The 57,671-nt window shown below is 31.6% G+C and carries 49 protein-coding genes (1 of these 49 running past the window's edge); 1 reads left to right on the forward strand and 48 read right to left on the reverse strand.

What is annotated here, in order from left to right; all coding sequences use genetic code 11:
- Positions 1-597 precede the first annotated feature (597 nt).
- The 42 genes from yicI to BMZ74_RS07135 form a co-directional block, all read right to left on the reverse strand.
- Entirely contained in the window at positions 598-2,952 is a 2,355-nt protein-coding gene (yicI, locus tag BMZ74_RS06930; RefSeq protein ID WP_089861399.1) for an alpha-xylosidase, read from the reverse strand.
- Positions 2,953-3,078: 126 nt separating this feature from the next.
- On the reverse strand, positions 3,079-4,320 hold the full coding sequence (locus tag BMZ74_RS06935; protein WP_089861401.1) for an ABC transporter substrate-binding protein: 1,242 nt from the start codon (positions 4,318-4,320) through the stop codon (positions 3,079-3,081).
- Positions 4,321-4,364: 44 nt separating this feature from the next.
- Positions 4,365-5,204, reverse strand: a complete 840-nt coding sequence (locus tag BMZ74_RS06940; RefSeq protein WP_089861403.1) for a carbohydrate ABC transporter permease — start codon at positions 5,202-5,204, stop codon at positions 4,365-4,367.
- Positions 5,204-6,076 (reverse strand): carbohydrate ABC transporter permease, encoded by an 873-nt coding sequence (locus BMZ74_RS06945; RefSeq protein WP_089861405.1) that lies wholly within the window; start codon positions 6,074-6,076, stop codon positions 5,204-5,206. The genes BMZ74_RS06940 and BMZ74_RS06945 overlap by 1 nt, the downstream gene beginning before the upstream one ends.
- A 97-nt stretch (positions 6,077-6,173) precedes the next feature.
- On the reverse strand, positions 6,174-7,238 hold the full coding sequence (locus BMZ74_RS06950; RefSeq protein ID WP_089861407.1) for a LacI family DNA-binding transcriptional regulator: 1,065 nt from the start codon (positions 7,236-7,238) through the stop codon (positions 6,174-6,176).
- Between the two features lie 204 nt (positions 7,239-7,442).
- On the reverse strand, positions 7,443-8,831 hold the full coding sequence (locus BMZ74_RS06955; RefSeq protein WP_089861409.1) for an MATE family efflux transporter: 1,389 nt from the start codon (positions 8,829-8,831) through the stop codon (positions 7,443-7,445).
- A 24-nt stretch (positions 8,832-8,855) separates the two neighbouring features.
- Positions 8,856-10,064 carry an MFS transporter gene (locus tag BMZ74_RS06960; RefSeq protein ID WP_089861411.1) on the reverse strand — a complete coding sequence of 403 codons (1,209 nt, stop codon included), beginning with the start codon at positions 10,062-10,064 and terminating at the stop codon, positions 8,856-8,858.
- 144 nt (positions 10,065-10,208) lie between these two features.
- Positions 10,209-11,357 (reverse strand): glycerate kinase family protein, encoded by a 1,149-nt coding sequence (locus tag BMZ74_RS06965; RefSeq protein ID WP_089861413.1) that lies wholly within the window; start codon positions 11,355-11,357, stop codon positions 10,209-10,211.
- A 23-nt stretch (positions 11,358-11,380) separates the two neighbouring features.
- Entirely contained in the window at positions 11,381-12,352 is a 972-nt protein-coding gene (locus tag BMZ74_RS06970; RefSeq protein ID WP_089861415.1) for a D-2-hydroxyacid dehydrogenase, read from the reverse strand.
- Positions 12,353-12,430: 78 nt separating this feature from the next.
- On the reverse strand, positions 12,431-14,179 hold the full coding sequence (locus tag BMZ74_RS06975) for a sugar phosphorylase (protein WP_089861417.1): 1,749 nt from the start codon (positions 14,177-14,179) through the stop codon (positions 12,431-12,433).
- 78 nt (positions 14,180-14,257) lie between these two features.
- Positions 14,258-15,601 (reverse strand): glycosyltransferase family 4 protein, encoded by a 1,344-nt coding sequence (locus BMZ74_RS06980; RefSeq protein WP_089861419.1) that lies wholly within the window; start codon positions 15,599-15,601, stop codon positions 14,258-14,260.
- Between the two features lie 26 nt (positions 15,602-15,627).
- Positions 15,628-16,470, reverse strand: a complete 843-nt coding sequence (locus BMZ74_RS06985) for a carbohydrate ABC transporter permease (RefSeq protein WP_089861421.1) — start codon at positions 16,468-16,470, stop codon at positions 15,628-15,630.
- A complete protein-coding gene (locus tag BMZ74_RS06990; protein WP_218142056.1) occupies positions 16,464-17,330 on the reverse strand; it encodes a carbohydrate ABC transporter permease in 867 nt (288 codons plus the stop codon). The genes BMZ74_RS06985 and BMZ74_RS06990 overlap by 7 nt, the downstream gene beginning before the upstream one ends.
- Before the next feature lie 95 nt (positions 17,331-17,425).
- Entirely contained in the window at positions 17,426-18,742 is a 1,317-nt protein-coding gene (locus tag BMZ74_RS06995) for an ABC transporter substrate-binding protein (protein WP_089861425.1), read from the reverse strand.
- Between the two features lie 182 nt (positions 18,743-18,924).
- Positions 18,925-19,929, reverse strand: a complete 1,005-nt coding sequence (locus tag BMZ74_RS07000; protein WP_089861427.1) for a LacI family DNA-binding transcriptional regulator — start codon at positions 19,927-19,929, stop codon at positions 18,925-18,927.
- A gap of 263 nt (positions 19,930-20,192) precedes the next feature.
- The gene (gene garR, locus BMZ74_RS07005; protein ID WP_089861429.1) at positions 20,193-21,080 is read right to left on the reverse strand and encodes a 2-hydroxy-3-oxopropionate reductase; all 888 of its coding nucleotides are present in this window, start codon (positions 21,078-21,080) and stop codon (positions 20,193-20,195) included.
- 40 nt (positions 21,081-21,120) lie between these two features.
- Positions 21,121-22,005 carry a 4-hydroxy-tetrahydrodipicolinate synthase gene (gene dapA / locus BMZ74_RS07010; RefSeq protein ID WP_089861432.1) on the reverse strand — a complete coding sequence of 295 codons (885 nt, stop codon included), beginning with the start codon at positions 22,003-22,005 and terminating at the stop codon, positions 21,121-21,123.
- 29 nt (positions 22,006-22,034) lie between these two features.
- The gene (locus BMZ74_RS07015; RefSeq protein ID WP_089861434.1) at positions 22,035-23,162 is read right to left on the reverse strand and encodes a glycerate kinase; all 1,128 of its coding nucleotides are present in this window, start codon (positions 23,160-23,162) and stop codon (positions 22,035-22,037) included.
- 147 nt (positions 23,163-23,309) lie between these two features.
- Positions 23,310-24,818 (reverse strand): galactarate dehydratase, encoded by a 1,509-nt coding sequence (garD, locus tag BMZ74_RS07020; RefSeq protein WP_089861436.1) that lies wholly within the window; start codon positions 24,816-24,818, stop codon positions 23,310-23,312.
- A gap of 98 nt (positions 24,819-24,916) precedes the next feature.
- Positions 24,917-25,366, reverse strand: a complete 450-nt coding sequence (locus BMZ74_RS07025; protein ID WP_089861438.1) for a universal stress protein — start codon at positions 25,364-25,366, stop codon at positions 24,917-24,919.
- A 33-nt stretch (positions 25,367-25,399) separates the two neighbouring features.
- On the reverse strand, positions 25,400-26,884 hold the full coding sequence (locus BMZ74_RS07030; protein WP_089861440.1) for a tripartite tricarboxylate transporter permease: 1,485 nt from the start codon (positions 26,882-26,884) through the stop codon (positions 25,400-25,402).
- Positions 26,885-26,905: 21 nt separating this feature from the next.
- The gene (locus BMZ74_RS07035; protein WP_089861443.1) at positions 26,906-27,388 is read right to left on the reverse strand and encodes a tripartite tricarboxylate transporter TctB family protein; all 483 of its coding nucleotides are present in this window, start codon (positions 27,386-27,388) and stop codon (positions 26,906-26,908) included.
- A 97-nt stretch (positions 27,389-27,485) separates the two neighbouring features.
- A complete protein-coding gene (locus tag BMZ74_RS07040) occupies positions 27,486-28,457 on the reverse strand; it encodes a tripartite tricarboxylate transporter substrate binding protein (protein ID WP_089861445.1) in 972 nt (323 codons plus the stop codon).
- A gap of 96 nt (positions 28,458-28,553) precedes the next feature.
- A complete protein-coding gene (locus BMZ74_RS07045; protein WP_089861491.1) occupies positions 28,554-29,834 on the reverse strand; it encodes an enolase C-terminal domain-like protein in 1,281 nt (426 codons plus the stop codon).
- A gap of 226 nt (positions 29,835-30,060) precedes the next feature.
- Positions 30,061-31,221, reverse strand: coding sequence for a CdaR family transcriptional regulator (locus BMZ74_RS07050; protein WP_089861447.1), 1,161 nt, complete (start codon positions 31,219-31,221; stop codon positions 30,061-30,063).
- A gap of 42 nt (positions 31,222-31,263) precedes the next feature.
- A complete protein-coding gene (locus tag BMZ74_RS07055; RefSeq protein ID WP_089861449.1) occupies positions 31,264-32,043 on the reverse strand; it encodes an IclR family transcriptional regulator in 780 nt (259 codons plus the stop codon).
- Between the two features lie 237 nt (positions 32,044-32,280).
- A complete protein-coding gene (locus tag BMZ74_RS07060; RefSeq protein WP_089861494.1) occupies positions 32,281-33,534 on the reverse strand; it encodes a cation:proton antiporter in 1,254 nt (417 codons plus the stop codon).
- Between the two features lie 141 nt (positions 33,535-33,675).
- Positions 33,676-35,829: an HD domain-containing phosphohydrolase gene (locus BMZ74_RS07065; protein WP_089861451.1), complete on the reverse strand. Its 2,154-nt coding sequence runs from the start codon at positions 35,827-35,829 to the stop codon at positions 33,676-33,678.
- Positions 35,830-35,887: 58 nt separating this feature from the next.
- Positions 35,888-36,787 (reverse strand): dihydrodipicolinate synthase family protein, encoded by a 900-nt coding sequence (locus BMZ74_RS07070; protein WP_089861453.1) that lies wholly within the window; start codon positions 36,785-36,787, stop codon positions 35,888-35,890.
- A gap of 107 nt (positions 36,788-36,894) precedes the next feature.
- On the reverse strand, positions 36,895-37,659 hold the full coding sequence (gene kduD, locus BMZ74_RS07075) for a 2-dehydro-3-deoxy-D-gluconate 5-dehydrogenase KduD (protein WP_089861455.1): 765 nt from the start codon (positions 37,657-37,659) through the stop codon (positions 36,895-36,897).
- A 23-nt stretch (positions 37,660-37,682) separates the two neighbouring features.
- Positions 37,683-38,513 carry a 5-dehydro-4-deoxy-D-glucuronate isomerase gene (kduI, locus tag BMZ74_RS07080; RefSeq protein ID WP_089861457.1) on the reverse strand — a complete coding sequence of 277 codons (831 nt, stop codon included), beginning with the start codon at positions 38,511-38,513 and terminating at the stop codon, positions 37,683-37,685.
- Positions 38,514-38,564: 51 nt separating this feature from the next.
- The gene (locus BMZ74_RS07085) at positions 38,565-39,842 is read right to left on the reverse strand and encodes a TRAP transporter large permease (RefSeq protein WP_089861460.1); all 1,278 of its coding nucleotides are present in this window, start codon (positions 39,840-39,842) and stop codon (positions 38,565-38,567) included.
- Between the two features lie 5 nt (positions 39,843-39,847).
- Entirely contained in the window at positions 39,848-40,324 is a 477-nt protein-coding gene (locus BMZ74_RS07090; protein WP_089861462.1) for a TRAP transporter small permease, read from the reverse strand.
- 56 nt (positions 40,325-40,380) lie between these two features.
- Positions 40,381-41,379 carry a TRAP transporter substrate-binding protein gene (locus BMZ74_RS07095; protein ID WP_089861496.1) on the reverse strand — a complete coding sequence of 333 codons (999 nt, stop codon included), beginning with the start codon at positions 41,377-41,379 and terminating at the stop codon, positions 40,381-40,383.
- A gap of 199 nt (positions 41,380-41,578) precedes the next feature.
- Positions 41,579-42,373 carry an IclR family transcriptional regulator gene (locus tag BMZ74_RS07100; protein ID WP_089861464.1) on the reverse strand — a complete coding sequence of 265 codons (795 nt, stop codon included), beginning with the start codon at positions 42,371-42,373 and terminating at the stop codon, positions 41,579-41,581.
- A 121-nt stretch (positions 42,374-42,494) separates the two neighbouring features.
- A complete protein-coding gene (locus BMZ74_RS07105; protein WP_245750845.1) occupies positions 42,495-43,520 on the reverse strand; it encodes a LacI family DNA-binding transcriptional regulator in 1,026 nt (341 codons plus the stop codon).
- A gap of 200 nt (positions 43,521-43,720) precedes the next feature.
- Positions 43,721-44,320 carry a nitroreductase family protein gene (locus BMZ74_RS07110; protein WP_089861466.1) on the reverse strand — a complete coding sequence of 200 codons (600 nt, stop codon included), beginning with the start codon at positions 44,318-44,320 and terminating at the stop codon, positions 43,721-43,723.
- An 87-nt stretch (positions 44,321-44,407) separates the two neighbouring features.
- Positions 44,408-45,034: an NAD(P)H:quinone oxidoreductase gene (wrbA, locus tag BMZ74_RS07115; protein WP_089861468.1), complete on the reverse strand. Its 627-nt coding sequence runs from the start codon at positions 45,032-45,034 to the stop codon at positions 44,408-44,410.
- Between the two features lie 90 nt (positions 45,035-45,124).
- Positions 45,125-45,316: a YgaP family membrane protein gene (locus tag BMZ74_RS07120; protein WP_089861470.1), complete on the reverse strand. Its 192-nt coding sequence runs from the start codon at positions 45,314-45,316 to the stop codon at positions 45,125-45,127.
- Between the two features lie 102 nt (positions 45,317-45,418).
- The gene (locus BMZ74_RS07125; RefSeq protein WP_089861472.1) at positions 45,419-46,162 is read right to left on the reverse strand and encodes an ABC transporter permease; all 744 of its coding nucleotides are present in this window, start codon (positions 46,160-46,162) and stop codon (positions 45,419-45,421) included.
- Positions 46,149-46,904 (reverse strand): ABC transporter ATP-binding protein, encoded by a 756-nt coding sequence (locus BMZ74_RS07130; protein ID WP_089861473.1) that lies wholly within the window; start codon positions 46,902-46,904, stop codon positions 46,149-46,151. Before BMZ74_RS07130 ends, BMZ74_RS07125 begins: the two co-directional genes overlap by 14 nt.
- The gene (locus tag BMZ74_RS07135) at positions 46,901-47,800 is read right to left on the reverse strand and encodes an ABC transporter substrate-binding protein (protein WP_089861475.1); all 900 of its coding nucleotides are present in this window, start codon (positions 47,798-47,800) and stop codon (positions 46,901-46,903) included. Before BMZ74_RS07135 ends, BMZ74_RS07130 begins: the two co-directional genes overlap by 4 nt.
- A 203-nt stretch (positions 47,801-48,003) precedes the next feature.
- On the opposite strand from BMZ74_RS07135, the gene BMZ74_RS07140 reads away from it, so the two are divergent.
- On the forward strand, positions 48,004-48,900 hold the full coding sequence (locus BMZ74_RS07140) for a prenyltransferase (RefSeq protein ID WP_089861477.1): 897 nt from the start codon (positions 48,004-48,006) through the stop codon (positions 48,898-48,900).
- 50 nt (positions 48,901-48,950) lie between these two features.
- Here BMZ74_RS07140 and BMZ74_RS07145 read toward each other — a convergent pair whose 3' ends face one another.
- The 6 genes from BMZ74_RS07145 to BMZ74_RS07170 all read right to left on the reverse strand — a co-directional run.
- Positions 48,951-50,054, reverse strand: a complete 1,104-nt coding sequence (locus BMZ74_RS07145) for a DUF362 domain-containing protein (RefSeq protein ID WP_089861479.1) — start codon at positions 50,052-50,054, stop codon at positions 48,951-48,953.
- Between the two features lie 106 nt (positions 50,055-50,160).
- Positions 50,161-51,282, reverse strand: a complete 1,122-nt coding sequence (locus BMZ74_RS07150; protein ID WP_089861481.1) for an aminotransferase — start codon at positions 51,280-51,282, stop codon at positions 50,161-50,163.
- Positions 51,283-51,446: 164 nt separating this feature from the next.
- Positions 51,447-54,518: a glycoside hydrolase family 2 TIM barrel-domain containing protein gene (locus BMZ74_RS07155; protein ID WP_089861483.1), complete on the reverse strand. Its 3,072-nt coding sequence runs from the start codon at positions 54,516-54,518 to the stop codon at positions 51,447-51,449.
- A gap of 312 nt (positions 54,519-54,830) precedes the next feature.
- Positions 54,831-55,889: a Gfo/Idh/MocA family protein gene (locus tag BMZ74_RS07160; RefSeq protein ID WP_089861485.1), complete on the reverse strand. Its 1,059-nt coding sequence runs from the start codon at positions 55,887-55,889 to the stop codon at positions 54,831-54,833.
- An 18-nt stretch (positions 55,890-55,907) separates the two neighbouring features.
- Positions 55,908-57,272, reverse strand: coding sequence for a DUF4129 domain-containing protein (locus BMZ74_RS07165; RefSeq protein WP_177181388.1), 1,365 nt, complete (start codon positions 57,270-57,272; stop codon positions 55,908-55,910).
- Between the two features lie 70 nt (positions 57,273-57,342).
- A protein-coding gene (locus BMZ74_RS07170; RefSeq protein ID WP_089861489.1) for a DUF58 domain-containing protein crosses the window boundary here: on the reverse strand, positions 57,343-57,671 show its 3' end. Its footprint extends 883 nt past the window's final position; 329 of the gene's 1,212 nt are visible here — the last part of the coding sequence; its start codon lies beyond the right edge, outside the window; it ends in the stop codon at positions 57,343-57,345.

The following is a 57,671-nucleotide window of genomic DNA, read 5'->3' on the forward strand; positions in this document are numbered from 1 at the left end:
CCAGTGTTGAGAGAACTTTTTCCAGGCTAAAAGAGCATCTGAATTTAGAGAACTTAACTGTAATGGGAGCCAAAAAAGTTAAAACTCATTTACTGTTAAGCTCAATCAGTTTGATAGCTGCAAGAATTGCAGCAGAGAAAATCAAGCTTCAAAACCAGACTTTAGCTGCTTAAAGAGCATTTTAAAACATGATTTTAAGTTACCCAAGCTAAGTGCGTTTAAATTTAGCAGTAAATCTATGGTAAATTTTTAAAATCTACAATTTCAAGTTAAAAGGCTTATTTTTATGATTCACAGACAATATTTTTTTGAATTAAACTAAATTAAGCGTATTATGAAATTCGCTTATATATTAAATTGCTCTTTTATTGATGAAGAATTAACTTGCTGCTAAAAACTAATTTTGAGCAACTTCTTGATAAAATTTTTCCCACATATATAGTACCAGCTCTTTTGAATAGTAATTGTCGCCTGCTCTAGAAAGTTCTTTAGCATTTTTATAATAATCAGGTAAAAAAAGCTGTCTCGTTTTAAGACAGCCTTTTTTCTAAATAAAATAATTAATCTAGTTAAATTTTATTTTTTAATATATTTAAATTAAAAATTGACTATAACTTCTTGCTCAACTGGAGTTAAAACAGCTTCATCTTGAGTAAAATTATAGTTTGCTCCACTTACAGAATTTGCTTTAACAGGATTATGCAAAATTATTCTTAAGCCGGCCGGCAATTTAGATAAATTAATTTTAATTTGATCAGCAGTTTTTTCAAGCTTAACTTTAAGTCCCAATTCAGCCTGACTGGTAAATACTTCTGTCTGAATTACACTGCTAGTCAAACTGTATACATTTAAACTAAGGTCAGTTAAATAATCATAATCTGCCTGATTACTTTGCGAGCCAACTGCTAGTACACTATCCTGTCTAATGTAAATAGGTAGAGAAAAATAATCATATTGTTCACTATACCAGCAGCCGCCTTTTTTAATCTCTCCAGTTAAATAATGTGTCCAATTACCATCTGGTAAATAATAGTCTACTTTTCCAGCTTTATTAAAGATTGGAGCGACTAAAATTGAGTCTCCTAACATATATTGCTGATCAAGATATTTAACAGCTGGATCAGCTGGAAATTCTAAAATCATGGGTCTCAGAACAGGAATTCCAGTCCGGGCAGCTTTAATTGACATTGCATATAAATACGGCATTAAACCCAATTTGAGTTTAGTGAACTTTTCCAGAACCTTACTTGACTCTTCATCAAATGACCAGGGAACTCGATAGCTTTGTGAGCCATGCAAACGACTATGTGTTGAAAGTAAACCAAATTGCACCCAGCGTTTATAAAGATCAGGTGTAGTAGTCATTTCAAAACCACCAATATCATGTGACCAGAAAGAAAAACCGGACATGGCAAAAGATAAACCACCTCGTAGAGTTTCAGCCATAGAAGCATAACTGGCTGAACTGTCTCCTCCCCAGTGAACAGGAAACTTCTGGCTCCCTGCTGTAGCACTTCTAGCAAATAAAACAGCTTCATTCTTACCTTTTTCTTTTTCTAAAAGCTCAAAAACTGTCTTATTATAAAGATAGGTATAATAATTATGCATAGCTGCTGGATCAGAGCCATCAAAATATTCAACATCAACTGGAATTCTTTCCCCAAAATCAGTTTTGAAGCAATCAACTCCTAAATCCAGTAATTTTTTTAGCTGTTCAGCATACCAATTTGCAGCTGCTGGATTAGTAAAATCAACCAGGGCCATACCAGGCTGCCAATGATCGAGCTGTTTAATCCCTTTGCCATCTTTTCTTTTAACAAAATAACCATTTGCTAAACCTTCCCGAAAGAATTCAGTTCCTTGAGCTATATAAGGATTTAACCAGACAGATATTTTTAAACCTCTTTCATGATAGCGCTTTAACATAGCAGCTGGATCAGGGAAAATACGTTCATCCCAGCTAAAATCTGTCCAGTGAAATTCTTGCATCCAGAAACAATCAAAATGGAAAACATCAAGTGGAATATCACGTTCTTCCATTCCCGAAATAAATTTATTAGTTGTTTCTTCATCATAGTCAGTAGTAAAAGAAGTAGAAAGCCAGAGTCCATAAGACCAGGCAGGTGGCAAAGCAGGCTTACCAGTTAAGTCTGTATAACGACTCAGCACTTCTTTGTTATCTTTTCCATAAATAAAATAATAGCTTAATTCCTCACCAGGAACTGAGAAACCAACATATTCAACTTTTTCACTAGCAACTTCAAATGATACATTATCACTATGATCAACAAAAACACCATAATTGTGACTTGTCATATAAAATGGAATACTTTTATAAGCAACCTGAGATGCAGTTCCACCATCCTCATTCCATGTTTCAACAACCTGACCATTTTTTACGAAAGCAGTAAATCTTTCTCCAAAACCATAGACACACTCCCCCGGAGCAAGCGAAAGCTCTGTTAAAAGATAAGGATCATAGTCTGCTTTTAAATAATCATTGCTGGGCAGCATAGAAGCAAAAGATTTGTTATAACGAAAATAACCAAGGTTTCTAAAACCACAGCTTGTCAAAATTTTACCATCTGCCTCAAATTGATAACCAAAATTATCTCTATCTACTCTAACTGTAACTTCTCCAGCTGTCATAACTGCTTCTGAGGCAGTTATTTCAACATCTACCGACTGAGGATTAAGGTTCTTATCAAATCTAATTTTATTATCTTTATATCCCTGATAATGTGAATTTTTTACATTAATAATCCCCGGGCCAACTGCTTTAAATTCAATGGTAATTGTTCCAACATCAAGAGCATCAGCTCGACTCTCAATTTTATGGCCAGGTGCAATAATTCGCATGCCATTTTCAATTTTCTCAACCTGATAGGCATGCATTGCATAAACTGGATTTGCTTTTTCACTTCTAAGCCAGTAACCTTCTGTAAACTTCATTTATTAACCAGTCCTCTCCCTAACAAATAAATTAGAGCAGAAAAAGCAAACTACTTCCCACAACGAGTTAGCTCTTTCCACTCATTAATTCAGTTGATTTAGTCTAAAAAAGTTTATTTAATAAGTCTAATTACTACCATCAACTTTAACCCAATTATTTTCAATTAACTTACAAGCCTGATCTTTATCAATAGTATTACCAACATAAGCCTGCATTGCTTCTGCAAAAGCCATATGGAAAGAATCAGTTGAATAAATAATAGTTAACTGACCTGCTCCTTTAGCAGCAACTGATTGTTTAGCTCCTTTAATTATGTCATAATCAGATTGATAATCCATTTTTACTGGAGGTACTACTCCAGCAACATTTACAAACCAATTTTGACCGTAATCTGAGGTATACCACCAGTTAACAAAATCTAAGACTGTTTCTAAATTATCTGAATTTCTACTAATTCTTAAGGCTTGATCTGCACCAGAAATAACTTGTGCTTGAGCTGGATTATCTGAAACAGGATAACCAACAAAACCAATTTTTAAATTAGGGTCAATTTGATCTAAACTATCTTCCACCCAGGGACCCTGACCAACCATCATTGCTGCTTTACCAGTAGAAAAATTAGCAATTTCAGTATTCAATGTTGCTTCTAAAGGTTTAGCATCACCATGCTCTGATACTAAATCTACAAAGTGAAAAAAGTTATTATATAAAATAGGATAATCTTTTAAATTCGCTTCACCATTTTCAAATTTTTTAATTAAAGCAGCTGGATTATTGGTTGTTGCTGCCAAAAAATGCTGAAAAACATGTTTATAAACCCACCATTCACCAAAGCCACTAGTAAAGGGAGTTATTCCAGCTTCTTCTAATTTTGTAATAGCTGTTTCTAACTCTGACATTGTAGCTGGAGCCTGTTCAATACCTGCCTGAGCAAATAAATCTTTATTATAAATCAAACCAAAATAGTTTCCTTTAATTGCTAGTCCATAAACTCCCTCACCACTGCTATCTGCCATAACTTTTTTAATAGCTGGCTGCATAGCATCAACTAAAGGTTGACCACTCAAATCATAAGAATATTCTTTATAAAGATCTATTTCTTTACCAGGTGCAGAAGCAAAAATGTCAGGTACATCCCCTGAGTTAAGTTTAACTTTTAATAGAGTTGGATAATCACTCTGGATAGTCTGATAGTTAATTTTAACATCAGGTTCTATTTTTTGATAAGCATCAATTAATTGATTAATCGCTGTTGCATATTCGGGCATCGAAATAAAGATATCAATTGTTTTTTCCTGAGCTGTAATAGTACCAGTTAAGCCAAATAATAAGCCAGTAATTACTAAAATTGAAATAATTTTTTTCATTAAAATCTCTCCTTTATAATTTTTAGTTTAATTTAAATACATAATTATCCCTTGACTGAACCAGCTACAACCCCCTTTACAATATATTTTTGTAAAAAGATAAAAAATAAAATTGAAGGTACGACAGTTAAAACCATAGCTGTCATAGCATAATGCCATTGAGTATTATATTGGCCAACAAAATTGTAGGCTGCCAGAACTAATGTCTTGGTTTTTTCACTGCTATTTACCATTAAAAGTGGTAAGAGAAAATCATTCCAAATCCACATTACATCAAGTACAATAACTGTAACAGTTACCGGTTTTAATATAGGAAAAATAACATAAATAAAAGTCTTAAAAGTAGAAGCTCCATCTATATAAGCGCTTTCATCTATTTCCCGGGGAATAGTCTTCATAAAATTAATATAGATAAAAGTTGCCATTGGAATTCCAAATCCCCAATATTGAATTCCAAGTCCAACCCGACTACCAGAAAGATGAATTATATTCATTACTTTTAAAAGTGTAATCATGAAAGTTTGAAAAGGAATCAGCATTGGAGTAATTATAAAAAGCTGGGCCAGTCTGGTATATTTATTACGCTGACGATCAATAATATAGGCGGCAAGTGAAGATAAAGCAACTATGCCTGCTATACCAATTGCAGTAATTAAAAGATTATTTAAAAATAGCTGGGGATAATTCATTTTATCAATTACATACAAGTAATTACTAAAGTTCAATTTTTCTGGTAAAGCAATTACATCAATAATAACTTCTCTAAATGATTTAAAAGAATTAATTACCATTAAGAAAACAGGATAAATAAAGACAATAGCAATTAAAATAATAATAAATTCTAAAATAAGGTTTTTAAGTTTATTTTTTTGTGATATTTTCATTAAACTTCTACCTCATTTCTACGTGATATAGTTAAAACAATTTGTGTCATAATTAAAACAATCAAGAAAAAAACAAGCGCTTTGGCTGATCCTAACCCATAATTATTATACTGAAAGGCTTCGCGATAAATATCAAGAGTAGCACTATAAGTAGCTCCACCTGGTCCTCCTTGAGTTAAAGCCAGAATGATATCAAAAACTTTTAACCCATTAGTTAGTGACATAAAAAGACAAATTGTTATTGAAGGACCAAGAAGCGGCAATTTAACTCTAAAAAATCTGCTTAGAGCACCTGCTCCATCTACAGTAGCAGCTTCCATAACATCTTCGGGAATAGCCTGCAAACCAGCAATATAGAGTACTATATAAAATCCTAATTGCTGCCATACTCCTACAAAAACAACTGCGTAAAAGGCCAGATGTGCATTGCCGAGCCAGCTTAAATTAAGAAATCCCCAACCTGTAATTTCAAATAAGCGTGCAAAACCCTGTGAAAAAATAAATTTCCAGATAAAGCCTACTATAATCATACTCATAATATATGGAACAAAAAATACCCCTCTTAAAATATTTGCTGTCTTAATTTTCTGAACCAGAAAAGTTGCCAGAATTAATGCCATAACATTACTCAACAGCATAAATAAAAACGTATATTTCCCTGTAAAAATTAGAACATTAAGAAATTGGGAATTATTAAAAAATAAAGTTTTAAAATTTTGCAATCCAATAAATTTAGCAGATTTAGAAATTCCGTTCCACTCAGTTAAAGAATAATAACTGCTAATTACAAATGGCAGATAAATAGTTATACTAACCATAATCAATGCCGGTAAGGTAAATAAAATTAGTTCTTTTTTACTTTTATTGCCCATAATAGCCTCCTTCAATTAAATTTTTAAAACTACAGCTAATTCTTAATAAAGTTACCTAAATAGTTATTGATACACGTGTCTCAAAAAAAGCAAATTTTTAACTCAATCCCCGATAGTTATCATAGTAGCAGAGGTTTTCTTTCATTACTATTTCTAATTTAGTAATATACTCTTCGGTTTGAATATCTTTCTGATCAGCTAGCATTTCAAATAGTAATTTTAAAGGAAAATAGCCCTGGTTAAAAGGCTGCTGACAAATAACTGCCTGAACTAAATCAGCCTCAATTAATTTGACGGTTCCCTGGTATAAGTCATAGCCAATTATTTTCACTTGACTTGCCTTGCCAAGTTTATTTATTGCTTCTGCCACTGCCTTTAAAGTTTGATTAACTACAAAAACTGCTGTCAAGTCTTGATTAACTAAACTAATTTCCTCTACTTTTTCAACTACTTCTTTGTTTAAAGAAGCTGTTAAATTAAAATTCTGAGTAATTTCCCAGGGACCAATTAATTTAAAGTCATTAAGTTTCTGTAAAACATCTTTAAAACCTGTAATTCGTTGAGCAGCAATTCTGTCTTCAGGATCTCCAATAATAGCAATCTTTCCCGGGTCAGCCATTTTGGCAATGATTTCTCCTGCTAAACGCCCTGATTGATAATAATCACAGCCAAAATAAAAGAGACGATTACTGCCAGGTAAATCACGATTAAAAGTAGCCACTGGGATTCCTCTTTCAACTAACTCATTAATTAGAGTAATGAGTTCTGGTTTGTCCCAGGCAGATAAAATTAAAGCATCTACTTGTTCAGCCAGTTCTTTAATCTGAGCTAATTGTTCTTCCCGAGACTGAGCAGCTCGAATAATTATGTTTAATCCATAGTGATTTAGTTCTTCATAAATTTCATCAATACCCTGATTAATCTTTTCAGCAAACTTGCGTGGAAAATAATATGAGATAGCAATTGTATAATTAGTCATTTTAGCTAGATGTCTGGCTGCCCGATTTGGAGTATAATTTATTTTTTCAATATACTTTAAAACTTTTTCTTTAGTAGCTGCTGCTACATTACCTCTTTCATTTATTACCCGATCAATTGTACTCCTTGACAAATCAAGCCTCCTGGCTATTTCTGTTACAGTTATATTCTTATTCTCCCGCAATTTTTAACCCCCCTTCCAATTTTTTGAAGTACGTGTGTCAAAATAAATAAATTTAAAAGATAATTTAAGTCTTAAATTATCTTACTAATATACTAATTCAAGATTGAAACTAATATTCCTGCTCTAAATTTTAATTTCTTTGCTTATTAAATAAATAGTAGATAAAAAATAATAATTTTACACTCATCTACTATTAAGTTAAATCTAAATAGCTTTATTCTTTTTCCAACCACCATGCTTAAACCAGACTAAGCCAATAATCGCACTGATAAAATTAGAAATAAACATTCCCCACCAGATTCCATTTGCTCCCAGAGCAAAATAACCTGATAAAAGTTTAGCTGCTGGAACTCTTAGTCCCCAGAGAGAAATTAATGCTAAAATCATAGCAGCAATTGTATTACCTGCTCCTCTAAAAGAGCCCCCTATTACAATCCTAATCCCCAGAAAGCCAAAAGAAAGACCAACTATTTTAAGAAAAGCAATTCCATAACTGACAACTTCTTCATTATCATTAAATACTTTAATAATCTGACCAGGAAAAATCTGAGTAATTAAAATTAAAGCTGACATAATAGCAAAAGTTAAAATAACAGCTGTCCAGACAATTTTTTCAGCTCTTTCAACTTTATCAGCACCAATTGTTTGACCAACCATGGTAGTTGTGGCCATCGATAAACCTCGCATTGGCATCATTACAACTGACATGATTCTATTTCCAATCCCATAGGCTGCTACAACCATTGTGCCAAAATTAGAAACGATACCCATTAAAATAGTCATACCTAAAGCAATGATCGATTGCTCAGTAGCAGATGGTACACCTAGCTTAATGATTCCTTTTTGCATTTCAAGATCAGGAATTAAGTTTTTAGCATAAAGCTTAATTCCTTTTTCTCCTTTAAAAAGAATATATATACCATAAAGACCAGCAATGGCCCGGGATAAGATAGTTGCAATTGCAGCACCTCTGACTCCCCAGGCTGGAAAAATCCACCATCCCAGAATTAAAAAAGGATCTAAAATAATATTAAATATTGTTGAAAAAACCATCATTTTCATTGGAGTTTTTGTATCTCCTACTCCTCTTAACAGAGCTCGAAAAACAAAAAAAATAAACATAAAAGTTACTCCAGCAAAAATTATATCTAAATAAGCAACTGCATCACCAATAATTTTTTCTGGTGCTCCAATTAAATATAATATTTTTCGATCAAAAATGAAGCCTAAACTACCACAAAGCAGAGCTAAAAAAATAACTAGAGTAAAAATTTGTCCAGCTACATGATCAACCATTTTTTGATTATTAGCTCCTGTATATTGAGCAACAAGCGTTGTCCCGGCAACTGTCATTCCACCACCAATTGAAATCAATAGAAAAACCAGCGGATAACCCAATGAAATAGCTGCAACAGAATCTGCGCCCATTTTACCTACCCAAAAAGTATCAGCTAAATTATATAAAACCTGCATTGTGTTTCCCACCATAATTGGCCAGGAAATCTTAAACAATGTTTTAGGAATTGAGCCATTTAAAATTGCTGCCCGATTTTCCGATACACTATTATCATTCTTAGTTAAATTTTTTTGCATTTACAATCACCTAGATTACTAATTTCAAGTTTGAAATTTTTCTTTTAGAACTACTAACAGCAAAATAAAAACTGCTGTTGCTGCCATTGAAATACTAACTTTGAACATAATTGCAGTCCCAAAGCCATCGATTAAATAACCTCCTAAAATACTTCCACCAATTCCACTTACTCCAAATGCTGCCATCAGAGTAATACTTTGCGCAGTTGTAATTAAATTTTCCGGTGCAACTAATCGAACATAATAACGAACTGCTACTAGAAAAACTCCATAAGATAGTGACTGCAGCATACCAAAAAAAATAAAATAAACTGGTGAAACAGCCAGAGCCGCAATAATAAATCTCAGCAGATAAAAAAAAGCTGAAAAAAGAAGTAGAAATTTAGTTTTATACTTGGCCAGAAAAAATTTAGCTGTAAAAAAAATTGGGGCCTCACTTAACGCATTAAAAAATAGAGTATAACCAAGATCAGCTGTATTACCACCAACAGATTTAATAATTGGCGCTAAATAAATAAAAATCATCTGATTAGGAATAAAAATAAGCAGACTAATTAATAAAATAAAAACATAATCAAAATTCTTAAATAACTCGATTATATGCTCTTCTGGCTGATTTATTTCTGATTTAAGTTTACTAGCTTTTAAACGATCATAACTTTTATCTTCAGTTTTAAAAGCAACTATTAAAACAGCTAAGATAATAATTCCATAGCTGGAAAAATGAATAGTCCAGCCAAATCTTTCAATTACCTGACCTGCTATAGTAACAACAATTGCATAGCCAATAGATCCCCAGGCTCTCATAAAACCATAATTATGGGCTGTATAAGCTGATGTTTCTAAGATCCAACTATCAAGCACGGATTGCTGTGGTTCCCACAGAAATCCAATTATTCCTATCATTAAAACTAATAAAAAATCCCCGTAAAAAATAGCCGGGGTTGCTACTAAAGCCATCAAAAACATCGAAAAAATAAAAATCCATTTTCTAGTCTGCAGACGATCACAAATATAACCAACAATTGGTGGGCCTAAGAGTCCCATAAAAGTTCTTAAAGAAATCATACTACCTATTTCTAGATTACTATAGCCAAGATCAGTTAAATAGTAAACTAAATAGGCCCCCAAAATTGCCCAACTGCTCCAGAAAAAAAATTGCAGAACCGAAAATTTTGTCATAATAAGTTGATCATTATTCTGCTTTACTTTAGCAGCTAAATTTTTCAGCATTTTAACTCCTTAATTAACTAATTTAAGATGAATAACAGATTTAAATATAATTTATTTAACAGACTCAGTCAAAGTTAAATCTTTTGAGTAGTTAAATTATCTATCTGCTCTATATAATAATACAATAAAATAGTTTAAAATCCTTTAATTTAGCTTAAATTCATTCCTAATATTTATTGTCCGCATAATTTGAGCTGCTAATGATTCAATTAAAGCTGGTGTATATTGCTTAATTTCTTCAAATTGAGCTGGTTGGTTTATGATACTAAAATAAGCAGTAATTCCAACTTCGAGAACTGCTGCTGCATCTTCAGCAACTGTACCGGCAATAGCAATTACCGGGATTTTATGTAGTTTTGCCTGCCGGGCTACTCCAACTGGAGTTTTACCATGAATTGACTGTCCATCAAGCTGACCCTCACCAGTAAATATTAAATCTATTTCCTGGAGACGAGACTCAAAATCTATTTGTTCAAAAACAATATCTATTCCCGGTTTTAATTCAGCACCTAAAAAAGCAACCAGACCAGCTCCCAGACCACCAGCTGCTCCTGCTCCTGCTATTTTATTTAAATCTTTTCCAAATTGTTTCTTAACTAACCTGTTAAAATGGCGTAAATTTTGGTCAAGAATCTTAACTGCTGCCTGATCTGCCCCCTTCTGCGGCCCATAGACATAAGCAGCTCCTTGCTTACCAAATAGGGGATTATCTACATCACAGGCAACTAAAATTTCGACCTCAGCCAAAGCTGGATCCAGACTGCTCAAGTCTATTTCAGCTAACTGATTTAAATTGCCTCCACCAAATCCGATTTCCTCTCCTTTTTTATCCAATAGCTTTGCCCCCAGAGCTTGAGCCATTCCTGCTCCAGCGTCATTTGTTGCACTGCCACCAATACCAATAATTATTTTTTCTACCTGGTGAGTAAGTGCGGCTGATATTAATTCACCAGTACCATAAGTTGTAGTCCAGAGAGGATTCTGATCTGATTTAGCAAGCAGAGGTAAACCAGAAGCAGCAGCCATCTCAATTACAGCAGTTTTATTATCACCTAAAATACCAAATTCAGCTTTAACTTGATTACCTGCTGGCCCAGTTACTTGCTCAGTAATTATTTTACCTTCAGTAGCATCTACTAGAGCTTGAACTGTTCCTTCTCCTCCATCAGCCAGCGGTAATAAATCTACATCCTGCTCAGAATTATAAGCTAAAATACCTTTTTTAATATTTTCAGCAACTTCAAGTGCAGTTAATGATCCTTTAAAAGAATCTGGTGCAACTAATATCTTCAATTTCTTCTCTCCTTCCAAATAAATTAATTTATCTGATTAATTGAGTTTCCTGCCAAAAAAGCAGTTAAATTAGCAACTACTGTTTTTAATAAACGCTGTCTAGATTCATGTGAAGCCCAGGCAATATGTGGGGTAATAATTGTGTTTTCTGAATTAAGCAGTGGATTATTTGAAGTTGGTGGTTCAGCTGCTAAAACATCAACAGCCGCTCCACTAACCTGGCCAGATTCTAAAGCAGCTGCTAAATCAGTTTCATTAATCAGTTCTCCGCGGGCAGTATTAATAATTATTACTCCCTCTTTCATCTGAGCAATACTCTGACGATTAATCATATCTCTAGTAGTTTCTGTTAAAGGGCAGTGCAGACTAATTATATCAGAAGTTTTATATAGATCTGTTAGTGAAAGAAATTTAATATTAGCTGTATTAATTTCTGGATCAGCCTTTTTTTGCTCTGCGCTTCTATCATAAGCAACAATTTTCATCTTAAATGCACGGGCCAGTTCTGCTGTTCGCTGGCCAATTCTACCATAACCAATCAAACCTATTACTTTGTCCTGGAGTTCCACTAAAGGATAATTCCAGAAACAAAAATCATCAGCTCGCTGCCAGGCTCCATCCTTAACAGCATGATTATGCTCACCAACATGATGAGCCAATTCTAACAACAGTGCAAACACAAATTGAGCAACTGCATCTGTTCCATAGGCTGGTACATTAGTAACTACTATTCCCTTTTCAGCCGCTGCTTTTATATCAATTACATTATAGCCTGTTGCCAGTACTCCAATATATTTTAAGTCAGGTAAGTCAGCTATTGTTTCAGCAGTTAAAGGTGTTTTATTAGTTAATAAAACTTCTGCTCCCTGAGCTCTTGCCTTGATTTTCTCTTCTGGTGTACGAGGATATACCTGAAGCTCTCCCAAATCAGCCAATCCTTGCCAGCTTAGATCTCCCGGATTTAGTGCCTGGCCATCTAGAACTACTATTTTCATTATACTTTACCTCCAGCTTAAATAATTTAATAAATGATTTAATTACATGATACAGCTAAATAAAGATAAAGTAAAAAATTATTTAAGCCAGCAAATTTGATATGGCTCTAGTTCAATTTCAATTTGATTAGTCAAATAATAAGTTTTAGCAGTTAATAGATCGGTTATTTTATCTCTTTTTAAGCTACTAAATATCTGAGGTGAAAGACTTAATTTTACTTGCTGTGCTGAAACATTAATTAAACAACTAATTTGTTCTCTACCTTGACCTCGCTGCACAGCAAAAATATGCTTATTTAAATCAAGTATTTTTTGAGCTGCCTGGGGATCAAAAGCTGATTCTGATGAACGTAATTTTAATAATTCTTTATAACCAGTGAAAACTAAATTGCGAAAACTCCCTTTAGTTTTTAACTCTGTAGTTAAATATTCTATCTGTAATTTTTCCCGATTAATAGTTCGCTTTTCCCCAGTAGCAGCAACTCCAGCTAAATAATTTTCTGAGCCAAGTAATGAGTGGAGATAGATGCCTGGAATCCCCTGCAAAACAAGCATTATTGCCTGAGATGCCAAAAACTGTTCTGCTTGTTCTGCTGTTGATTTAGTCTTATCTCTAATGGCATCAACATATGTTATATTTAGCTCATAAGGACTTTTTGTGCCATCACTATTTTGTTTATATGAAATCTGACCTGATTTAGCCTGTACAGCTGTTACTATCTTCTCTATTTCTAACTCATTTAAAATACCTTCTGCTGGTCGTAAACCAATTCCATCATGGGAAGCCAAAAAATTAAAAAAGTAATTACCTGGAGCTGGTTTTTTTATTTTTTTAGCCCATTTAGTAAGTTTACGACTATCTGATTCTAAAAAAGTATATAGTACAAGTGGTGGTAGGACAAATTGATAGACAAGATCAGCTTCCTCTACTGCAGAACCGCCAAAATAGCTAATGTTTTCTGCATGTGGTACATTAGTTTCTGTTAAAATTAGTGTTTTGGGAGCTACAATTTCAAAAATTTCTTTAAAAAGCTGAATTAGCTGATGAGTTTCTGGTAAATGGATACAGCTGGTACCTATTTCTTTCCAGAGATAAGCAATTGCATCTAATCTAATTATTCTTGCTCCCTGGGCAGCATAAAATAACAGCACTGTAATAATTTCAAGTAATACAGCTGGCTCTTTGAAATTAAGATCAATCTGATCTGGACTAAAAGTAGTCCAGACATATTTAAGGCCAGCAACTGTCTCAACCTCTGTTAAAAGTGGTTTAGCACGTGGCCTAGTCACTTCTGATAAATCAAGTTCGGGATCCACTTCAATAAAATATCTGCTGTATTTGCCCTTTTGGGCTAGATATTTCTGGAACCAGTCACTGGAAGCTGAAATGTGATTTATTACTGCATCAAATAAAAGCGAAAACTCTTTGCGAAAATCATTAATATCTTTCCAATTACCAAGTTTTTGATCTACCGCTTTATAATTAATAACTGCAAAGCCATCATCTGAAGAGTAAGGGAAAAAAGGCAAGATATGAATAATACTAATTACATCAGCTAGATAATTTTCAAAGAATTTACGCAAAGTTTGTAGTGGTTTCTCCTGGCTGCCTTTAAGATGATCACCATAACAAATCACAACATTATCAGCTGCAGTTAAGTTTTCTGGATCAGATTTATTAGCTCTCAGTTCAGGATGCACATTTGCAAATTCCTGGATAATATTCTCCAGCTTCTGATAAATCAAATCAGCTTTTTGTTGACTATAAACTAAAACTAGTTTGTTTTTTAATTTTTGCTTTTGCTTTTCAGATATAGTAAAATTCATAAATTATCACTCCAGTTAAAAAAATTAAGCCCCAAAAATAATATTTAAAGTGACCTAGATTAAACTAATATTTTAAAACTAAGTGACTAAGTCAAATTTAGTCAACAGCTTTTCTAATAAATTTTCTAATCTTTGATAAGAAAAATAACATGCCCCAACTGCAAAATTATGTGCTACAACCTCAGATCTATAATTAGTGTCTTTAAGATATTTGATTGCTTCTTGTATAGCACCTTTAAACTGATCAGCTGGTAATTTGATATAGCCATTCTTCCTTTTTTGATAATCACTACCTAATGAAGCAAGTTTAAGCCCATATGAACTGAGATCAGCCCGAAATACCGGATACTCAAAGATAAGCAGAGGTTTTTGAGCAAATAAAGCTTCTAATAATTGATTACCCCAACCTTCTTTAATACTAGTATAAGTTATTAAATCAGCAATTACATAACTATCCCAAAATGAATAAATCTTTTGTCCTGCTGATTGTTGACGCTGCTGAGCAAATAATTGGTTAGCAAAAATAAGTTTCAGATTATAATCAGCTGCCATTTGCTTTAAAAATTCTAGATAAGCTGCTTCTGCTTCCGGTAATCCAGGTAAGAGAAAAACTACTTCATTTTCTGGTCCAAATATTCTGCCATCGTAAAGCTCAAAATTTGTTAATTGCCTAGCCAATTTAGCAGCAGTCTCAATTGCCAGTTCAATAGCTTTTCGTTCTGCAATTCTGGTTGCATGTAAAATAATAATATCATCAGCTTTGATTCCAAGTTTGCTGCGTAAATCATAGTTATAACTATCTATCTGCCAGGGCTGCTGCTGGAAATTAAATACATTTGGTACTACTGTTGACTTAAGTCCCTTACGTTTTTTTAGTTCAGCCTGAGCTAGACTGTTAATTACAACCTCTTCTGAATTAGTAAGAGAAGGAGGAAAATAATCTGCCAGTATTTCAGCTATAAAATTACAGCTGGGTTCACTATAAAGCTCGCGCTCCCAATAAAAATCATGATGATGGCAAATAACAGGTAATTCAAATTCACGAATAACTTTTGCTAATGCTAAAGCAGCCGGGATATTCCAGCCTAAAGAAAAAATATTATTAGGAATTAATAGATCAAATTTAGCTTTTTTAATTACTTCTTTTAAATGCTGATTCAATTTTTCAACAGCAGTCATGATTTCTGTTTTGAAAGCTGTTTCATTTTGGTAGTCACTTAAATGCTGATAAGCATTTCTGACAAATTTTTCATTTTGAGGATTTTTATAATTCAACTCTGGTAAATAAATATCCGCTTCAGGACTCCCCGAAATATATCTTACCTGATGACCCATTTTCTCTAAAACAAATCTCCATTTATCCATTTCAAGCGAAACACCATCTGTCTGACCTGTTCTAAAGTGAATTAATGCTATTTTCATAAATAAACTTCCTCCCCAATTTCAATTTATTCTTTAACTCCTCCAAAGGTAAGTCCACCTGTAATAAAACGCTCAATCGAGAGAAAGAGAATAATTACTGGAATTGCAGTTAAAATAGAAGCTGCCATCATTCTTCCCCAAACATAGTGTTGAGTATAGAATAACTGATTTAAGCCCAGAGGAAGTGTCCTTAGCTGACTTGAATTAATAAAAACAGAAGCAAATAAGTATTCATTCCAGGCAATCATAAAGGCATAAATAAAAACAGATACAATTGCTGGAGCTGAAAGAGGAATTACAATTCGATAAATCACCTCGAGACGGCTGCAACCATCAATTATTGCAGCCTCTTCTATGCTTTCGGGTACCGTTCTAAAATAATTACCCAACATATATAAAGATACTGGCAAGGTCTGAACAACATAGGTGACAATTAATGAAGTTCTGGTGTCAAATAAACCCAGTTTAGTAATTAACTGAAAAAGTGGAATTACTAATAGCACACCACCAAACATATAAACAAGCAAAACTCCTCGTTGAATAGCTGCTCGACCTGTATATTCAAGACGAGCAAAACTATAAGAGCCAAAAATTGAAATAACTATACCTATACCGGCTGACAGAAAAGCTACAAGTAGACTATTTTTAAAATAAATTAAGAATGGAAAAATATCAGGATTTAAGACTCCTTTATAATGTTCCATAGTAGGATTTTCTGGCATAATTTGGGGAGGAAAAGTATTTTGCTCATTATCAGGTTTAAATGATGAACTCAACATTGTAACAAAGGGAAGTAAAACAAAAGTTAATAAAATAATTAATAAAACTACAAAAATAATATTTTTTAAAATTGTATTTTTACCTACCATTCTAACACCTTCTTTACATAAAACATAATAAAACCTAAAACAAAAATAAATAGAATTGCTGAAATAGCTGCTGCCTGTCCAAAATCATAACTGGCAAATGCTTTTTCGTAAATATAAACTGGCAGTACATTAACCGAAGCTGAAAGCAAATATACTTCAGAAAATTTATAGAAGTTCCAGATAGTTCTTAAAATCACCAGTGCTCCCAATACAAACTTTAATTCTGGTAAAGTAATATGTTTAAATTTCTGCCAGGCAGAAGCCCCATCTACTTCAGCTGCTTCATAAAGGCTGGCGGAAATTGACTGCAGCTCTGCTAAAATCATTAAAAAAGCAAAAGGGAAATTACGCCAAATATTAAATATAATTACAGCATAGATTGCAAAAGCCGGTGATTCAATCCAATTAATATGCTGGGGAAATAAATGTAATATATCAACTAAAAAATAATTAGCCTGTCCAAAAACAGGATTAAAAAGATATTTCCAACCAAAAACTGCTGAAATAACTGGGGTTACATAAGGTAGTAAAATAACTCCTCGAATTACTGAACGACCAGGAAAATCTCTATTTAGTAATAAAGCCACAGCTAGACCAAGTACAGTTGTACCAATAACTGTTGTAATAGTAAAAATTAGTGAAGTTCGAAAAGAAATCCAGAAATCTAAATCTGTTAATATGTCTATAAAGTGAGCTAAACCAACAAAAGTATTAGGCTGAATCGGATTCATATTAACTTCCTGCATACTTAACCAGAGATTATAAAAAACTGGATAAAAAATTAAAGTACTGATAGCAACTACTGTTGGTAAAATAAGCCAATAACCAAGTTTGGCATCACGATCAGTTTTAAACTTCATATAAGCTACCTCCCTGTGCATAAGAAAATCTCAGCTATAATTACTCCCGGCAACTTTTAATTAGCCGGGAGTAATTTTTTTAAATTAAATTATAGTTATTCAATTGCCTCTTCCATTTCTTTTTGTCCCCATTCAGCTGCTTTTTCAGCTGTCCAGCCATTTTCAGTCATTTTCATAATTGTCTGACCGACAATAAATTGGCTGGTAATATTACCTATTTCAGGGAAGACTTTACCGGCAACATAACCAAACTTACCAATACTATCAAGACCACCAGCAATTTCTCCAGCTTTTTCGCCCCATACTTCTAAAACATTATTATCAAGATAATGAGAATTTTCTGCAATTGAAGAACGAACTGGGTTCATGCCACCAGGAGCCATGTGTAAAAAATCAATATAATTATCTCCGCTTAATAAAAATTCAGCAAATAATCTAGCTCCTTCCATCTGATCATCTTTATTACCTTTTATAAATGTTAATCCCATAATTTGTCCAAAAACTGAATCAGATTTTTGAGTCATTTTATTGGCAAAAGCAGTTTTATCAACTAAGTTGGCTACTATGCTTCCCTTTTCTCCTTGATATGCTGTAGCTTCCAGCCCAATATCATCCATAATATAAGTAGAATACATCATCATTGGTACTCGACCAGCTAAATAAAGATCTCTAGCATCACGCCATCCATTTGGTCCAGGAGGGGTAAATTGAGCCAATCTATTATAAAAATCAAGTGTTTCAATCATTGCTGGAGAATTAAATATTATCTTACCATCTTCAGAAAAAATACGCGCATTATTAGCAAGTGCATATTGAGTAAAGGTCTGCCTGGTATAAGCATCTTTATTGGTTCCAATTACTATACCATATTTTTGCTCAGCTGGATTATTAAAAGTTTCGGCAGCTTTAATAATATTATTCCAATTAGTAGGTGGTTTAAGTCCTTTTTCTTTAAATAAGTCTTCTCGATACCAGATTCCCTGAACCCAGCCATGAAAGGGAACACCATAATAACCACTATCTGGACTAGCCAGCATTTTTAAACTTCCTTTAAAAAAGTCATTCGAACCAATTTTATCAATTACCGTATTAACATCAGCTTTAGAAATCATTCCTTCTGCACCCATTTTTAAAATAACTTCAGCACCCATCTCAACAATTTCTGGTAATCTTCCCGCAGCCATACCAGCTACCAGTTTAGTTGGAATATCATTTTCCTGAACTGTGACCAGATTTATTTCATAATTAGGATTTTCTGCTTCGAAACGATCAATCAAATTATTAATAACCTCAACTCGATCTTCTTCAGTCTGAGTTGTCCAATATTCAACCGTAGTTTTTGCTAAAATGGATGTACTTAATCCAACTAATAAAAAACTAACTAAAATAAATAAAAATAATTTTTTTCTCAATTTTCACCCTCCTAATAATATTAAGATAATTAACGCTAAAAATATTTGCAGCCTTTTATATCACCTCCAGACTAATCAGATTAATTTAGTCAATCGTTTGACCAAATTAACAAAATATTTTCTTCTATTTATAAGCTAATTAATAATTTTGATTAGCTAAGTCATTACTTTTAAAACTAATTTTAAATAATTGACTGAACTGAATTTCTTTTGATTAATTGACAGGGTAAATAAATTTTATGTGCAGTTAAGGGCTGTTCTTTGATAACTTTATATAGCATTTCCATTGCCTGTTGACCCAATTTTTCTTCTGGTTGAGATATTGTGGTTAGTTCTGGTTCTGAAGCTAAGGAAATAATATTATTATCAAAACCAATTACTGAAATATCATGAGGTACTTTTAGACCAGCTTTTTTAATAGCTTTAATAGCACCTACCCCCATTTCATCACTAGCTGCAAAAACTGCAGTTATATTTTTATTTATTTGTAATAATTTATTCATTGCTCTAATCCCACTGGCTAATTTAAAATTTCCTTCTACTATTAAGTCTTCTTTTATTTCTAAATTATTATCATTTAATGCCTTTTTATAACCCTGAATCCGATAGGCACCTGATTCTTTATCAACTGCTGAGCCACTAATCATTGCAATTTTTGTATGACCTGCTTTAATTAAATATTCGACAGCTCGATAAGATTCTTTAACATTATCTATATGAACTGAAGGCAATTCTTCAGCAACCTCTCTAGCTACAACTACTGTTGGAATTTCGCTTTTAATTAATAATTTTCTACAACTTACTGGCATTTTACCACTAGCAAATAATAATCCATCTACCCTTTTTTCCTGTAAAAGATTGATATACTTTAATTCTGCATTTTCTTGACCACCTGTTGTAGAAATAACTAAACTATAACCATACTTACTTGCTATTTTTTCAATTCCACTAGCTACTCTGGCAAAATATGTATTTGCTAGATCACTAATAATTAGACCAATAGTTTTAGTTTCTTTAGTTACCAGACTGCGTGCAATTTGATTTGGATTATACCCTAACTCTGCTGCAACTTTAAATATTTTCTTTTGAGTCTTTTCACTTGCTTTTGGTATTCCATTTAATACTCGTGAAACTGTAGATTCTGTTACTCCCACTTTCTCCGCAATATCTTTTAAAGTTACTGCCATATTAATACCTCATTTATTATAAATTTATGTGTTATAAGTTAATAGTTAAATCTAATTAAATATATTTATAATTATCTAACTATTTTGATTTAATTTTATTATAATAAAATTTCAAACTTTAGTCAAGCGCTTGTCTTAAATTAATTTAATCAAATTTTTAAAAATAAATTATTAAGATAAATAAAAAAGAGCCTTTATAATAGCTGCTAAACTATTTAGGCTCTTTAATTATTTCTGACTAAAAAATTATAATAAGTTATTAGTTAGTTTTTTAAAGAAATATTATTTAATTTTTCATAAAAAAGACCAAGCCCACCATGATCAACTTCAGTATGACCATCAGAAATTAATTTCTGCATCATTTCCATAACTTGAGCTGCCAGGGGCATATAAGTATGGAGTTCTCTACTAGTTTCAAAAGTATTTGTCAGATCTTTAACATGTAATTTCATTTTAAACCCAGGATCATAATTACCTGCTAACATTCTAGGTGCCTTATCTTCCATACACTGGCTACCAGCCAGCCCACCTCTAATCGCATTAAATATTTTTTCAGGGTCAACTCCAGCTTTCTTTCCAAAGCTTAGTCCTTCAGCTACTGCAGCAATGTTAATTCCAACAATAATTTGATTAACTAATTTGGTAGTTTCTCCTGCTCCAATATCTCCAACTAGAGTAACACTACCACCCATAACCTCTAGAATTGCTTTATTAGCTTTAAATACTTTCTCATTACCACCTACCATAAAAGCAACTGTACCAGCTTCTGCACCTTCCTGACCTCCACTTACTGGTGCATCTAACATTTCTACTCCTTTTTCTAACAGAGCAGCAGCAACTTCCTGAGAAACTAGGGGAGAAATAGAACTCATATCAATAAAAACCTGGCCTGATTTAACGCCTTCAATAAGTCCGTTTTCACCTAATGCTACAGCTTTAACGTGAGGAGAGTTAGGCAGCATAGTAATAATAACTTCACTATTTTCTGCAATCTCTTTAGCTGTACTTAAACTTGCTGCCCCATAGTCAACTAATTCTTTAACTGATTCTTCATTTAAATCATTAACAATTAACTCATAACCAGCATCTATTAAATTCTTTGCCATCGGCTTACCCATAATACCCAGACCAATAAATCCTATTTTTTTCATTAAAATTCACTCCTTAAGTAATTTTAAATATTTATTTAATTTAAAGTGCACCAATTTCTTTCAAAACTAGCTTTAGTTTTTCTTTTTTTTCTACAGCTAAATTTTTAATTGGTGCCAGCGTGTTGCCAGCATTTAATCCTAAAATATTAAGCCCATCTTTAAGTATTACTGGAAAAGAACCTAAGTCATAAGACATTCTAAGCTGTGATAATTTAAATTGTGCTTTCTTGGCTGCAGCAAGATTACCTTTTTGATATTCATCATAAATTTCAACTAACAATTTAGGTACTAAATTACCTGTTGAAGCAATAGTACCTTTAGCACCATAAACTAACCCACTCAAAATTAAAGTATCTTTACCAATCAAAACATTAAAATCAGGTTCAGTTTTCCGAATAAATTCACTAACTAAAGTCATATCACCACTGCTATCTTTAATTCCAACAATATTATCTATTTTACTTAGCTTAACTAATAAATCAACTTCTATATTTACTCCTGTTCGAGCTGGATTATTATAAAGAAGAACAGGCAAGTCAACACTTCGAGCTACTGCTTTGAAATGATCATATAATTCTTCATTATTTGGATGAATAAACATTGGTGTAATTACTGAAACAGCATTAACACCAAGTTCTGCAGCTAATCTAGTCATTTTAATTGTATCTCTTGTTGTAATTAAACCAGTACCAGCATAAACAGGTACACGCCCTCTATTTTCAGCTAAGACTATCTTTAAAATCTTTTTTTTCTGTTCAAAGTCCAAACCATAACATTCACCGGTACTGCTAACTGCAAATAGTCCATGCACTCCACTTTCAATAAGAAAGTTAGTTAATTTTTTTAAAATATTTTCATCAATATCACCATATTCATCAAGTGGAGTTAACATAGCAGGTATAATTCCTTTAGCCTCAAATTTCATTTTATCACTTCCTAAAATTTTATCTAAAATTAAAAATCCAATTTCACTGTTCTCATTACCTGTTCAGCAATGAACTGCAGCCATTTACAGGTATTCTTTTCAGCTGCTAATTCTTGATCATAAAGCATATTAAAAACAGCATCAATTCCTTCCTGTAAAATATTTTCTACTCCTTCACCAAAGATTGCTGATATTCCGATCACTGGAATATTTTTTGCTTTTGCTGCTCTGGCTACTCCAATTGGAGTCTTTCCATTAACACTTTGGCTATCAAGTCGTCCTTCTCCAGTGATTACCAGATCTACTCCATCTAATTTTGCTGTTAAATCAACTGCATCTAAAACTATTTCAATTCCTTTTTCTAATTTCGCATCTAAAAAAGCAAGCAAACCTGCTCCTAAACCACCAGCTGCTCCACTACCTGGAATATTTTGTACATCAATATCAAGTTTTTGTTTTAATAGTTCAGCAAAATAGTATAAATTGCTATCAAGTTCTTCTATCATTGCTGGAGTTGCACCTTTTTGTGGGCCATAAATAAAAGCAGCACCAGCCGGACCATAAAGTCTATTTGATACGTCACAAGCGACTCTAATTTCAGTATCTTTTATCCTGGGATCAAGATTTGATAAATCAAAATCAACTATTTTTTTAAGTTGATTACCTCCAAAAGAAATTTCTTGACCAGTTTTATCTTTAAAACTGATGCCAAGTGCCTGGGCCATTCCGACACCTGCATCATTTGTAGCACTACCCCCTATGCCAATAATTAGTTTTTCTGATCCCTTATCAAGAGCAGCTTTAATTAATTCACCGGTTCCATAGGTAGTAGTGTATAAAGGATTTAATTCATTCTCAGGAATTAGAGGCAAACCAGAAGCCAGTGCCATTTCTATCACACCAGTCTTACTAGCAGCTAAATAACCAAAATAAGACTTTATCTTGTTACCTAATGGACCTGTTACTTGCTGACTTATTATTTCTCCATTATGTGAATCAACTAGAGACTGCATTGTACCTTCTCCGCCATCCGCCATTGGCACTTTTAATATTTCAGTATCTTTAGCAGCTTTTAAAATACCTCTTTCTATCTGAGTTGCAACTTCAAGTGCTGTTAAACTTCCTTTAAATGAATCTGGTGCAATAAGTATTTTCATATTTCACCCCCAATAAGTGGATAGTTAATTTATAATTTTAGTCTATTGAAAAAAAACTTATAAAACAATATATAAAGTATTTAAATTAAAATCATCTACTAAACTTTTTTTGGGCAAGTTGACTAAACTATAATTTTAAAATATATATCAAGTAACTGGAGCAGGATTAAATAAACATAATCTGTTTTCAATTTTCCATTTATCAGCCCAGGTTATTTTTTCTCCACTAGCAACCTCTATTACATAATTAAATATTTCTTTTCCAACTTCTTCAATAGTAACTTCTCCATTTATAATTCTACCAGCATTTATATCAATTAGATCTTTCCACTTTTCTTTTAATTCACTTCTACTTGAAACTTTAATAACTGGAGCAGCTGCTAATCCATAAGGTGTTCCTCTTCCTGTAGTAAATACTTGTAAATTTATACCAGCAGCTAACTGTAGGGTGCCACAAATAAAATCACTAGCAGGCGTAGCACCAAAATTTAATCCTCTATTATTTAATTTTTCACCAGGACCTAAAACATCAACTATTTCAAGAGTACCAGATTTTTGTATTGATCCTAATGACTTTTCTACAATATTTACTAGTCCCCCCTTCTTATTACCTGGAGTAGGATTTGCATCTCTATCAACATCACCTGAGTTAAGATAATCATCATACCAAGCAATTTCTGATTTTAATTTTTTGGCTACTTTTTTATCTTTAATTCTTGGAGCAATAAGATTTAATCCATCCCTAACTTCAGAAACTTCAGAAAAGATAACAGAAGCGCCTGCTTGAACTAAAAGATCTACAGCATAACCTACAGCTGGATTAGCAGTAATACCAGAAAATGAATCGCTGCCTCCACATTGAACACCAACTACTAGTTCAGATAGAGGAAATTCTTTACGTTTTCGTCTATTTAATTTTTTTAAAGAAGATTTTATCGCTGAAATGATTGTATCCTGCATTTCTTCAAAACCAGATTCTTTTTGAAGTATAATGGTTTTTTTATCTTCATTTTTAAATAATTTATTTGCTTCTAGTTTTTCGCAACCTAAACTTAAAACTAAAAGATCACCAAAATTAGGATTTTGACTTAGATTCTTTAAAGTTTGAATTGGTATTTTGGCATCTGGAGAATTTATTGCAACTCCACAGCCATAGTTATGATTTATTGGTACTATTCCATCCACATTGGGGTAGTTCCTAAGTATATTATTTTTAACTTTTTCAATAGCTTTATTTATTACTCCTTCAACACACTGAACACAGGTGAATATTGCTAATAGATTTTTAACTCCAACACTACCATCCTCATTCTTATAACCTTCAAAAGTGTAACCTTCTAAGGGTTCATATTTTTTAATATTTGTACCAAACTCCAAGTTTTCTAGTTTTGGTGATTCTGGTAATCTCACATTATTTTCATTAATCCATGCTCCTTGAGTAATATCCTCTGCTGCATAGGCAATAACATTTGCATATCGTATTATTTTATCACCTTTTTTAAAATCTCTTAAAGCTACTTTATGACCTTGAGGAATATTCTCTTTTATTATAATACCATCTTCTAGCCTAGTTCCTTGCTTAATTCCATCAGTGTTAACAACAATCTTTACATTATCTTCTGGATGAATTTTTATTAGTTGAATATTTTTTTTCATTAATGCACCTCTTTTTCATACTGGGCTTAATATTACCACAAACTAATAGTTGGATTATTAATAAAAATATTTTGTAAGTTTAAAAATAATACACAGATTTATTTTACAACTAAAACAGAAACTTGTGAATGCCTAACAACTTTTTCTGTAGTGCTACCAAGTAAAACATCTTTCATAGAGCTATTTCCTTTATCAGCTAAAACTATTAAATCAAATTTATTTTTTTCAGCATAACTGCAAATATCTCTAGCAGGATTGTTTCCTTTTTTTACTATCCTATTAGTCTTTAAACCTTTTTTACCAAGAATTAACTCACATTTACCATAAATCATACTGCATGTTTCTAACGCTTCATCTGCAGCTTTTTTTCTTTTTTCCATTTGTTTATTCTCTCTATTGTAATCATCAATAGATGTTAAAAAATTATAATTATAATTCAGTATTGTTAAAAAAGCAACTTCTCCTTTACATAACAAAGCCATTTCTTGAGCTTTTTTAGCAACTTTTGAGCAACTATCAGAACCTTTAATTGCTACCAATATCTTCATAGAAATAAAATACCTCCTTTATACAAATATAATTTAATTAAAATTAGTATTTCTGTACAGTCTATATTGACGGAAAATTACTGAAATTACTGAAATAAGAGTAGCAATTAAAAACAATAATGAAATTGGACTGGTAAATAACGGGGTTAAATCACCTGAGCTAGACATTAAAGCTCTTCTTAAATTACTTTCCGCCATTGGACCTAAAATAAAACCAATAATTAAAGGGGCTAACTGTATCCCTACTTTTGAAAGCAAATAGCCAATAATACCAAATGCAATAACTACATAAACACTAAAAATATTATTATTTAAAGCAAAAGCACCTAAAGAACAAGTAACAAAAACTATTGGTAAAAGTATTTCTTTAGGAATTTTTAAAATATTAATAAAAATTCTAATTCCATAAAACTCTACTAAAAGCATAATAAAATTTGCTATAAGTAAAGCACCAAATATTCCATATATTAATTTAGGATTAGTCTTAAATAGTAATGGGCCTGGCTGTACTCCCTGAATCATTAAAGCACCTAACAATACAGCTGTAGTACTATCTCCTGGTATTCCTAAAGCAAGTAAAGGGACTAATGCCCCACCAGTTAGTCCATTGTTTCCTGCCTCACTAGCAACAAGCCCATCTATAATTCCAGTTCCAAATTTTTCTGGATATTTAGAAGATTTTTTAGCCTGTCCATATGATAAAATTGAAGCTGTACTTCCACCTATACCTGGTAAAATACCTATCATAGTACCAATTACACCTGATCTTACAACATTAAATATTTGTTCTTTTAACTCTTTAAATGATAATCCAAATCCCTTAACTGTTTTAACATCATATATTTCCTTTTTTACTCCACTTTCTGCTTCTTTAAAAATTTCTGATACAGCAAATAGTCCAATAAGCACTGGTAAAAGTTCAAATCCCTGTTTAAGTTGAATGAAACCAAAAGTAAAACGATCAACCCCATCTACAGGAGCCATTCCAATTAAAGTAATACTCATACCAATTAATCCACTTATAATTCCCATTAGAAACGATCCTCTAGTTACAGTAGCAATCATTGTTAAAGCAAAAAATATTAAAGAAAAATATTCGAATGGACCAAATTTTAATGCTACTTTTGCAAGTAAAGGTGAAGCAAAAATTAAAATCAAAAAACTTATAACACCGCCTAGAAATGAAACCACTACAGCTGTTCCTAATGCTTTACCTGCTTTCCCTTTTTGAGTTAATGGATAACCATCAAAAGTACTTGCTATAGAAGATGGAGTGCCTGGCATATTTAATAAAACTGCTGGAATCAGTCCACCACTAATGCCACCAACATATAATGAAATCATTACTGCCATTCCAGAAATTGGATCCATTGAGAAAGTTACTGGAATAAATAATACAACAGCCATAGTAGCAGTCATACCAGGAATAGATCCAAATATTATACCAATAATAACTCCAAGAAACATTAATAAAATTGTATGAAAATCTAAAACAGCTATAATTCCTCCTAAAAGCATAATTTTAAACCCCCTTATACCCTATGGTAATGGAACATAAAATATATTTGTAAATAAATAATATAGTACTCCAACAATAAAGATTGATAAACAAAAATATTTAATAATTAGCTTTATATTTATTTTTTCTGTCATAATAGTCATCTGTAAAGTAAGAAATAATATAGATATTACTATAAATCCAATTTTATTTAATAAAAATCCATAAGCTAAGCAATTTAATAATGATAAAAATAATAATTTAAAATGAATATCTTTCTTTATATTGCATTTTTTATTTTGTGATATTCCCTTTTTTAATTGATAATTTTTATAATTAACTAATATAAGAATTATACTAAAAATAGTTAATCCTAAAAAAATTATTCTAGGGAAAAAGGCTGCAGACACTTCTAAATGAGCCCTATTTGATATATTATATGTATTTAAATAGCCGAAAAAAGAAAATATTATTAAAAAAATACCAAAGAAAATTTTCTTTTTATAAACTTTATAATCATTCATATTAATTAATCACCTCTTTTTTAATGTAAAAGAGAATATTCAAAAGATTTATTATTATTCTCTTTTACATTAAAGTTCTAATATAATTATTAATAATTTAATTTACCTTATCATATAACATTTTAAAATAATCTCGTTGATCAATTAAAAATTTTCTAGCAGATTTAGGATTCATATATTTAGGTCTTAACTTTACATTTGCTAAATCTTTCTCATATCCTGACATCTCTGTAGCCTTTTTTACACCCTCAGTAAAAGTATCAATAATTTCTTTTGGAGTATTTTTAGGAAATAAATAATAATAAGGTTTTGCAACAACTAGATTAATTCCTTGTTCTTTAAAAGTTGGAATAAAATCATAATCATCTTGACGTTCCTTTGCTGTAATTCCAAGTGAAACCATATCACCTGATTTAATATATTGCAATATTGGAGAAACTATACCATATATTGCATCAACATGTCCTCCTAATAAAGAAGCATTTTTGGCAGATTGACCACCTACATCAACAAGTTTAAGATCTAAACCTGTTGCATCTGCAAATGCAAGTGATAACATATGAGAAGTTCCTCCAATTTCTATTCCCATTTTTAATTCTCCAGGATGCTTTTTACCATACTCAATAAATTCATCCAAATTACTAAATCTATCATCATCATCTCTTATTGCAAAAGTATTACCAGGTTCAAGTGTAACTATAGGTCCTTGTTTAAATGCTTCAAAATCATAATCAGTCACACCAAATATTTTAGCAAGATACAAAGAACTATGATAAAACATTACTGTATATCCATCCGGCTTAGACTGCATAACATGTTGCGAAGCAATCAAACTACCTGCTCCCTCCATATTAACAACAGCAATATCTGTTCCCAGTGCCTTTTCTAAATATTTGGCAATTATTCTAGCATTTGTATCTGTATCTCCACCAGGGCCAGCAGGAATAATTACCTGGATAGGTTTATTAGGATATGTATTAATGTTATTTTCAGCAAAAGAAGTTCCAGATAAGATTAATAAATTAACTATTAAAAATAAAATTATACTAAATAATTTTTTATTTATCATTTTGTTCGCTCCTTATTTTTTAATATTTCGAAAATAATTTATTTAATTATTTGTTTTTTCATATTATTCTTTATTAAATTCTAAATATAGCTATATTTAGAATTTATATTCTTTCAAGCTAGGCCTCTTACTATCAAATTCCCATCCTTCAATTAAATATTGCATAGCAACTGAATCATCTCTTTTACCTAATTTTTTTTCTACATATAAATTATTAGCTTTTAAAAGCGATTGGCGATCTATTTCTATTCCAAGTCCAGGTTGATTAGTTACTTTTATAGCTCCATCTTTTATTTGAGGAGGATTTTTTGTTAATCTTTCAGTTCCTTCTTGCCAAATCCAGTGTGTATCTATAGCAGTTATATCACCGGGAACTGCAGCTGCTACCTGACTAATCATTGCTAAAGATATGTCAAAATGATTATTAGAGTGCATACCCCATGTAAGGCCAAAAGCATTACATAATTGTCCAACTCTAACTGAGCCAGACATTGTCCAAAAATGGGGATCTGCTAGTGGTATATCAATAGAGTTTAAATAAATAGCATGCTGCATTTGTCTCCAGTCTGTTGCAATCATATTAGTTGCTGTAGATAAACCAGTCATTTTTTTGAATTCTGCCATAATTTCTCTACCTGAAAAACCTCTTTCTGCTCCACAAGGATCTTCACAATAAGCCAAAATTTCATTTTTATCTTTACACAATTTAACTGCTTCTTCCAAACTCCAGCACCCATTTGGATCTATAGTTATTCTTGATTCAGGAAACCTATTTTTTAAAGCTTTAACCGATTCCATTTCAATTTCTCCAGAAAAAACACCTCCTTTAATTTTAAAATCCTTAAACCCATAAATTTCTTTTGCTGATTCGGCTAATTTCACAATTGCTTTTGGAGTAATAGCTTTTTCTCTTCTCAATCTATACCAATCAAAACTTGAATTTTTTTCTCTATGATACGGCAAATCAGTTAAATCTGGATCACCAATATAAAATAAATAGCCTAAAACTCTAACTAAATCTCTTTGTTTTCCATTTCCTAATAAAGATGCAACTGGAACTTTTAGATGTTTCCCCAATAAATCAAGAAAAGCTGTTTCAATAGCTGTTATAGAATGAATTGCTGTCCTTAAATCAAATGTTTGTAATCCACGACCTTTTTTATCTAGATGGCTAAATTTGTTGTATACTTTATGTATAATATTTTTATATTCACCAAGAGATTCTCCTATAATAAATTTTTTTGCATTCTCTAAATTTCTTCTAATTAATTCACCTCCTGGTACTTCTCCTAAACCATAATTTCCATTATCATCTGTTAATATTAAAATATTTCTTGTAAAAAATGGAGCATGAGCTCCACTTAAATTTAATAACATACTATCTCTACCTGCAACTGGTATTACCTCTAATTCAGTAATCTTGGGAGGATTAAACAAATCAGACCATCTCCTTATTAATATTTATCTAATATATATATTATAGATTTTCACTAATTGTCTTAACTCAATTTAATTGTATTATGCATCCCTAAAATCAACAATATACAAAATATTTAAATAAAAATATAAATCACAAAGATTTTTGTGCAAACTATCTAGTCAACTATTTATTAAATAAAAAAATATGATATCCAATTAACAAAGTAAATAAATTAGATAAATTTTTCAAATCATACCCTGTTTCATCTCTAATTTTATTCAACTGATAAAGGAGTGTATTACGGTGAACATATAATTCCTTAGCAGTTTGACTAATATTTAAGTCATTCTTTATTAAAGCATCTATAATTTTACCCAATTCATATTGATTAAATAACTCATTTATTTTTATCTTATTATTCCCTCTAAAAAGATTATTCAAAAAATTTTGGGCATGATGATCATCTATAAATGGAATTAAATAATCATAGCCAAATTCACTTATATTATAAATACCATTTTTAGCAGAAAAATTAAGTTTTTCACCAATTTCAAGTGCAAATTTGGCTTCCTGATAAGATATATGTAAAGCAGACAGTTCATTGACTGTCCTCCCTATGCCAATTTTAGGATCAGAAATTTCCTTAGCAATCTTTAAGTTTATATTTTTAGCTAACTCGAGAATTTTTTGCTCTTGAATTTTATTTTTAATAAAATTCACTGATTTAATTAAGACAAGATTGTCACCTCTAATTAAAAAAATATCATTTGCCTTAATAAAACTAAGTCTGTTAAGTCTATTAGTTAAATTAGTAACTAGCTTACTGTTAAACTCAGTAAATTTAATCAAATAGACAACTCTGTTCAAATTTTTGTTTAATTTAAATAACTTAGCTTTATCAGCTAATAAATTTTGATCTTTAATCTCATTATTTAATAGCTGCTGATAAAAGTTTTCTTTAGCTTTTTTATCAAGTTCAATCTCATGCCGCAAAAATTCCTGCTGTAAAATTAACTCAACCATATTTTTTACTATTTTACCATATCCAGCTACTTCGGCTACTTTGCCTGTTATACCAACAACTCCAATTATAGATTTATTAAATAAAATTGGTAAATTTATCCCTTCTCTAACTCCTTTAAATTCTTTACTTTCTCCAGACTTAATTATAAATTTTTGCTGGGTTTCTATCACCTGGTTAGCTACTTCATGAAAAGTATTGAGTCTATTTTTATCACCACTGCCTATTATTATTCCCTGACTATTCATTATATTAATATTCTTACCTAAAACATCCATCGTTTTTGTCACTATTTTTTCTGCTAACTCTCTAGTCAAATTCACCTTTTAACTCCTTTCTACAATTTTAAAAAAATATAGCTTATTTTAGAGCGGATTATATAGACTATAGCCTAAAATATGAGATATTTTATTAGCTGTAGTAGATAATTTTTCTAAATTTTCTTCTACTACAATTTTTTGTTCTTTAAATAAACGACGATCGGAAATACTTAATGCCGCCTCAATCATGCCTTGACTATTCCAGATTGGAACTGCTATACAACGAGTTCCTTTAATATACTCTTCATCATCATTTGCATAACCATTTTTATTAACCTGTTCCAATTCTCTTTTAAATTCGATCTGACTGGTAATTGTATTTTCTGTTATTTTTTCTAATTTTAAATTACTAATAATTTCTGTTTGTTTTGCTTTAATTTGAAAAGCAAGCAATATTTTTCCTAAACCAGTTGCATGTAATGGAACTCTACGTCCCACATGATAATAAGTATCAGGAATATTTGGACTGGGTGCTCTTAAAATATAGGTAACCTCCTGTTGATCAAGTATACCTAAACTAACATTAACTTCTAAATCAGCAGCTAGTTTATTTACATAAGGTAGAGCAACTCTTCTTACTTCTAATGAATTCAAAATTATTTTGGCGAAATTTAACCCTTTAAAACCTAAGGAATATTTATCATGATTATTTTTTTTTAAATAACCAAGATATTCTAAACTCTGCAGTAAACGCCAGACGGAACTGGAACTAAATTCTAACAATTCGGTTATTTCTTGAGCAGTATATTCTAAATTATTTTCATTGAATAGTTCTAGTATCTTAAATGCATTCGCTAAAGACTGATTTAAATATTCTTTTTCCATTTTAAAAAACCCCTTTTATTTAATAAAATTTATAAAGATTCAGAATAAATTATTTTTTCATTTTTTATATTAACATATATTTTTTTGAAAATCAATTTTCATTATTTTATTTTTAATTTAAAATATAGAATTATAAATTTTATTTATTTAGTTAAATAAAAAAATAACCACCTCAAAATACTGAGCTGGTTATTAATTATACTAAATTCAATTTTAATAAGCTAACTATAAATTAAATCAAAATCTTTTTTTCATTTCTTTTGATTTAATTAATCCATATTCTGTCGCAAGAGGACCAAAAATTTCTGTGAAAAATGAAGTAAATAAAATAATATTCAAAATTAACATTGAAATATTAGATATATTACCAGGTAAATGAATAAAATCTTTTTGAATAATAAATGCTAAATCAATAGCTATTCCAATTTGGGGAGTTAACCCAAATCCCAAATAATCAACAACATGTTTGGGCGCAGACGAAAGTTTAGCTCCAATTCTTGCTCCTCCTACTTTGCCAATAATCCTGGTTAAACTATAAGCAAAAGCTATTAACAGAAAGTTCCAGTTAAATAAATTAGAAATTTGAATTTTAGTACCTGCTAGAATAAAAAAAGCAGCAAAAAGTGGCACTGTAAGAATATCTATTTTATCTGAAATATCAAGTCGACGTTTAGTAAAATTACGATAAACAAATCCAACCGTTAAATTAGCAAACAACGGTGAAATATGAAGAAAAACTGCCAGAGCACTTGTTCCAAATACAGTTGCTAAAATCAATAAAACTTTCCGGTCTTCTGATTTACAATTTGCCATTAAATGTTGAGAAAGATAACCAATTGAAAACCCTAAAATTATTGCCGAAATAATTTTAAATAAAGGAGAAATTAAAATTGCCATAAAAGTAATTTCATGAGCTGGAGTCGCCAGAGCAAGTGAAAGCGGCTCCATAAAAGAAAATATTAAAAGTGCTAAAAATTCATCTAAAGCAAGCACTACCATTAAGGTTGCTGAAAGTTCACCTGGTATACTGTATTCTTTTAATACCATAACTGTAGCTGCTGGTGCAGTTGCAGTTGCTATAGTACCTAATAGAATAGAAACAAAAAGTGATTGATCTAAAAACAACATAACACCTGTTACCAAAATAAAAGCTCCAAATGATTCAAATAAAACGATTAAAATTAGCTCTAACTCTAATTGTTTAAATACTTTTATATAAAGAGAAGTCCCTATACTAAAAGAAATAAAAGAGACTGCCAGCACAGTAATGAAATTAAATGTATTAAGTAAATAATTATACCAGGCAATCGACTCTCTTGATAAAAAAGGAATTCTTTCTACAATACTTTGACTAAAAATGGTTCCTAAAATTATGTATCCAACTACACTTGGAATACGAAAACGATCTGTTATTGTTTTCACTATAAATGAAAAAATTAATAGAAGTCCTATTATATAAATAAGTTTATGACTTTTATGGTTTAAGAGCATCCAGTGCTGAAGATTATTTAAATTTTGTAATATATTGTAATCCTGTATTGTTAATACCTCCTTTAATGTTATATCTAGTAAATTAATGCTTAGTTTATCACTTATTATTTTATAAAATTTTTTGCTGTCAGTCAAAACAAGTTAATCTAAAATATGAACAATTGAATAAAGATATTCATTATTTTCAAATCTAATTGGATGACTATAAACTTCAACCTCTCTAATTTCTCCAGTTGCTAATTTATGTTTAAAGAAAAATCTCTTTTTATTGCTATTATGAGCTTGCTTCATTTCATTTTTAACTTCTGATTTACTCAAAGTATTTATTTCAAAAATTGTTTTCTGCTGTAATTCTTCTTCTGACCAACCATAAAATTTTTCAGCAGCAGGATTTGCCGAAATAATATTGCCATTAGCAGGATCAATTATCATCATTACTACATCATCGTTTCTAAATAATGCCTCATACTTATTTTTAGAATTAAGATATTTAGCCTCCAAACTTTTAATTTCAGTAATATCTTGATAGATAATATAATAACCAGGCTCTCCTGCTCTAATTGAAATAGAAAATCCCTGAATAGCAACTTCCACCATCTCACCATTATTTTTTTGCCGAAAAGAATGTGAGTTAATCCGTTTATTATTTCTAATCTCTTCCATAAACTGATCTGTTTCTGGAAATTTTTCTACAGGCACAATAAGTTTTTTAATATTCTTGCCTATTACCTGATAATTATCTAATTCAAATAGTTTAATAAAATATTCATTACATCTAATAATTTTAAAGTCTTTATCTAAAATTACTATTCCAGCTGTAGTTTCTTCAAACAAATATTTAAAATATTGTTCATTAATATTATTAAAATAAATATTATCAGGTTGAATGTCACTACCAGTTAAAATCCCCTGCTCAACTAACTTTAAAAAATTATCAACTACTTCTGGAGAAAACTGCTTTTCTCGTCCCTTAACTATCTCTCTAATTGCTTCACTCTCTGTTAAAGAATCTCTATAAGACCTATCTGAGCGCATTGCATCCCAGGCATCTGCTACTGTAATTATCTGTGAAACAATTGGAATTTGATCTTTCTTAAGACCAGAGGGATACCCTGCTCCATCCCATCTCTCATGATGATGTAAAACATAATTTGAAATATGCTTTAAAACATTTGAGCCTGCTAAAGCTTCACTTCCCCAGACAGGATGATTTTTTATTAACTCAAATTCTTCTTGATTTAGTTTTGAGTTTTTATTTAAAATATTTACTGGAACTAAAAGCTTACCAATATCATGCACCATACCTGTCCAATAAGTATCAACTACTATTTTACCTGGAAAATCCATTTTACGAGCAATTTGAGCAGCTAGCTCAGCCACATTTTCGGAATGGCCTTTTGTATAATTATCATGTATTTCCAAGATTTTTATAATAGAACCGACAAGTTCTTTAGTAAATCTGTTTTGCAGACTATCATAATGCTTAAAAGCATAAAATGCTGAAGCAAGTATTGCAAATGATTCCAGAATCTTGGGAGAGTTCTCACGAAAATCTTTGCTACTATTTGCAGCAATATCAAGCGAAATCCTGCCAACTATAATTTCATTTATTGTAATATTTATATAAAGTGATTTTTTAATATTACGAAAAGAATTTAATAATATACTGTGAGCTTTTTCAGGTAGAGCTGACAAATTAATTGCATAATCTTCTGAGGTGAAAACAGAAGTTTTGTCATAATATAATATATTTTCTTGAGCTATTTTTACTTTTTTTAATTGCTCAATATCATGACCAATTGCATCTATAAATTGAATATTATTATTCTTAACAGAAAATATTGTGCCATAATCAGCTTCCGGAATAATTCTAACTGCATTTTTGAGCAAATCACCTAAAAATTCATCTTCATTAAATGATGCCTGCTTATCAATTTCAGAAATAAACTTTATCATGGTAACAAATTTACTATTCATCTCATTAATTTCATTAAAAGATTGATCCAGTTCTTCATTCATAGCCAGCAGTTCCTCATTATAGGCAGTAAGCTGCTCATTTAAAGCATTAACTTCTTCTTTTTGAGCTTGAATATCTTGTAAATAATTTCTAATTAAAAAATATAAAATTATCGCTGTTAAAATAACATAAAAAATGCCTTTTAATGATTGAATTTCACTAAAGCTTTCCATACTATCTGTCAACCAAAATGATATTCTATCAGAAAAATAAATCCAGCCAAAACCTATTAATAAATAGATTAAAATTATTTTTATTTCTCCTTTAAGGAATTTCATTTTGTTTGCTCCTCATTTTATCCTGTTACCTTATCTGAGTAAGTAATCAGGAAAGATTTCAGTTAGATAAATAATTATTTTCAATCAGAGTAATTTTTTCAGTCAAATTATCAAATTCACTTTTACTTAAATCACTAATTGGTTCTCTACTATAAACTGCTTTAAAACCTCTAATCTCAATAGCTCTTTTATAATAAGCAAGATTACTACCGCCATTTAAAACTTTACCAGTCAAAGTAATTGCCTCCTGCATTCTCCTTGCTGTTTTTAAATCGCTTTGCTGCAAAGCCTGCTTGAGTTTTACAAAAAACTCAGGAAAAACGTTGGCATGACCTGATACAACTGCTTTAGCACCATATAAAAAAGCTGGATAAGCTAATAAATCATTACCCATTATCACATCAAATCCAGCTGGACTTTGATCAATTAATGTATATAATCTTTCTAAATCCCCCATACTATTTTTAATTCCAATAATATTTTTAACTGCTGCTAATTTAGCTACTGAATCTGGTAATAAGTCATTTGTAGTATAGGAAGGTAAGTTATAAAGATAAATATTCAGCTCAGGAGCTGCCTGCTCTGCTAAATTAAGATAATAATTAATTAACTGCTGTTGAGTAAATTTATAATAAAAAGGAGTTACAGCACCTAAACCAGCTACTCCAATCTCTTTGGCAAATTCAATCATCTGCTGGGCTAAATCAATTCTTAAATCTCCAATATGTAAAAAAATCGGCACTCTTGCTGCTACAATTTCGATAATTGACCGGGCCAACTCTTTTCTTTCATTAATATCCAACAAAAATATTTCAGCTGCTGTTCCTAAAATATAAAGCGAATCAACACCACTCTCAATTAGAAAGTTAATATGTTCAGTTAAAAAGTCAAAATCAATTTCACCCGATTTTTTAAAAGGGGTCATTAACGCCGGAGCAATTCCTGTTAATCTTTTCATTTAAACACTCCCTGAATAAATTTTTACAATCTTTACTTCATTATAACATAAAAAAGAAGAAGATTTTATTATCTTCTCCTTTTTTAGAAAAACTTATTAAATTATCCTTAACTTGCCAGCCAACCACCATCAACTGGAATAATTGATCCATGTACATAATCTGCTGCCTGTGATGCTAAAAATATAGCCGCTCCTTTTAAATCATTGTTAGTTCCCCAGCGTCCAGCTGGAATTCTACTTAAAATACTGCTGCTTCTTGCTTCATCATTTCGTAAAGCAGCAGTGTTATTTGTTGCTATATAACCAGGTGCAATCGCATTAACATTGATTTTATGTTGAGCCAATTCATTACAGAATGATTTAGTTATTCCTGCTACAGCATGTTTGCTGGCTGTATAAGAAGGAACAAATTTGCCACCTTGATAAGATAACATTGATGCTGTATTAATTATTTTACCAGCAATTTTATTTTTAACAAAATAATTAGCTACTTTTTGAGTTAAAATAAATAAACTGCGTAAATTAACTGTCAGCACTGCATCCCAATCTTCAATTGGAAATTCAAGAATTGGATTGCGTTTAATCATGCCCGCATTATTTACTAAAATATCTATTTTCCCATATTCAGCCAGGGTCTTATCAATTATCTCATCTAAACTCTTTTCTTTTAATAAATCAGCTTTAATTGCTAAAAAATCACGCCCGGTTTTAGCTGCAATAATCTCTTTTATTTCACTTAAGTCACTCCGGGCCACCCCAGCTATATCAGCACCTGCTTCAGCCAGTCCTTCTGCAATTGCGTAACCAATCCCCTGCTTACTAGAACAGCCTGTTACTATAGCTACTTTATCTTCTAAATCAAATAGATCCACGTTGTCCACTCCTTTTAAAAGTACTATTTTAAAGTTTCCATTCTTACATGATCCATATCAGTAAAAGTCTGATTTTCTCCTACCATTCCCCAGATAAAAGTGTAGTTAGCAGTTCCAACTCCTGAATGAATTGAATAACTAGGGCTAATTACAGCTTCTTCATTTCGAACAACTAAATGTCTGCTTTCTGCTGGTTCTCCCATTAAATGCCATACTATATTATCAGATTCAATATCAAAATAAAAATAAACTTCCATGCGCCGTTCATGAGTATGACAGGGCATTGTATTCCAGACATTACGCGGCTCTAAAATAGTCATTCCCATTAACAGCTGACAGGTATCTAAGACATCTGGATGTAAATATTTATAGATAGTTCTCTTATTTGAGTTTTCTAATGAACCAGCAGCTTCTGGTTTAGCATCTTTAATGTTAATTTTCTTATTTGGATAACTTTTATGTGCGGGTGCACTATTTAAATAAAATTTAGCTGGTTTATTTTTATCAATACTACTAAAGATTATTTCTTGCTTACCTTTACCAATATAAATTCCATCTCTTGAGTTAAGAATATATTCTTCACCATCAACTATAATTTTGCCCTTACCACCGATATTAATAACTCCCATTTCTCGTCTAGCTAGAAAATATTCAGCTCCTATTTCTTGACCAGCTTCTAATTTAATATCTTGATTAACTGGTTTAATTCCCCCAACAATTATTCGATCAATATGACTATAAACTAAATTTTGTTGATCTTGTTTAAATAAGTTTTGAATCAAAAATTCTTTTCTCATTCTAGCTGTATCAAATCTTTTAGCATCAACTGGATGAACACCATTTCTAATTTCCATAATAATCTCCCTTTCATTTTTGATATGATTTTTAAAATATATTTAACAAATTTAAAAAAATAAATTAGGTATCCAGAGCGAAATAGACGGCACAAATGTAACCAAAATTAAAATCATTATATTGCAGGCAAGAAAAGGTAATGTTTCTTTTGCTATCTCAAGAATTGACATATTCGATATTTTAGCTGCTGCATTTAAACACATACCAATTGGAGGTGTAGCAAGTCCAATACCAAGTCCAACAATTAAAATGGCTCCTAGCTGAAGTAAATTCATACCTAAAGTTTCCATTACCGGAACTAAAATTGGACCTAATAATAACAAAGCTGGACTTACATCAATAAACATCCCAACTAATAGAATTAATATATCAAGAAAAACCAGTATCCAGAAATAACTAACATTCAAGGATAAAATAAAGTCACCAATCAAATCAGGTATTCTTTCAAAAGCTAAAATCCAGATGAAAATATAAGCAAAGGCTATAATGATCATTATTGTACTGGAGGTAAAAATTGTTGCTTTAACTTTTGAAAAAAGCTGACCCCATTTTAATTTTTTATAAATGAAAAATCCAATAATTGCTGCATATAATACAGCAATTCCGGCAGATTCTGTTGCAGTAGCTACTCCTAAGGAAACAGATAAAACTATAAAAATAGGCATTGAGATGGACAAAAAACCGTCTCCAGATCGTTTAAGCATTTCTTTAAAAGAGAATTCCCCTTTTTCAATTGGATAATTATTCTTGCGAGAAATTATATAAACTAAAATCAGCTGAGTTAAGCCAATTAAAATCCCAGGTACTAATCCAGCTAAAAAAAGACCTCCTACTGATTCATTAGAAATTGTTGAATAGATTATCATCGGAATACTAGGTGGAATTATCATTCCTACTGTAGAAGAAGCTACTGTTATTCCAGTGGCAAAAGCTTTACTGTAACCACGTTTTTCCATTTCAGGAATTAAAACTGACCCTAAAGCAGAAGTATCCGAAACTGAAGAACCTGATATTCCACCAAAAATCATGCTTGCAATTACATTAACTTCACCCAGACCACCATTAAATGGCTTGACTAAATAAGAACAAAAGTCTATTATTTTTTTAGTAATTCCACTCAAGTTCATCAACATTCCAGCTAGACAAAATAAAGGTAAAGCAACCATTACTGAGCTATTAGCACCGGCCCACATTCGCTGGGGCAATATTATTAAAAAATCAGGATTGAAAACAAAATAACTTAAACAAGAAATCCCTAATGAAAAACTAATTGGTAAACCTAATAAAATTAAAAACAATAAAGTTATAATCAAAATTCCAACCGCCATTTAATTCACCCCTTAATTTTAATCTTCTTAAATTTAAGATAGATATTTCCAATTGAATAAAGTAGCATCAGGACTGAACTAAGTGGTAATATAATATAAATATATTTCATTGGAATTCTCATCCCAGGGGTGACTACATTGCCCACTTGATTAATCCATTTAATGCTTACTCGAATTAATTGTAAATTTAAATATAAAATTAAAAGATCAAAAAATAGTTTTAATTTTATTTGAACTTTTTCCGAAAACTTATTATATAAAACATTTATTGCTAAATGTTCTTCTCTAGAATATGCAATTACAGATCCAAAAAAAGTTGTAAAGATGAATAAATAAACTATTAATTCCTGAAACCAGACATAAGATATTCCAAAAAAATACCTTAAAAAAACTGCAATAATAACAGCTAATGTCATTAGTGATAAAACCACTACTAAAATCTTTAATAAAAAAATATCTAGTAAATTTAATATCTTATTCATAACTCACCTCTTTAAGATAGGATCAGCTTAGCTAAGCTGATCCTACAATTTGAAAATTAATTAACAGCATTTCTGATTACAGTGATTTCAGATTCCGTAAAAAATCCTCTCTCGATATAATAGTCATAAACTTTCTGGGCCTGTTTAATAAATACTTTTCTTTGCTGATCAGTAAGTACATTAACTTCCATTTTATCTTTTAAAATAGCAAATGATTCTTCGGTGGCTTCTTTATTTAGTTGGTCATTATAAATCATCATTTTTTTGGCAGATTCAACTAGTTTATTTTGTAAATCTTCTGGTAAAGAATTGTACCAGCTTAGGCTAGTGTATAAAGGACTGGGATGAAATTGATAATTAACTACTGTCAGATATTTCTGAACTTCATATAACTTTTTATCGACCATATTTGTAAAAGGATTTTCCTGTCCATCAGCTACTCCTGTTTTTAGAGCCATATATAATTCTGCATATGGAACAGAAACAGGATTACCTCCAATTGCTTCAATAGTTTTAATAATACTATCAATTGGTGGGGTTCTCATTTTAAGACCTTTCATATCAGCTGGATTTTTAATTGGATGCTGACTATTACTGAAATTTCTTAAGCCCCCTGCAACACCAGTGGCTAATATTTTTATATTATTGTTTTCTGCTGAAGCTGCTATTTGGGCTCCAATTGGACCCCTAATTATAGTATGAACTTGGTCAATATTTTCAAAAAGAAAAGGCATTGTATAAAGCAAAAGCTTTGGGGAAGCTGCTTCAAATTGACCACCTAAAGTAGCCTGAATAGCTCCCATTTTAACACTTTCTAGCATTTCTGCTTCAGTACCAAGTTGATTTGAAGGATAAATTTTAACTTCTATTTGACCATTAGTTGATTCTTCAACTAAAGATTTAAAATAAATACAGGCTTGATGACGTGGAGTTTTTATAGACTGACTATGACCTATTTTCATAACATAATCTGCTGCTCCAACGTTCGTATTTAATATTAAAGCCCCCATGCTTAATATTAAAAAAATTATTAACCCAAGTTTAATCTTTTTCATATTTCCCCCTTTTTTATTTTGACTTAACAGCGGCCAACAGTATTTAATATTAACCATCACCTCCTTTACTTATAATTTAATAATAACTCTAACAACATACAGCTATATCAAAATTTTCAAAAAATTAATCTCAAAAATAATTATTTATTTCATATATATGAATAATAATTCATTAAAATAGCTAAAAAAAATTGTTTTTTTAATTAAGCTGGTAACCAAACTTAAAAGATACATTTAAAGCTTCATGCTGTACTATATTAATTAAATTATCCAACTTAGCCTTAACCCGTCTCGTGTCACCAGTAATCCCAAGTGCAGCTATAATTTCTTTTTCTGCATTATAGATTGGAGCAGCCAGACAAGTTGTTCCTAAAAAAACTTCTTCTCTATCAACTGCATAGCCTTTTTTTCTAACCTCATCTAACTCTGTCTTCAGCCTATCTAGACTACTAATAGTATTTAGATTAAAAGAGGGCAGCTCCAGCTTTGCTAACAATTCATTTCTTAAATCAGCTTTTTGAAAGGCCAGCAATACCTTGCCAGCTGCAGGAGCATGCAGTGGCAAACTCAGTCCGACAGTACCTCTTGTCTTTTTACTTTGCGGGCTTTCAATAATTTCCAGAAAATACAACTGCTCAGAAAATAATATTCCCAGCTGTGCTGTTTCTCCACTTTCTCTAGTCAATTCTCTTAAATATGGCATAGCTATATTTCTCAAATTTCTGATAAATTTAACATTATTACCTAACTGAAATAACTTAAAGCCTAAACTATAACGTTTGGTTACTTGATCTCTCTCGATCAAACTATATTTCTCTAAAGTCTGCAAAATATTATAAGATGTGCCATTTGGAATCTTAAGATCTTTTGCAATTTCAGTCATTGTTTTTTTATCTTGAGCTTCAGCTAAATAATCAAGCACTTTAATTGCTCGATCTAAAGTACTTTCTCTTTTTTGATTTGTTGTTGTTATAATTACCACCTCTTTTTTCATATATATAAAATATTTTTCATATTTATATTTTATAACTAAATAAAGTTATTTGTCAAGTAAAAAAGTATCTGTAGCTAAAAACAGATACTTTTTTTATTTAATAATAACTATTGTTTAATAATTAAAGCTTTCTGGTAGAGTTCCTAATTATTAATTCAGTTTCTAAAATAATTGGTTCTACACCTGCTTCAGATTTACTAATCAAATCTAAAATCATATTTGCAGCTGCACTACCCATCGCTTCTTTTTTCTGGCAAACTGTCGTTAATCCCGGATTTAGATACTGACTAATTTCAATATCATCAAATCCAATTAAAGAAAAATCTGCTGGAACACTAAGTCCTCTAGCTTCAATTGCCTGCATAGCACCAATAGCAATTTCATCACCTTGACAAAATATAGCTGTTGGCTGTTCGGGCAGCTCTAGTATCTTCTGCATTGATTCATAGCCACCATTAACACTAAAATGTCCTTCTATAATCCAATCATCTCTAATCTTTAAGTTTTGAGCTGCCATCTCTAATTTATAACCAATTAATCTTTCCCGAGTAGGTACTGTAATACTTTCCCCTGTAATAATAGCAATTTTTTGATGCCCCAGCTCTATTAAATGTCTAACAGCTTTACGAGCCCCAATCTTATTATCAGAAATAACATAAGAAGAATTTTCTGTTACAATATCTAAATCAATAAAAACAGCTGGAAACTTAGCTTCCAGAAACTCAACTAATTTCGGATCATCTTTAGGCATTCCCATTAAAATTGCTCCATCAACATTTCTGAATTCACATTTTTCTAAATAACTAAATTGATCTTCCCAATTAGTTGAAAATAGGATCATATCATAATTATTTTCTACCAGAGTTGTCTCTAGACCTGAAATTATCCCACGAAAAAAAGGATGTTTTAGTCCACTATCCTGATGATCTTTAAAAAATAATCCAACTAAAAAAGATTTATTAGTTCTAAGAGACTGGGCATTTGCATTAGGACGATAATTAGTTTCTTCAATTATTTTTAATACTTTTGCTTTAGTAACTTCTCCTATATCATCATAACCATTCATTACCTTAGAAACTGTAGCAACAGATACTCCTGCCTTTTTTGCTATATCTTTTATTGTCAACATTTTAAACCAGTCCTTCATCTTAATTTCTCATCTAACTTATTTTATCATTAATTTACTGAAAGTTACAACTTTTTCTTGTGTTATGATTTAACTTGCTGGATCTAGTTAAAGTATAATCAAAAAAGCATCTCTAAAATAATTTTAGAACCTAAAAAAAATCTGCTGGCTAAAAATTTTTAGCCAGCAGACTTTAAATTAAATTAATTCTAACAAAATTATTATTTATAAACTTTAACTCTTTCCTTAAGATCAACAAAATCCTTTGCATCAGGTTCTCCGTCCGGACTACCAAAAGGCATCTGAGCTACAAAACGCCAGTTATCAGGAATATCCCATTCTGCTTTTACTTGCTCTTCAATTAATTCTGTATAATGCTGTAGTGATACACCTAGTCCTTCTGCTTCTAATAATGTCCAGATATTACACTGCAGCATACCACTGGCATGTTCTGACCAGACAGGAAAATTTTCTTTATAAAGTGGAAACTGTTCCTGTAGAGATTCCACAATAGATTTATCTTCATAAAATAAAATGGTTCCATAGCCACTCCGAAATCCAGCAATTTTCGCCTGACTTTGAGCAAAACTATCTGCTGGAACAACTTCTTTTAAAGCAGCTTCTACAATATCCCAAAATTTAATATGCTGGTCACCAAATAATAAAATAATTCTACCAGTCTGGGAGTTAAATGCTGTTGGATTATGTTTTACAGCATGATTAATTACCTCTTCTATTTTATCTTCTGAAATAATTTCTTCATCACTAATCTCATAATAACTTCTTCTATCAGCAATTGCTTGATAAATATCTTTTGCCATAATTATTACCTCCTGATTATGTAAATCCCCTGCTTTTTATGTGCAGGGGATTTAACTGAACTTAATTAATTTATATTTTTTAATATTTTAATCAACATCTTTTAGCCCAGCAGCTACTTTAGCTACTCGAACTGCTAATTTTTTAGCCATTGATAGATCTTCTTCAACTGGAGTCTTACTACCATCTGAACCTGCAATAGTTGAAGGTCCATAAGGTGAACCACCATGCAATTTATCAGACATTAACTCAGGGTTTTGTGAATAAGGAGATCCCACAAAAATCATTCCAAAATGCAAAAGCGGGATTAGGGAAGCCAAGATAGTAGATTCCTGACCACCATGAACAGTATTACTACTGCTCATAATTCCTGTTGCTTTTCCCTCCAGAGAACCTCTGGACCATAATCCACCAGCTGTATCCATAAATTGTTTAACTTGAGCAGGCATATTACCAAAACGAGTAGGTATACCCCACACTATTCCATCTGCCCATTCTAAGTCATCCAGGGTAACTTCTTTAATTTCTGACTGCTTTTCCTGAGCTGATAAGTAAGCATCCTGGCTAGACATTGCTTCTTTAGCAGCAGCTAATTCTGGAATTTTTCTTAGTTTAACTTCATAATCATCCATTTCACTAACTGAATCAGCAGCGGTCTGAGCCATTTTATGCATATGTCCATATGAACTATAATAAGTTACTAATAATTTAGTCATTACTTATCTTCCCCCTCTAAATAAATTGAAATTTATGTTTAAAATAATTAAAATAGTTTCATAATTTTTTGAGTTCACTAAGCAAAACATTTATTCTCTTGGGCAGGTATTAATTCCCAAAAATTTATACAGCAGACAGCTGCCTGAAAGACCTGTATAAAGAGGAATTAAACCAATCAAGCCAAGGAAACGCCAGTTACTTTCCAAAAAGAAAATCATAGCCAGTAAAATAACCCCAACAACTAAGCGGATAATTCGATCAGTTTTACCAACATTTTTCACTTTTATTTCCCCCTTCTGTAAACTCTATTAAATTATTTACTATTTATAAATTATCAATTTAAAAATAAATTTACTGTATAATTCCTTACATTTAATAAAAATTTAATTTACTTTCTGCCAGCTGCAAAATTTTATTTCTAAAAAATCTATTACTTTAAATAGGAAATAGCCAAGCAAACTAACAGCAATGATACCACAATACATTTTGGGATAATTAACCATTGACCAACTATTCATAATATAATAACCAATCCCATAATGAACAGCAAAATTTTCAGCAAAAAACAGCACAGCTATACTGGTACCAACTGTAATGCGCAAAGCCGTCAAAATACCTGGCAAAATAGCTGGCAAAACAAGTTGAAAATAAATATCTTTACTTCCCATACCAAGTGAACGAGCAGAAGCAAAGTATTTACTATCTATATTCCTGACCCCATCTCTTGTTGTAACTATAATTTGAAAGATAATAATTGCAATCAAAATAATAACTTTTGATAAGTTACCTAAACCAAAAAGCAGCATAAAAACTGGTAAAAAAGCTATTTTAGGAATAGGATAAAGCAAATAAATTAAAGGCGCTAAATATTTATCAATCCTTGTGTAAAGTCCGGTTAATACTCCTATACTTACTCCTAAAACAAGTGATATAATAACTGCTGATAAAATCCTGAAAATACTAAATAAAAGATTGGGCAGCAGTTCTGGAACTAAGATTTTACTAAAAGTTACTGCAACTAATAATGGTGACGCAATAATATTAGAATCAAGCCAGAAATAAAGTATAACCCAGCTAAAAAATACAAACACCAGGGCATAAAAAGTACTAAATTTACTTTGTTTCATACGATAAATCACCTGCTGTTTTAAACTGCATTAGCTGTCTTAACTTTTTTTGAAGTAAGAAAAATTCTGCTTTTTCACGCAATTTTTCTTCACCAAAATACTGGTTATCTATTAATTTAATTACTTTACCAGCCTGCATTACCATAATAGTTTGTCCCAAAAAAACAGCTTCTGCAATATCATGAGTTACAATAACAAAACTCAGCTTTTGCTGTTGGTGAATTTTTAAAATAAGATTTTGCATTTTTTCTCTTGTTAAAGCATCTAGAGCAGAAAAAGGTTCATCCATTAATAATAGATCTGGCTTTAAAACAAGAGCTCTTCCAATAGCTACTCGCTGTTTTTGTCCCCCACTTAACTCAGCTGGATAGTTATTAGCTAGCTCCTCTATTTTAAGATCTTTTAAAGTTTGTCCTACAATTTTGGTTATTTTATACTTTTCATAGCCCCTTATTTTAAGACCTAAAGTAAGATTTTTATAAACTGTTTTCCAGGGGAAAAGTCCATAGTCCTGCAAAATAACTCCAGTTTTCTCCCTAATCTGAGTTAAATTTTTCCCATTAATGGTTACTGCACCACTATCTGGTTTTTGCAAAGCTGCCAATAAATAAAGCAGTGTAGTTTTTCCACATCCAGAAGGACCAATTATAGCCAGACTTTTGCCCGCATTAAGTTCAAAATTAATTTCTTTAACTACTGTTTCTGCTTGATAGGCAAAAGTTAAATTTTCTACCTTAATCATTGCTCAAGATACTTCCTTTCAATAAGGTCTTCATAATTAAGTTCAATTTTACTATTATCTGTTTTCTCTATCCAGTTAATGATTTTAGTTAAATAAGCTTGACTGGGAACCCGGGCCAAATGATACTCAGGTAAAGCAATTAGAGGTTCAATTTTAGCTGGCAGACCCAGTTTTTCTACTAAAATTTTGCTGGCCAGACTATCATCCTGCTGAATATCTTTAACAGCATGGTTATAGGCTCTGTGAAAAGCTGCAATTGCTTTATCCTTTTTTTCCAGAGCTGTCTTGGTAAAAATCATAGCCTCCGGCATATAATCATATTTATTTGCATAAACTCTTTTTTCCAAACCAGCCAGCTGAGCAGTAGAAGCAAGCGGTTCTGGAATAACAGCCATTTCTAGCTGACCAGACTTAACCATTTCTAAACGAGCCGGGATAGCGGAAATAAAGACTTTATTAAGTTTATATTTGTCAGCTAAAAATTGTTCTGAAAGAAAGTTAGAAACACTGACTTCCATCATTCCTACTTTAACTTGATCTTTTTCCTGAAATTCTTTACTAACTAAAATAGGAAAACTACCATCAGTACTAGTAGTTATTTTAACCGGAAAACCATTATTTACATTGTTAACAAAAGCAATTAAATCTGTCATTGCTCCATCAAGCTCATCACTTTGCAGAGCAGTTTGACGATTAACAGCATTATTATAAATATCAATTTTAATTTTAAGCCCTTCAGCAGTAAAATACCCTTTTTCTGCTGCCAGCAAAATTGGGGCAGAATCTACAGCAGGCATAATTCCTATTTTAAGTTCTAGCGGCTGTTCTGCTCCAGCTGGACTAACCAGAATAAAGATTAAACTTATTAATAATAAAAATACAAATTTTGCTTTCATAAAATTATTCCTCCTTGGATTACTTAAATTACAAGTTATTTTATTCACTTATATTATATAGCCTTTGACTACTGTTTTAAAGCTCAACTACTATTTTTGCATTAAAATAATAAATATGGCATAATATTTATGTTAAAATTAATAATAAAACTAGCTATATAAAAAAATAAGAACCTCGCCACTCTTTAATAAGGAGCATTAAATTGACAAAATTAAAATTTTTTAAAGAAATTTGGAAAGCTTCGCGTCCACTTTCATTAACCTTAGCTTTTTATTCCACAACACTTGGTATGGCAATTGCCCATCTGGAAGAAAAACTTTTTACAGGTAGAACATATTTTGATATAAAATTGATTATTTTAGTTACCCTGGCTGGTATATTTGTTCAGACTGCTACTAATTTTATTAATGATTATTTTGAATGTGAATATAAAAATTTACATTTCACAGGTAAAAAATATAATTTTTTTGGTCAAAAAAGAAACTATTTTGATATCTTAATCTTTAATTTAGGTTTGCTATCTTTTTTAATTACTGCTCTGTTAGGACTCTGGATTATAAATTTATCAACGGGAAAACTCTTTACAATCGGTTTTTTAGGACTAATTGGAGGTTATGCTTATACAGGAGAGCCAATTGTTTATAAAAAAAGAGGTCTGGGAACCCCACTTTCTTTTGTTTTAATGGGACCCCTAATGATAATGGGAACCTATTTAGTTTTTACTCAGCAATATTCGTGGCTACCATTAGTATTAGGACTGCCAATTAGTCTATTAATCCCCGTTCTAATGTTAAGCAATGAATTACGTGATTTTGAGCGGGATAAAAGCCTGGGAATTAAGACTTTAACTGTCCGGATTGGTTTTAAAAATGCAAAACTTCTTTATTTAACTTTGCTCAGTAGTAGTTATCTATTAACTGTTATTTTTGTGCTAACTGGCTATTATCCAATCAGTACACTAAGTGTTGTTATAACTATTCCTCTAGCAGTTAAAGCTTTTAAAAATGTAGCCCAAGCCAGAAAAACTGGAGTTCCAGTTACTAATCAGCTGCACTTGAGTTTTGGCCTGCTACAATTATTAGCACTTTTTTTAGCATAAATTAAGCTTAGTTATAAGTCAAATTTAGTTATTTTACTAATAAAATAACTTTAATTAACTAGTTCAGCCTGCAAAAATTCAAGGATATCGCCGGCAGATGGGGGACAACCTGGCACAAATTTTTCTGCTTTACTGCAGCATGATCCAATTCCCAAGCCAGCTAACTGCTGTTTTTGGTAATCCTGACCTATTTTAATTGGCTTTCTGAGCTGATCTAATTTACCCTGTTGATCAATTCTTTTTAAAGCATGAATTAAACTACCATAGCAAGCTGAACAAGCAGAACCTGCTTTTACTTTAGCTGCCAAATTTTTTATTTTACCATCAGCTCGCAATTGAGTACTCTGATGATCTTGATTGAGCTCAATTACTTCAGCCTGCTCAAGCCTATTTGACCCCACACCTAGCTTTGCAGCTAAAGTTATGTATTTTATTTCTGCTGGCTGATAGCCAAGCAGTCTAGCTGCATAGCTGTCAATTAAAACTGGATCATTTCCTAACAAAATCCTATTCATCTGAACAGGGTTACCGCCTTCTTCAAAATCAAGATCGCCATAAATACCATCTACAATGATTAGATCTTGTTTTAAAACTTTATTTAAATAAGCTATTGGAGCATGCAGACCTTGCTGATGAAATTTTCTTTTCTCCCGATTTGAAATACAGCCTTTCATATTTTTTAAAGCACAAGTTATTTTAGTCTGACAATGACCTTTAAGAACAGGAAAATTAATAATATAATCTGCTTTAAGAGCTGTACTGGCTATTTCCATTTCATAATCTGCTATTTTAATTTTTTGATAACTATCCTGCTGCAAATTAAAAAGAGGTAGCTGATAATGGTCGGCTAACTTCTGATAACCGCACACTTGAAAAGCTCTTGTCGTGTTAGCTCCTACCCAGGATCCTTCCATAATCATTAAATTATTAAAACCACGCAGCTGAAAATATTCTATTACACCAGCTACAATTTCTGGATCAGTAGTAGCTCCTTGCTCAGCTGGAGTAGCATTAATCAAGTTTGGTTTTAAAGCAATTAAATCAGATTTTTTTAATTGCTGTTCAGGTTTAACTGCTGCCAATATTTCTTTAACCAGCTTCTTGGCTTGATTACCATAACTAAGATAAATCTTATTATTTAAGCTAGTATTCACTTACTAGTCAATCTCCTTTCCTGAAAAAATTATCTTTATCAACCCTTACTAAATAAAACAAATTTATTTTACTTCTATTTTTTTATCTTTAATTTAACTAATTAAATTATTCTTTATTTTTTTCATGTAAAAATTCTTTTAAAAGTAACAAGCCTTGTTCTAATTCAGATTGATTACCTGCAAAACCAATTCTTAAAAATCCTTCTTCTCCAAACGCTGACCCAGGTACTACTAAAACTCCTTTTTGCTTAAATAATTGATCAGCAAATTCTCTAGAACTAATTTCCAGATTATATTTAAGAAAAGCTGTAGTTCCTGCATTTGGTTTTACATATTCAATTAGTTCTTCTTGTTCTACCCACTGATCAAGAATCTCTAGCTGATTTTCTACTTTAGTTAAATTACGCTGCAAAATTTTGGCTTTATTTTGGAGAGCAATAACTGCCAGATAATCAGCCAGCATACTATTGCTGATTGTTGTATAATCTCTGTGCAGCTGACAATTTTTTATTATCTCAGCTGGTCCTGCTATCCAACCTATCCTAACTCCAGCTAATGAAAAAATTTTTGACATACTCCCAATACTAATTCCTTTTTCGTAAAGATCAACTACAGCAGGTATTTCATTTTCTAAATTAAAGCCCCGATAAACTTCATCAGCCAGTAAATAAGCATCCACTGAGCGAGCCAGCTCAACAATTTGATTCAGAATTTCTGCTCCCATTGCTACTCCAGTTGGATTATTCGGATTATTAATTATAATCAGTTTTGTCTCAGAAGTAAGCAGAGACTTTAACTTTTGTAAATCTGGCAGAAAACCATCCGTATAATTAAGCTGTAATTTTTTCACTCTGGCCCCCAGAGAAGCAGGGATATCATAGAGTTGTTGATAAGTAGGCACTAGAGAAACTATTTCATCACCTGGTTCAATTAATGAATACAGTAATAAAAAGTTAGCTCCAATTGCTCCATGTGATGGTAATATATCTGTTGGAGCAACATTATTATATAAATTACTAACTCCAGTTCTAAACGCTTGTGATCCCTTAATATCACCATAAGTCAGCTGCATACTTTTGATTTCTTCAATACAGGCAGCTGGATCATCCTCATAAGCCAGTAATTCCTCTATTGTAAGCGATTCAACACAAGTTTCAGCAATATTATAATCGGCATCCATTTCATACTCATTCATCCACTCTTCTACTTTAAATGGCGCTATTTTCATTATTATCCTCCCTTGACAGATCAAATGAACATTCGTTGTCTCAAATCTGCAAATTAAATTATTATCTTTGATTTTATCATAATATTAAGCAAAAATAAAAGCTGTTCTAGTTTTTAAAAACTAGAACAGCTAAAATAATTATTTGATATTTTTTTAATATATAATTAATCAGTTAGTCCCTTTAAACTAATTGAAAACTCAAATTCTTTTAGTTTGAGTTCATATTTTTTTAATTTCTTTGGCCCACAGGAAGTACTGCCCAGACCAGAATTTTTACTAATAAGTTCTAAATATATCTTATCACGCTGTGGTATTTCACAGTTATGAGCTGCATTTTCAAGATCTAACTTACTATAATTATGAGCTGTAAAAGAAAAATTATGTGAGCTATAAAACTCTAAGCCTTGGCCGGCATTATTCTGGCAAGATAACCATCTAACTGCCGAACGATTACCATTTTCTTGAGGGTAAACATACGGAGTGTGCAGCTCAACAACATTTTTACTAAAAAGATCTATATAGACAGCTGCCTGACTATCTGGATATGATTCTCCCGGGCCATTTCCAAACCAGCTAATCCATTCTAGATCAGGCTGTAGTTCCAGATCAAGTCCCAGCCTCGGTAAAGAATGCTCTTTACCATCACTGAAAAAACCACTGCTTTTTAAATCAATTTCCCCGTATTTATTAATCCGATAGCGAAATTTAACTTTTAATAAAAGATCTTTTGCAGGAGGAGCAAAAGTATAATCACTCTCTATAATTGCATAATTATCCTGATATTCAATAACTGCAAATTCATCAAGTCTAGGCTGCATTTCATCAATTCCAGCTGTCCGCCATTCTTTAGTATAATTATAGCGAACTTCTGAATTATCATTATCAATTGGAGCTCTCCAGAGACTAAGTTGAGGTCCATCAGCAAGCAAGCTTCTTTCCTGATAATAGTAGTCACTTATTTTACCTGTTGTTTTTGTAAAATAAAGCTTAAAATTATCTCCTTTGAGTTTTAAATAATAATCATCTTCAGTAAGCTGCAGAGGAGCTGCTGCTTTAACATATTCTGGATGGTAAAACTTATTGAATACAAATGGTAATTTAAATTGTTTATTAGTTATTTCATGACCTGCTTCAGCCCAGTTTTTAGATTTTTTAAGAACTATTTTAAAGTTAAGATAACTCTCTAAAGCTAATTTAGTATCAACCTCATAAGCCCTTGCTTTAATTAGCTTTTCTAAAGCTTCTAACTTTAAATCGTTTACCTTAACTTCAGCCTGGTCACCAGCATTTAAATAAAAATCCTGGCTGCCGCTCTCAATCAATAAACCAGCTGTTTTAAGCTCCCATTTCAATTCCAGATTGCTACTATCGACAAAGTCATAATGATTTGTTAAAGTTAAACTTGCTTCTTTAAAGTTAAAATCTTTAATTTTAAGAGGTGCCATTACATATTTATAATCTAATAAACCTGGGGAAGGAGTCCGATCAGGAAAAACTAATCCATTAATATTAAAATTACGATCATGCGGCTTTTCTCCAAAATCTCCTCCGTAAGTATAACAGATTTCTCCACAAGAATTTTCTACTGCAATCCCCTGATCAATCCAGTCCCAGATAAAACCTCCCTGAGCAGAAGGATATTTATAAAAAACTTCCCAGTACTCCTTTAATTCTCCCGGACCATTTCCCATCGCATGAGCGTATTCACATAAAATAACTGGCTTAGTTTCTTTTTCTGCCAGAGCAGCTGTTGCTGCAATTGTAGGATACATTGGTCCAATAATATCTGCTATTTCCTGCTGGCGATCACCTTCATAATGAATTGGCCTGCTTGCATCAAGCTGACGGGTTAATTTCGCCATCTGCCGGTGATTATCACCAAAACCTGATTCATTCCCCAGTGACCAAATTATAATTGCTGGATAGTTTCTATAATGAGCGACCATCCTTTCCATTCGGTCCAGAAAGGCAGACTGCCAATCCGGTGAAGAAGCTAACTCATCCCAGCGGCCAACCGGTTCCATACCATGGCATTCAATATCTGTTTCAGCTAAAATATAAAGACCATATTGGGCACATAACTCATAAAAATAGGGATGATTAGGATAATGCGCTGTCCGGACAGCATTAATATTATGTTTTTTCATCAATAAAACATCAGCCAGCATCTGCTTTTTACTAACTGTTCTACCTAAGTCAGGATCAAAATCATGGCGATTAACGCCCCTAATCATAATAGCTTTTCCATTTACTAGTAATTGGCCGGATTCAATTGTAACTGTCCGCAAGCCAACCTTAGGTCTAATTAGCTGTATCTTTTCACCTGCTGCATTAAATAAGCTTAACTCTAACTGATAAAGATTAGGAGTTTCTGCTGTCCACAAATGGACTTGACTAAGTTTTAATTCAGTATTTAACTCTTTCAACTCACCTTTTTTAAAAGCAGCCATCTTAAGTGTTTCAGAAATTAAACTTTCTCCCTGATAGCTTAATTCAATTTTGAGCTGACTACCAGCAGACTCGGCTGCTAAATAAGCAGCCACTATACAGTCTAGCTTTATTTTAGCTGTATTTTCTTCAGCTGAGACAACAGTTTCTAATTTAAAGTCATCAATCTGGAAAAAAGGCTGACTATAAAGATACACATCCCTAAAAATACCACTTAACCACCACATATCTTGATCTTCCAGATAGCTGCCATCTGACCATTTAATAACTTTAACAGCCAATAAATTACTGGCTCCATAATTAAGATATTGACTTAAATCAAATTCAGCAGTCAATCTACTCCCCTGACTATAACCAACATATTCTCCATTTATCCAGATATAAAAAGCAGAGTCTACTCCTTCAAAACGAATTATATTTTGACAATCAGCTAACTCATCTGCTATGTAAAATTCCCTTCTATAAAGTCCAGCCGGGTTTTCAAATGGTACCCGGGGTGGATCAACTGGGAAAGGATAATTGACATTTGTATAATGAGGTTTATCATATCCCTGCAGCTGCCAGTTAGAGGGAACAGTAATCTGATCCCAATCTGCAGTTGAAAAATCAACAGCATAAAAATCTTTCTGATAAAGATTATGATTAGCTAAATACTTAAATTCCCACTCACCATTTAAAGAATAATAGTTAAAATCATTTAAACTCTGCTGATCAAGAAAAAATATTCGATTGGCCTTTGCTGCACGTTTATTAATTGCAAAAACAGTTGGATCTTCCCATTCTTTCATTTTTGCCACCTTCTTTTCTTTTTTAAATCGATTTAAATAAAAATCTTGACAGCTTCCAACGCTTCATTTAAATTAAGCTGTTTAACTACTCTAGCCACCGAAATAATTAAGCAAATTTCCAGTACATAATTATATTTGTAGTTTAGCATAAAGTTTTTAGCTTTGCAATAATAATTTTGATTTTTTTCTAAAATCTGAAAATTATCGCAAAATAGCTCTTTTTACTGCTCAGTCACATTTTTAAGACAACTAAATAATTTAAACTGAGCAGTAATTAATATTTGAACTCCAATAGTAAAAATAAGTTGAATCTTAAAATTTAACTGCTTCACCACTGGCAGCTGAGCGATAAATTGCCGCTAAAATTTGTGCTACTACTAAAGCCTGTTTAGCTTCAACTGGAGGTTTTGTTTCCTGCTGTAGCGACTCAATCCAGAGTCTCATTTCTTTATCACCAGAACTCTCTAAATTAGCCTGCTCAGTCTTTAAATTTTCCCGATATAGATAACCATCTTTTTCCCCATTAATTCTTAAACCAGTTATGTTATCTCCTCCAGCCTTTTGTCCACTTAAAATAGTTTTAATATTATATTCTTCTGGTATATTTAAGGCCCAGCTTGTTTCTAAAATAATTGAAGCACCATTTTCCATAATTAAATGAGCAAAAGCAGAATCTTCTACTTCAAAATCTTCTTGCTGCCAGTTGCCAAAATAATTAGCAGCACTGCTTTGATCTGCCATTTTATGAAAAGTATTTGCTAAAACAATTTTAGGCTGATAATTATCCATTAACCAGAGCGTTAGATCAAGGGCATGAGTTCCAATATCAATTAAAGGTCCCCCACCCTGAATTTCTTGATTCAAAAAATAGCCCCAGGTTGGTACACCTCTTCTCCGCAGAGCAAGACTCTTGGCAAAATAGATATCCCCTAATTTGCCTGCTTGAATCATTTGTTTAAATAATTGATTTTCTGCTCTAAAACGATTTTGATAGCTAACTGAAAGCTGACAATTATTATTCTGAGCAGCTTGATACATGTTTTCTGCCTGTTCTGCATCGATTGCCATTGGTTTTTCACACATAACATCTTTACCAGCTTCTAAAGCGGCAATTGCAATTTCAGAATGACTATTATTGGGGGTGCAAATATGAACTAAATTCACTTTTTTGTTAGTCAGTAATTTTTGATAATCTTGATAAACTAAGGCATCTTTACTGCCGAACTCTGCTGCCGCTCGTTCTGCTTTTTCACGACTGCGATTACAGAAAGCAATTAATTCTACACCAGGCAATTTTGCTAAACCAGGCATATGTTTAGCAAAAGCAATTTCTCCACAGCCAATAATTCCAACTTTAATTTTTTTTGTCATTTATATTAACCCACTTTCTTAAAATTTATTTTTTATTCTCTGCCAGCTCTGGCTGGCGCTATTTATTATTTGCTTACTTAAACTATGATTACTATAACTGCTCTCTACAAATAAAGTAGTTAATAATTTAATCTCCTGCAAAATTGAATTGTCAACTTCTAACTGTTCACTAAATTCATAAGGGGTGAGTGTATTATCTTTTTTAATTCCTTGCCAGGCCAGCAATTTTAGCAGAGCAAAATATATCTGACTAATAACAGAACTATCACCAGCTTTAATTTGTTCAAACTGTAATTCTTTTATTTCTTGATTATTTAGCTGACGAGTCTTTAATTGTTTTTGCTTTTGCTGCCAGGTAGCTTTAATTTTAAAGTTAATTTTTTTCAGAGATAAACTAACAAGCTGAATTATATTTTTTATAAAAGCTAAAAAAGCCCGAGTAAACTGGCTTAAATTTTTAAACTTACTTAATTCAGACTTAAATAAGAATATTATTAATAGTAAAATAAGCAGTCCAACTAAAAATACTAGTAAAATCTCGATAGCTAAATAAAATAAAATTAGCAAAGAACTAGGCTTTTTTGCTGCTTGCTTTACCTGAGAAGAAAAATTATTAGTTAACTTGGGAGAAGTTCTATTTGGAGCGAGGTTAGACTTAAATTCCAGATTACTGTTTAGCCAACCCCCTATCTTATTCATAGGCAGTAGTTGATAATTTGCTGGCATCAGTGCTGAAAATAAAAAGGCTATGCTAATTAGCAATATTAAAAATTTTATCCAGCCTTGTTTAATTGTAGAAAATTCTTTAATTCCATTAACCTGCCAGTCGATAGTTTTTTTAGTAAAATAGGCTGAAGCCAGTAAAAATATTTCTGTAATCAAAAAACTAATTGTTAATAAAATAATAGTTGGCTGTAGAGTTTCTACTAGCGCCCAGGAGATTAATAATCCTAAATTAAGCAAAGTAATTTTATGCTTAATTTTAGGCCAGATTAATGGATAATCTAGCAATCTTCTAAATTCATCTAAATTATTTACTGAGTCTGAATGGTCAAATATTTTAACACAATCCTGATTAAAAATAAAAAAGAAAGCTGTTAATTCATTTAACTGCAGCCAGATAAAAATACTTAATAGAGTAAACAGATAAAGCTCAACTAATTTAATAGATAAAAGACTGTTTAGCCCTTGATATTGCCCATTCAAAAATAATAATAAAAGAAAATACAGCAGGACTTCACCCAGAAAAATCAGACGGGGAATTTCTATACTTAAAGCGGCATTAAAACGAATAACTGCCTCTGCTAAAAATATAAACAGTAAAAAATAGCTGCTCAGTTTAAGATTAAAAAAAGCAAACTTAAGCTGCAGGCTATATATCAACAATAAAGCAAATTGAAAATAAAGTAATAATGCTAATAAAGGATATAGATATCTATAATTAAATTTATATTTATCGAGCTGCATAGAGATCACTTTCCCTGGTCAGATATTGAATAACAAGAGGTGCTGTTAAAGGCAAATTTTGATATTGAGGATTTTTTATCTCGTTCCCAAGCAAGAAAATTATAATTTGATATCCTCTTTGTTTTAATTGTTCACAGACCTGCATTAACTCTAGGTCATCTTTATCACTGAAGATAATTAAAGTCCCACCCCAACTCAACTCAACTTTTTCTAATAAAAGCTCATTAAAATTATTAGCTTGAGTAGTTTTAACCCGAGCTAAAATTTCCAGAAGTTGTTGCAGCTGGGCATTTCCACTACCAGCTGGCAATTGAA

Source organism: Halanaerobium salsuginis, from assembly GCF_900114545.1.
Classification (GTDB): Bacteria; Bacillota; Halanaerobiia; order Halanaerobiales; family Halanaerobiaceae; genus Halanaerobium; species Halanaerobium salsuginis.

Excerpts from the sequence above, each read along its gene's own strand:
- BMZ74_RS07025 (WP_089861438.1), bottom strand. The coding sequence starts at position 25,366 with ATGAAGATATTGGTAGCAATTAAAGGTTCTGATAGTTGCTCAAAAGTT.
- BMZ74_RS07060 (WP_089861494.1), bottom strand. The coding sequence starts at position 33,534 with ATGCTCTTAAACCATAAAAGTCATAAACTTATTTATATAATAGGACTT.
- BMZ74_RS07090 (WP_089861462.1), bottom strand. The coding sequence starts at position 40,324 with ATGAATAAGATATTAAATTTACTAGATATTTTTTTATTAAAGATTTTA.
- BMZ74_RS06985 (WP_089861421.1), bottom strand. The coding sequence starts at position 16,470 with ATGGTAGGTAAAAATACAATTTTAAAAAATATTATTTTTGTAGTTTTA.
- BMZ74_RS07105 (WP_245750845.1), bottom strand. The coding sequence starts at position 43,520 with ATGAAGGACTGGTTTAAAATGTTGACAATAAAAGATATAGCAAAAAAG.
- BMZ74_RS07070 (WP_089861453.1), bottom strand. The coding sequence starts at position 36,787 with ATGAAAAGATTAACAGGAATTGCTCCGGCGTTAATGACCCCTTTTAAA.
- BMZ74_RS06970 (WP_089861415.1), bottom strand. The coding sequence starts at position 12,352 with ATGAAAATAGTAGTTCTAGATGGCCAGGCACTAAATCCGGGAGATCTA.
- BMZ74_RS06990 (WP_218142056.1), bottom strand. The coding sequence starts at position 17,330 with ATGAAGTTTAAAACTGATCGTGATGCCAAACTTGGTTATTGGCTTATT.
- BMZ74_RS07155 (WP_089861483.1), bottom strand. The coding sequence starts at position 54,518 with ATGAAAGAATGGGAAGATCCAACTGTTTTTGCAATTAATAAACGTGCA.
- BMZ74_RS07030 (WP_089861440.1), bottom strand. The coding sequence starts at position 26,884 with ATGCTTTTAGGAGGAATTATAGCTGTTTTAGATTTTCATACAATTTTA.
- BMZ74_RS06980 (WP_089861419.1), bottom strand. The coding sequence starts at position 15,601 with ATGAAAATAGCATTAATTCACTTTAGAACAGGTCAGACAGATGGTGTT.
- BMZ74_RS06960 (WP_089861411.1), bottom strand. The coding sequence starts at position 10,064 with ATGCTGAAAAATTTAGCTGCTAAAGTAAAGCAGAATAATGATCAACTT.
- dapA (WP_089861432.1), bottom strand. The coding sequence starts at position 22,005 with ATGAAATTTGAGGCTAAAGGAATTATACCTGCTATGTTAACTCCACTT.
- BMZ74_RS07045 (WP_089861491.1), bottom strand. The coding sequence starts at position 29,834 with ATGTTATTAAATTTAAGTGGAGCTCATGCTCCATTTTTTACAAGAAAT.
- garR (WP_089861429.1), bottom strand. The coding sequence starts at position 21,080 with ATGAAAAAAATAGGATTTATTGGTCTGGGTATTATGGGTAAGCCGATG.
- BMZ74_RS06935 (WP_089861401.1), bottom strand. The coding sequence starts at position 4,320 with ATGAAAAAAATTATTTCAATTTTAGTAATTACTGGCTTATTATTTGGC.
- BMZ74_RS07135 (WP_089861475.1), bottom strand. The coding sequence starts at position 47,800 with ATGAAAGCAAAATTTGTATTTTTATTATTAATAAGTTTAATCTTTATT.
- BMZ74_RS07095 (WP_089861496.1), bottom strand. The coding sequence starts at position 41,379 with ATGAAAAAGATTAAACTTGGGTTAATAATTTTTTTAATATTAAGCATG.
- BMZ74_RS06945 (WP_089861405.1), bottom strand. The coding sequence starts at position 6,076 with ATGGGCAATAAAAGTAAAAAAGAACTAATTTTATTTACCTTACCGGCA.
- wrbA (WP_089861468.1), bottom strand. The coding sequence starts at position 45,034 with ATGACTAAATTATTAGTAACTTATTATAGTTCATATGGACATATGCAT.
- BMZ74_RS07065 (WP_089861451.1), bottom strand. The coding sequence starts at position 35,829 with ATGAAATTCCTTAAAGGAGAAATAAAAATAATTTTAATCTATTTATTA.
- garD (WP_089861436.1), bottom strand. The coding sequence starts at position 24,818 with ATGAAAAAAAATATTCAACTAATAAAAATTCATCCAGAAGATAATGTA.
- BMZ74_RS07125 (WP_089861472.1), bottom strand. The coding sequence starts at position 46,162 with ATGAAACAAAGTAAATTTAGTACTTTTTATGCCCTGGTGTTTGTATTT.
- BMZ74_RS07035 (WP_089861443.1), bottom strand. The coding sequence starts at position 27,388 with ATGAATGATTATAAAGTTTATAAAAAGAAAATTTTCTTTGGTATTTTT.
- BMZ74_RS07130 (WP_089861473.1), bottom strand. The coding sequence starts at position 46,904 with ATGATTAAGGTAGAAAATTTAACTTTTGCCTATCAAGCAGAAACAGTA.
- BMZ74_RS07040 (WP_089861445.1), bottom strand. The coding sequence starts at position 28,457 with ATGATAAATAAAAAATTATTTAGTATAATTTTATTTTTAATAGTTAAT.
- BMZ74_RS07160 (WP_089861485.1), bottom strand. The coding sequence starts at position 55,889 with ATGACAAAAAAAATTAAAGTTGGAATTATTGGCTGTGGAGAAATTGCT.
- BMZ74_RS07055 (WP_089861449.1), bottom strand. The coding sequence starts at position 32,043 with ATGGAAAAAGAATATTTAAATCAGTCTTTAGCGAATGCATTTAAGATA.
- BMZ74_RS07150 (WP_089861481.1), bottom strand. The coding sequence starts at position 51,282 with ATGAAAATAGCGCCATTTAAAGTAGAAGAGTGGATGAATGAGTATGAA.
- BMZ74_RS06975 (WP_089861417.1), bottom strand. The coding sequence starts at position 14,179 with ATGAATTTTACTATATCTGAAAAGCAAAAGCAAAAATTAAAAAACAAA.
- yicI (WP_089861399.1), bottom strand. The coding sequence starts at position 2,952 with ATGAAGTTTACAGAAGGTTACTGGCTTAGAAGTGAAAAAGCAAATCCA.
- kduI (WP_089861457.1), bottom strand. The coding sequence starts at position 38,513 with ATGGAAATTAGAAATGGTGTTCATCCAGTTGATGCTAAAAGATTTGAT.
- BMZ74_RS07100 (WP_089861464.1), bottom strand. The coding sequence starts at position 42,373 with ATGAAAAAAGAGGTGGTAATTATAACAACAACAAATCAAAAAAGAGAA.
- BMZ74_RS07085 (WP_089861460.1), bottom strand. The coding sequence starts at position 39,842 with ATGGCGGTTGGAATTTTGATTATAACTTTATTGTTTTTAATTTTATTA.
- BMZ74_RS07110 (WP_089861466.1), bottom strand. The coding sequence starts at position 44,320 with ATGGCAAAAGATATTTATCAAGCAATTGCTGATAGAAGAAGTTATTAT.
- BMZ74_RS06955 (WP_089861409.1), bottom strand. The coding sequence starts at position 8,831 with ATGCAAAAAAATTTAACTAAGAATGATAATAGTGTATCGGAAAATCGG.
- BMZ74_RS07015 (WP_089861434.1), bottom strand. The coding sequence starts at position 23,162 with ATGAAAATACTTATTGCACCAGATTCATTTAAAGGAAGTTTAACAGCA.
- BMZ74_RS07000 (WP_089861427.1), bottom strand. The coding sequence starts at position 19,929 with ATGGCAGTAACTTTAAAAGATATTGCGGAGAAAGTGGGAGTAACAGAA.
- BMZ74_RS06940 (WP_089861403.1), bottom strand. The coding sequence starts at position 5,204 with ATGAAAATATCACAAAAAAATAAACTTAAAAACCTTATTTTAGAATTT.